The sequence below is a fragment of the Bacillus pfraonensis genome (genome assembly GCF_050768835.1).
Classification (GTDB): Bacteria; Bacillota; Bacilli; order Bacillales; family Bacillaceae_G; genus Bacillus_A; species Bacillus_A pfraonensis.
On the sequence record NZ_JAHCDO010000021.1, the window covers coordinates 1 to 57671 of the forward strand.

Sequence of the window (57671 nt, forward strand, 5' to 3'; positions counted from 1 at the left end):
AACAGCTGATAACTTTATCTCATTTGAGTATGTATTAAATGTTGTACCTTTTTTTACCATAAAAAATCCCCTCCAAGTAATAGTGTAACATCCATCTGTATACATGGTCTTTTTTACACTGTCTACCTAAAGGGGATAATATCATTTCCTAGGCTCTTTACATCGTATGTTTAAATGTAAATAACTCTTCTTTAGGAAGCGAAATAGATTTCACCTCTTCTACTTCCTCGTCTTTTTTCATTTCTCCTAATCTCACTTTTGTTATCGCATCCTCTATACTTCTTACAATCATGTTTCCTGAGAAAATAGTGAGTCCAAAAAAAGTAATTGGTACGAGCGGAATCCATGGATGTACTATTAGAGAACGAAAATATACGCCAATTAAACCAGACCATTCGTGTGTGTAAGAATCTACCTCAATTGGCCCAAAACTCACTGTCCCTCCAAAAAATACTTGAAGCAATCCTAGGTGAAGAAAGATAATAAGCGTTTGAATAAACTGCTGCATCAATACAAGTACAAATGTCATATATAAGTGCGGAAACAAATGTTTCACAATAATACGCCGTCTACTTCCGCCTAATATACGAGCAGCATCTACAAACTCTTCCTTTCGTAATTTCCGCACTTCATTTGCAACATAAAGAGAAATTGTCGGAACTGCCAGGATAACAAGCAATATGACTTGAAAGGATGCTCTCTCAAAAAAACTGGTCGTCTCCTCTCCATTGGCAAAACTAGTTGCAAACTGAAGAAAAAAATACGCAATCATAACGGTTGGAATCACTGTAAAACTATCAAAAAACGCTTCAATTTTTGAAAACCCTCTTTTTACATATGTCCCTAATATAACACCAAAAAAGACACCTAAAGCCATCCGTATCATCGCAATAAAAACGGATATACCAATGGTCCACTTTGCTCCTTCAATAACTAGATTTAACAAATCATAACCTTTTCGATCTGTACCAAGTAAAAATTGCCATGAAGGCGCAAATGGTGGAGCTTCTACATTTCCTTGCGCATCATATTGTATTGAAACTTGGCGAATATGTCCTCCATTCCATAACGTATTCCCAATGCTAAGTCCAACTAACACGACAAGAAATAAAATACTAAACCAAAACTTTTTATCGCGCTTTATATATTTCCACATCTCTTATGCCCTCTCTTTCATCGCATCTGGAACGAAATAATGAAACGACTTAAATAGAATAAAGATCGGGATATAAATAAGTAAGATACTCACTGTAAAAACTTCAACCGGTTGATAATTTTTAATGAATACAAAAATACCATGTGTGTTAAAAAGCCATTCTATAATATACAAATTTGATAACATAAACCAAATATTTGTTTTCGCAAAAAACAATGTACTAAGCAACACATTCCGCAATACATGGCGATTTAAAATATAAAAGCGATCAAACCCTTTCGCCCGTGCAAATAACACATAATCTTTTTCTAATTCTGTTTCAAAACGAAGGAGTAATAGCTTTACAAACATAATTGTAGTGGGAATACTTAAACAAATAATAGGTAAGCCCCGAATAGACTCTCCTCTTAGCCCAGCAATTTTAACAGGTAAAAAACCTGTCTTTTGAAAAAACCATACGACAAGAATTTGTGATCCGATAATAAGAAGAATGTCTGGAATGGACTCAAGAAAAAGCAGAAATGATTTCATGCGACGCTGTATATGCAAACGACTTCTCATCATCATATACACAATGCAGAAAGCTATACATAATGAAATAAAAAATGAAGCTAAAAAAATAATCATCGTTTCTTTGTAATGAATAAATAGTTGCGGAAATAACGGCCGATTCATCCCATACGTTAAGTTTGGAACATCTATCAGCTTCATAACTGACATCTTTAAAGCCTGTACATACTGCGAAAAGTTAATATTTAACCCTTCAAATAATTTTGGAAGAGCACCTAAACAAATAATTCCGATGACAGAAAGAATAAATTGCACTGTAACCTCTACTCCATTTGAAATGACCCTTCTTGCCATTTTCCCCCTTCTCTCTATACAAATTTCCATTCTATTCCGTTTTATTTTATAAACTTTTTTGAAAATTGTAAATATTTGCTACAAAAAAGAATCACTAACTTATGATTCTAGTGATTCTTTATGCATATGTTTCTCATTTCTAGCAAACGGCATATAAAGTAATAAACATCCTATAAACACAGCGATTTCCAATGAAATACTATAACTATAGTATGGATGTGGACCTAACATATCAAGTAATGAAGCTGTTTCTGGTTTATGCGCCAACCTTACAAAACTGTAATGTTATTGTAAGCTAAAACGATTTGTCATATTTTCCTTCTCTTCTATACTAAAAACAGATACCAAAAACGAACGAAAAGGTGATAAATAAATGAAAAAGAAAAATAAAGTGTTAATTACGAGTGTAGTAGCTATTGGGATTGCAGCAGGTTCATATTTTGCTTTTGCTGGTGGCGGTTCTGACGTAGCTATGGCATACAGCAGTTATAAAGTAACAGAAAAACAAATTGAAAATGCACAAAAATTTGGCGGTGAAGTTATTCCAAATGGAATTGAAACAATCGCATTTGATCCATCAAAAGGAACATATGAACTAGCTGTAAAAAAAGGCGATGAAGTCAAAAAAGGACAGCTACTCTTTAAATACAATGACCCTACTATGAAATTAGGTGTAACGGAAGCAGAAATGCAAAAAAAACTTGCGAATAAAGAAGTAGAATTATTAAACAAACAACTAAATGCAGCAAAACAAAAATTACAAAAAGATAAAAACGCTGGTGCGCCTACTGAAATGCTAAAAGCAACAGAAACTGAAATCGCACAGCTTGAATCACAGCTTGAAATGAAAAAATTTGAGGTTGAAAAAGCTGATCAAATGATTCAAACAAGCAAAGAGAAATTAACTACTCTTTCTGTAACAAGTCCTGTTGATGGCGTAATTGATGATATTACAAAAAATGCAGACGAAAAAACAGGTATGAGCGGTATTACAATTCGTCACGCTGGTCCATTAAAAGTAAAAGGACAGCTATCAGAATATGAACTAGCTAACGTAAAAATTGGGCAAGAAGTAACTGTCACATCAAAAACGGTACCAGGAAAAACATGGACTGGAAAAGTCACAGAAATCGGTACAACACCAGTAAAAAGCATGGATGAAAACAAAACCGTTTCTAACTATCAATTTATCGTTACATTAGATAATAATGAAGAACTGCAAACGGGATTCCACGTATACGTAACAAGCAAGTCTGGCGAAGCAACTGGTACAGTGGTTCCAAAAAGTAGCATTGTGAAAAAAGGTGATAAAAACATTGTATTCATCGTGAAAGATGGGAAAGCAAAAGAACAAGCAGTTACTGTTGAATTTGAAACAGATAGCGAAGCAAAAGTATCTGGCGTAAAAAAAGGTGACCAAATCATCTCTAAACCAGAAAAAGACTTAAAAGATGGCATGGAGGTTAATGCCCAATGATTGACTTAAAAGGCATCACGAAATCCTTTCAAAACGGTGAAGAAACAGTGCAAATCTTACACGGTATTGATGTAACGCTAAATCAAGGCGAATTCACTTCTATTATGGGACCATCTGGATCTGGTAAATCAACATTAATGAATATTATCGGTTGCTTAGATAAACCAACAAGTGGAACGTATTCGTTAGCTGGACAGAACATTTCAAATATGTCTGAAACGGAGTTAGCTCATATTCGTAATAAAGAAATTGGATTTGTATTCCAAAACTTTATGCTGCTTCCTCGTCTTAATGCGCTGCAAAATGTAGAGTTACCACTTATCTACGCAGGGGTAGATAAAAAAGAACGACGTGAACGGGCGCTGGCTGCACTAACAAAAGTAGGTTTAGCAGACCGCGCAACACATTTACCAAACGAATTATCTGGTGGACAAAAACAGCGTGTTGCCGTTGCTCGCGCCATTGTAAATAATCCAAAGTTCATTTTAGCCGATGAACCAACTGGTGCACTTGATACAAAAACAAGCAAACAAATTATGGACCTCTTTTACGAATTAAACAAACAAGGCTCAACAATCATTATGATTACCCATGACCGTGAAATTGGGGAAGCGGCAGCACGCCAAATTGTAATTCGTGACGGAAATATCGTCCAAGATTGGAGAGGTTAATTTTGAACACAAATGAAAATATACGCATGGCCCTTTCCTCCATCTTCGCACATAAGATGCGTTCTGTATTAACGATGCTGGGGATTATAATTGGGGTTAGCGCCATTATTACCATCATCTCAATCGGAGACGGAACAAATGCAAAGTTCCGTGAACAAATCGGTAATGAAAAGAAAGATCAGTTTTCAGTGAACTATAGAACAGAAGATTATTCTGATATGGATGGAAAAATTTCCGCTAGTATGTATGACGATGTCTCCAAAATTTCCGGTGTTCAAGATGTGTACCCAGATGTTAGAGGCAAAGAAAAAGTGTATGCAGGGAAAAAGGAATTAGATATTGATATAACTGGTGTAAAAGGCGATTACTTTGAAGATACATCCCGCTTCAAACTAGAACACGGCAAATTGTTCACTGCCGCTGATTTAGATAAGCCTGGGCATACAATCGTATTACACAAAGATGCATTTAATAAATTATTCTCTTCATGGGAATCAAACTTGTATGTTGATATAAAAGGTACGCCCTATAAAGTAATTGGTGTATATTCTACTAAATCAACAGCAATGATGGGTGGCATGGAATTTAAAGAAGGTGCTATCTCCGCAGAAAACTGGCCTGTTCTATTTGGGAAAAATAATTATGACGGCTTAACAGTAAAAATTGCTCCAGGTCAAGATAAGGAAACTGTGCAAGATGCAGTTGTAAAATCATTAAATGATGCAAAAAAACCAGAGCATACAGGGAAATTTGAAGTACCAGACCCACAAGAAATGTTAAAAGAAATCGATAGCTTTACAGGCATATTAAAAAGCGTATTCGGTGGTATTGCCGCTATTTCACTACTTGTTGGTGGTATCGGTGTTATGAATATCATGCTCGTTTCTGTAACAGAACGTACGCGTGAAATCGGTATTCGTAAAGCACTTGGTGCAACGCGAGGGAAAGTATTAATGCAATTCCTTATTGAATCTTGTATTTTAACAGCATTAGGCGGATTTATCGGCTTCTTGCTTGGTATTTTCTTCGCTTGGATTGTCGCAATCTTTGCCGGATGGCCACTTGTTGTTTCTGTAAAATTAGGTTTAATCTCAGTAGCATTATCTATGTTAATCGGTATCCTATTCGGGTTACTACCAGCTAACAAAGCTGCGAAACTGGATCCAATTGAATGCTTACGATATGAATAATAGAAAAGGTTGCCTTATAATGGGCAACCTTTTTTACAACGTATTGGAAAACAAGAGCCAGTAGACTCTTGTTTTTTGTCGTTATTTGCCGGCTAGTCGATATCCTTTGTCGAATCGCCGATATATTCGAATTTGCGCCGATATATTGTAAGGAATGGTCGATATATTTGAAAAATCGCCGATAAAATTTCATTTACTAATCTACACAATCCAAATTATATACCTGAAGATTCCATACCGACTTGCAATTTTCTCATAAACTCACTCTTACTATTCTCGCGGGCAAAGGCAGTTTTAGGAACAATATTTGCACTCATTGAGCTCACATAAATAAAAATGTATGCCTCATTTTCTTCTACCTTCTCGATCCCTTTCCAATTCCGCTTTGTCTCTCCACCACTGTTTGTTTCAATAATTCCCTCATCTATTATTTGTAAATTGTGCTTACCTAGTAAATTGCTATAACTTCCTTCTCGAAGCATCTTCTTAATATTTCTTTCGATATGGTTATAGAAATACATAGGATAGAACACGATCCATATCACCCCTGCTAGAAAAAAAATAACAGGTAGCTCCGTATATACTTGACCTGGTGGTCCTAACAAAAAAGTACTAAGTGGAACAGCAAAAAAATAATAGCTACAATATAACGTTGAAGAAATAAAGAACGCTTTACTGTTTTAGAATGCTTTGCATAATGCAGATTAAATGCTATAAAATCTTGTTCCGTTAACATATATTCTACTTGCATTTCCCCCATTCCCTTCTAAAAGTTCCCTCTATTATATCATTTAGATACTTACGTTCCTCTAGATTTTTCTCGACAAAAAAGCCATCATGTATACATGATGGCTTCATACATATCAACCTATTATTTCTTTAATGCAAATCCAAATTTATCCCAAGCTTGTAAATAATCCAATAAGAAAATTTCTTCTTCTACAACACGACCAACCACATTTGTTTTCCCTGTATTCACCATATCTTTTAAAGCAATTTGTAATTCCCCTTTATATTGACCATATTGTTCATTATCAATAAGAAGATCACCACGTTTAATTGGTCTTGTATGATGAGGTTTAAACTCTTCTTTTTTATATTTCACACGACTTTGTGTAGAACGAATCATATATTCAGACACATCCCCGCGATAAAAATGTGGCTCTTCTAATACAATTTTTTTCTCTAATTCTGTTGTCGTTTCATAAATCTCTACATCAAACGTTTGCTTTTCTTTATTTACTTCTCCAAGCGCTTTTAATTCTTCTTCTGATGCATATGCATTCGCAATAATTACATCATCGATTAATTCTGTTGCAAATAAATGTTTCGCCTGCGTTGTCATTGGCAATTCACGATGTTGTTCAAGTGTACATAATCCTTCCGTTACCGGCCATGGACCATATGTCGCATCAAATGATGTAATAAAAGCAGCCGTTCTCATGCCGTAATCTTTAAATTGTTTTGAGCATTTTATAAAATGATTATAAGAAAGACCGGAATAACGATGCGGATAAAAGTTATGGCAACCAATTAAATTTTCACGGTTCGGACGATGACTCATAATATTATCAACGTATTTCGTACCGTTACTCATATTAATCTCAATTTTTAATCCATATGGGTTATATGTCATAATCGACTCTTCTAATCCCGAGAAACCAACATCTAGACGAATACCATACGCACCTAATTCATGGAAGAATGAAAGGTCGTTATAAGAAATTCCAAGTTGTTCAAAAACAGCTGGACTAATATCAACAAGTACTTGGAAACCTAATTTATTTGCATGCGAAACCGTTTCCTTAAACTCTTTCACAATTTTCTCTTTTTCTCCATCTACTGATAATAAACATGTAAATACACGTGTAAAACCATATTGATGTGCTAATGTTAAATATTCCTTATCTTTCTCTACTGTAGAATGTTCTGGATAAATAGAAATACCTAATCGTCTCATGCGTATACGCCTCTTTCTTCATCATCATTTTGTAAACCTTTTCAAATATATGTAGTAAAGTAGTAGAAACTCTCTTCTACTTCACCATTTATTTGAATCCGCTTTCTTTTTAGAGAAACATTTCTCTATCAATCATAACAACTAGCAGACTATACATCTATACTTTACCTTTTTTGATAACATTTGTGTAGTATTTACACAAATTTGTAAATTTTTTTACCCAGGAAAATTGTTATACCATTTCAGTTCACCTTTCTTGACTGTTACATTGACCACTACATATACTCGAAAGAACAGAGAAAAAATTTTAGGGGATGAATATATGGGAGAAGCAGCACTCGTAAAACGAGAACCATTATGGACAAAAGAATTTATTGCGCTTATTTTCGCTAACTTATGTATGTTTTTAGGATTTCAAATGTTAATCCCAACACTGCCTGTTTACGTGAAAGAAATTGGTGGTACGAGTTCAAACATCGGATTTGTTGTTGGAATGTTTACTGTGGCGGCTTTAATTATTCGGCCACTCACCGGAAATGCACTACAAAAATTTAGTAAAAAGCTCATTTTAATGACTGGTACTGCCATTTGCCTACTTGCCATGGGCAGCTACCTATTTGCCTCTACTGTCTTCCTTCTTCTTGCTGTTCGTATTTTACACGGAGCTGGTTTTGGAATTACCACTACAACATATGGGACTGTAGTCTCCTACTTAATTCCAGCAGCCCGACGTGGTGAGGGTATGGGGTATTTTGGGCTCTCTGGAACGATCGCTATGGCACTTGGCCCTCTTATCGGACTGTGGCTTATGCAAACTTATAACTTTACGATTCTTTTTTTATGTGCACTATCTTGCACAGTAGTTTCATTACTATTAACAAAATTACTCAAAATTCAAGCAACTGAAAAACCAATTCACCAAGCACACGAAACATTTTTAGATGGATTTATCGAAAAGAAAGCTTTACTTCCTTCATTATTAATATTATGTATTACATTAATGTATGGAGGGATCGGTAGCTTTATCACGTTATTTGCTACGCAAGTTGGTATTACTGATATTAGCCTTTTCTTCTTATTTAATGCCCTTGCCATCGCAGTAACACGTCCCTTCTCCGGAAGACTATACGATGTAAAAGGTCATGCATTTGTTATTATTCCCGGTGTTATTTTAACATTTGCAGGCATTATCCTATTATCATATACAACAACAATACCAAGTTTAATAATTGCAGCAAGCTGTTACGGAAGTGGATTCGGCGCTATTCAGCCCGCCTTACAAGCATGGATGATTGACCGTGTAGATCCTCATCGCCGCGGCGTTGCTACTGCAACATTCTTTTCTGCATTTGATCTTGGAATTGGAGCCGGAGCCATTATCTTTGGATTCATCGCACACTTTACAGACTATGCAACTGTATATCGCTATTCCTCTGTGTTACTGATCGCGTTTCTTTTTATTTACATTACAAATGTACGAAAGCAAAAACGACTGGATAAAAAACATGAGAAAGCTGCTGGATGATTCAGCAGCTTTTCATGTTATCCCTCTATTTGCGGGCAGTAAGACGACTAATAATCAGTGGGGCTTCGTCTACCACTGATTATTAGCCTTCACTTTATCTATATGATTTCAAATGTACATATTCCTAAATAGTTGCTCAATCATTTACTCCAAATTCCAATACATACACTTTATCCTCCAATTCAAATACAAAATGCTCTGCACTGACGTACCAATCGTAATCACTTTGGACTTCATACGTAATTACGTGTCTTCCATCAAAAAATGAGACTAATAGCTCAAGAAATGTTTGAACCCTATTGTCTTTCTCTACCTCATGTAACATTTGATTATCATATTTTAAATAAAACTCTCTTTCAAAAAACCATCGATCTAATACTTCTTGTAATCGTTCTTCATAATTATTACATATTTCATGACTGTGATACTCTCTCTCAAAATATGTTTGAATAGTGGCAAGAATCGTATCTTGTTTCACTATTTCATGAAACTGAAAAGTATATCCATGATTCGTCATATGATTAACCTGTTCCATCGCCAATAAATAACCATTTATTTTATCTAACACAATTTCCCCCTCCAATTATATATATGTACTTACAATTAAATCGCTTTTCTAAAATGAAATTTCTACTTTCATTCTTTACATACCTACCGTTAAATTCCACTTTTTTTGTTCCGTGCATATTCTCATCTCATACATACAAATACTATGACTATTACAGGTAAATTGTACAGAATAACATTACATTTAAACTATAATTCTCCATAATGTAAACGGTCTTTTTTTAAGGTTACGTAAATTTTTTAAAGCTTTGTAAATTTAATGTAAAGTTTGCATTGATATCATTTACATCACCTCAAATTTTAGTTAATAATTACACCGTACATGAAATTTAAGGAGTGAAATGTGTGGAATTTAATGTTCAAGACATGATCTTCCAGTTTATTGGTGGATTAGGTATTTTCTTATTCGGGATTAAGTACATGGGGGACGGACTGCAACAAGCAGCTGGTGATCGCCTACGTGACATTCTCGATCGTTTTACAACTAACCCACTTATGGGCGTACTAGCAGGTATGTTAGTTACCATACTGATTCAATCTAGCTCAGGAACAACCGCTTTAACAGTCGGACTTGTAAGTGCTGGATTTATGACACTAAGACAAGCAATTGGTGTTATTATGGGTGCTAACATTGGTACAACCGTTACAGCATTTATTATTGGAATTAAAATTGGAGAATATGCTCTTCCAATTATGGCAGTTGGAGCAATCTTACTATTCTTCTTTAAAAATAAAAAAGTACACTCTCTTGGACAAGTCATTTTCGGATTTGGTATGTTATTCTTCGGTTTAGAATTAATGAGCACAGGTATGAAGCCGCTGCGCTCTCTAGAATCATTCCAAGAATTAACTGTTAGCATGAGTAACAGCCCAATCTTAGGCGTTATCGTAGGTACAGTATTTACATTAATTGTACAAAGCTCAAGTGCAACAATCGGGATCCTACAAGAGTTATTTGGCCAAGGTGCAATTGATTTAAAAGCTGCTTTACCTGTACTATTTGGTGATAATATCGGTACAACAATTACCGCTGTATTAGCAGCGATTGGTACTTCTATTGCAGCAAGACGAGCAGCATTAGTACACGTTATCTTTAACATAGTTGGTACAATTATCTTTACAATTTTATTAGTACCATTTACAAATTTGATTCAATATTTCCAAACATCATTAAATTTAAATCCAGAAATGACAATTGCTTTTGCACATGGAACATTTAATGTAACGAATGCGATTATTCAGTTCCCATTCATTGCAGTGTTAGCATGGATTGTAACAAAAATTATTCGCGGTGAAGATGCTTCTATTGACTTTAAACCGCAGCACTTAAATCCAATCTTTATTGAACAATCTCCTGCCATTGCCTTAACAGAGGCACAAAAAGAAATTATTCGTATGGCAGAGTTCTCATTACACGGACTAAAAGAAGCAACTCTATTTTTAAATACAAAAGAAAAGAAACATGCTGATATGGCAGCACAATTAGAAGGCGCTATTAACAACTTAGATAGAAAAATTACCGATTATTTAGTACTACTTTCTGAAAAACCACTTTCACCAATGGATTCAGAAAAACATTCTGTCTTAGCATCTGTTGTCGGAGATATTGAACGAGTTGGAGACCATGTAGAAAATGTTGTGGAGCTTGTTGACTCCCAAATTTCTAATCGCGTTACACTATCAGAGGAAGCAATGGCAGAACTAAACGAAATGCTTGAACTAACAACTTCAACACTGCAAGATGCAATTAATGCTTTAACAAACTTTGATACTGAACTTGCACAAACAGTCATTACAAAAGAACGTAAAATTGACCAAATGGAACGTGTATTACGTAAACGCCACGTACTACGTCTAAATGAACGTAGTTGCTCAGGTGATGCAAGCATTATTTATGTTGATATGGTAAGTAACTTAGAGCGTATCGGCGACCATGCTGTAAATATTGCAGATGGCGTTTTAGGAGAACAAGGGAAGTTTGCTTTAAAACAAACTCTATAATACAAAAAAGACGACCTTGATAAGGTCGTCTTTTTCTATATCATGTCCTATACATACGATACTATAATACATTCACTATCGTTCTTCCCTTTAACTTCCCTTGCAATATAAGTTCAAATTTATCATTTACTTCTTCTAATGTGCATTCTGCCGTATAAGGTAATAAGTCTAAATTCTTCCACTCATCCCCTAGCATTGACCAAATCTGCTTTCTTACTATCATTGGACATTGTACAGAATCTATTCCTAACAGATTAATACTACGCAGGATAAATGGATATACAGACGTTTTAAATTCATGTCCTGCAACGTTCCCACACGTCGTTACACTTCCACCATATTGAACTACTTTTAAAGCAGTTGCTAACGTACTTCCACCAACTGTATCAATCACACCAGCATATATTCCTTTTAACATCGGTTTTCCCGATTGATCATTTATTTCATCGCGATGAATCATCTCTTTTGCACCTAAATGAAATAACATTTCTTTCTCTTCCGTTTTCCCAGTCGCAGCTACGACATCATATCCTAACCTTGCTAAAATGCTAACTGCAACACTTCCAACTCCCCCTGTTGCTCCTGTAACAAGAATTCTTCCCATATCAGGTGTAATCCCTGCTGTAATTAATTTGTGTACAGACAAAGCAGCTGTAAATCCTGCTGTTCCATACATCATACTTTCTTTCAATGACAGCCCTTCTGGTAACGGTACAACCCATGATCCAGGGACACGAATATACTGACCAAATCCACCAGATGTATTCATTCCTAAATCATGCCCTGTTACAATTACTTGATCTCCTGTTTTAAAAGAAGGATCTTGACTACTAATCACTTCTCCTGCTGCATCAATTCCAGGAGTATGTGGATATTTCCTTGTAACTCCTCTATTCCCAGTAGCTGAAAGAGCATCTTTATAATTTAATGAAGAATGGCGAACACGTATTAGTACTTCTCCTTCTGGTAAATCGTTTATCTCTCTCTCAACCAAGGTTCTTTCAAATTGATTTTCTTCCTTCTCATTTACAAGAATTGCTCGAAACGATGTATGATTCATTATGCCTATCTCCTTTACTCCTAACAAGCGTTCTTTTACTTCATTATATTAAATTTATAGAAAGTGATATAATCGCCCTTTTGAACATATTTCAACAAATCTTACTTCTTTACTATTTTCTCATAATATATATTTCTATTTCCAATACAACAAATTATACTTGTTCTATCGTTCAACTCCCTAAAATTCGCTTTACAAAGAGTCGAAAAATCTGACTTTTTGTAAAATAAATTGAATTTTTGCGAAATGTAAATGATTTGTAATGTTCTTTTTCGCCAAATTTCATTATAATTAGGTGATATGAGTGTCGTATTTCAATCCAAATGAAGGAGTATATGAAATGGATCAAAACCCATCCTTGCAAGAAAATACACGAAATAATAATAAAAAAGGAAAGAAAAAAACAAAAGTTATCATAAGTGTCCTTTTATTATTTTTAATAATAGGAGGCGGGTATACTTGGTTTCTAGTAAATAAAGCATCCTCTGCTGTTCGAAATGCCGCTCACGATTTAGCACGCGGTGATAAATCAAATTTACGTGATAAAGCTGTTAAACCTATTACCAATAATGTATCTGTATTAATAATGGGCGTTGATGAAAGCGATGTACGTAGTAAAGAATACGGTGGTGCCATAAGAACAGATGCAATGTTACTTGCAACGTTTAATAAAGATAGTAAAACTGTTAAACTTTTAAGCATTCCGCGAGACACATATACTTATATCCCAATAGAAAAGAAAATGGATAAAATTACACATGCACATGCATATGGTTCTGCTAAAAATGGAAAAGATGGTGGACCACAAGCTAGTATTGATGCGGTAGAAAAATTACTCCATGTTCCTGTTGATTACTTTGTAAAATTCAACTTTAAATCATTTATGAAAATTGTAGATGATTTAGGTGGCATTAAAGTAGATGTTCCTGTTGAATTTACTGAACAAGATAGCAACGATAATGCAGAAGCAATCCACTTGAAAAAAGGTGTTCAAAAATTAAACGGTGAAGAAGCTCTTGCTCTTGCTAGAACACGCCACATTGATAGTGATGCAATGCGCGGTCAACGTCAACAACTTGTTATCGAGGCCATTTTGAAAAAAGTAACAAGCGTTGACTCTGTAACAAAAGTAGGAAGTATTATTGATGATATTAATGGACAATTTGTTACAAACCTAACATTTGACGATATGTTATCATTCTATAAATACGGTTCAGATTCTTCAATTGAAAAATTACAAATCAATGGTTCAGACTGTTACATGGCAAAAGGTGATGATACATGTAGTCGTTCTGCTGGTGATGGAAGAACATATTACTACCAACCAGATGAAAAAGACCTAACAAATCTAACAAATCAACTGCGTACTCATCTAGGACTACCTGAGTATAAGAAAGTTAATTCTAGTGATAAAGAAGACAAAAAGAAAACGAAAGATACAACTAACAAAAAAAATAACAGTAACAATGAAGACATAGATACAGAAACTACATCGAATGAAAAAACAAAAGATACAACTAACAATTCTACTAACAAAAAAAATAACAGTAACAATGAAGACATAGATACAGAAACTACATCGAATGAAAAAACAAAAGATACAACTAACAACTCTACTAACAAAAAAAATAACAATAACGATGAAGACACAGATACAGAAACTACATCGGATGAAAATTAATAAGAAACCCAGCTTTATGGAGATAGAGCTGGGTTTCTTCTCTTTTTATAAACTTCTATCTGCAAAGACCCTCTAAAATATTAAAAATTCTAACTTTTCAACTATCAATTTCCATATCTTTAAATTATAATAAAGGATAGATATATATTCTAATTAACAGGGGGCAAAAACCTATGAAAGCCGCAGTAAAACATAACGTTTCAGACTTTAAAGATTACCTAAAATCCAATGAAATACATATGGAAGAAAACATAGATGAAAATGATGGTTCCGTATTTTTTTCAGTAAACTTAGAAACAGAGAGCGGTGCAAAAGTTCGTCTTATCGCTGCCTTTCATAACGAGCATCCTACTGTCGATATATATTGCTTCAATGTCGCTCAAGTTCATGATGCAGCTAAGAAAAGCGAATTGTTACATGTAATCAACGAGTTAAATACAGCATATCGATTCGCAAAATTCACAATTAGTAAAAATGATTCAATCGACATTTCAACGTCCCTTGTATTTACAGAACCATATTTTAATCCTGCCCTTGTATTTGAACATACGAGACTATTATATAAAGCTGCAAATGATGAATATGAAAGTTTGATGAAGCTTATTTGGGCTTAATCATTGAACGCCACTGGTTCTCCAGTGGCGTTCATCGTTTTTTCTTAAGGAATTTATTTACTTATTAAATAAATAGATTCACATTTCCATCAGAAGCATCTGCTAAATAAGCTGCCACACCAGCAAACTCGGCATCTTCCATGATTTCTTCTTCTTTTAACCCCAATAAATCTACTGTCATTTGACAAGCTACAAGCTTAACACCTTGTTCTTTTGCCATATCAATTAAATCTGGCAGCGACATAGCATTATGCTTTTTTATAACGTGCTTAATCATTTTAGGGCCCATGCCAGCAAAATTCATTTTGGATAATCCCATCTGATTTGCTCCGCGAGGCATCATCTTTCCAAACATTCTCTCTAAGAAATTTTTCTTTACGTGTACATGTTCATCTTTCCTGAGTGCATTTAACCCCCAAAATGTATGAAAAATCGTTACTTCTTGATCATACGCTGCTGCACCGTTTGCAATAATATAAGCTGCCATCGCTTTATCATAATCTCCACTAAATAAGACAATTGTTGTTTTTTTCTGATTCTCCATGTTAACTCCTCCCCCCCAAAATACCCATATGGGTATTTTGGGAAATGTACAAAATCCTTTATTAAAAAACTTTTCATCGTACCGTATTATTCTGTTTTACCTTCCCACTCTAACATACCGCCAGTCATATTTATAACATGGAAACCATTGCTCTCTAAAAGCTGAGCAGCTCGTGAACTTCTCCCACCAGAGCGACATACCATAATATATTCTTTACTTTTATCTAGTTCATGCATGCGAAATTCTAATAACCCAAGTGGAATATGAAGAGCTCCTGGAATTTTCCCTTCCTCTACTTCTTCTACTTCACGAACATCGATCATATTTAATACTTCATGATTCATTAATTTATTTTCTAATTCTTTGGCTGTCATTTCTTTCATTTGTCATTTCCTCCTTAATTCCAAGCATTTATACCACCCGAAACATTCGTAATATGTTGAAAGCCTAATTTCTTTAGCATTTTTACTGCGCGTTTACTTCTCATTCCACTTTGACAAATCACTATTACTTCTTTACTTTTATCTAAACGACTCGCTTTTTGTACTAACTCATTTAATGGGATATTTCGGAATCCTTGAATGTGATGCCCTCTAAATTCACCTTGTGTGCGAACATCAATCAATTGTTTATTCTTTTTATGAAGTAAACCTTTGAGCTCTTTCCCACTTATATTTTTAACACCCTTAACCGGTAAAAAGCGAGAAATGATAAACGAAGCAATAAGTATAGTTAAAATGATATTGAATACTACATTTGCACTCATCCGCCATCTCCTCCAATCCTTTTCTATGCAATTAGTCTCTTATTTTTTACGCCTTTTTAATCCAGAACTTCAGCACACCGTTTTCTTCTATATGTTGCAATACTTCATTTCCTCCTTTTTTCGACCAAGCTGGAATATCCTTTATTGCGCCTTTATCTGTTAAGTGAACCTCTAGCACTTCTCCAGATTGTAAAGCTTCCATAGCTTTTTTTGTTCTTACGATTGGCATTGGGCATGCTAAGCCTTTCACATCTAATACTTGTTTTGCATTCATGTTCTATACCTCCATCTGTTTCTTCTATTTTTCAATCCATACGCTCTACTTCATTACGAACACCTAAAATAAAACTTTCTCAGCAACATCTTTTGCTTATAATGCTAGGGCACCCACTCCATTACCCCCTATGGTATATTTTCATTTAAAAAAATTTAATATCCTATATTCTAACTCTAATTGTTTCCTAAAAAACCCATATACCTACAGGGGTATAAAAATAGTGTTTTAAAAATCTGTCAACACATTCGTTTGACAGATTATCTACTTTTCACAAGTAATTGTACAGCCTCTTTAATTAGATCTTCATTGGATGTATCACCTTTTGCAAATTGTTCTCGCAAACATTTTTCCAAATTTGTTCCGACAATTAATCCAATTGCGCGATCCATAGCAGAGCGTGATGCTGTTAATTGTGTAATTACCTCTTTACAATCTTTTTCTTCTTCAATCATTCGAAGGACACCACGAATTTGTCCTTCAATTCGCTTCAGCCTATTTTTAATATCTTGATTGTATTCCAATGCCCGATCACCTCAATACTTTCCAAAATATGCTTTATTTAAATAAATACTTACTGTAGTAAGATTTTAATTTGCATTTACAAACCATCATATACCCTTGAGGGTATTTTGTAAAGCACTATTTTACTTTATATGATTACAACCTTCTCATCTATTTATATACAATCTGACCTGGAAAAGCCGTTGCATACAATTTAAAACCACCATCGACATTCTTCACCTTATACCCTCTTTCCATTAACATACGTGCAGCAACATAGCCCCTCATACCGAGCTGGCATGTCATATATATTTCTTCATTTACTGGAATTTCATCCAATCTTTCGCGTAATTCATCTAATGGAATATTAACTGAACCCTTAATCATCCCTTGTTTTAACTCATTTGGTTCACGAACATCAATCAAATATCCACCATTTTGGACAATACGATCAATCTCATGCCACTGCACTGTATCTACAAGCCCTTCAATTATATTACTTGCAGCATACCCCACCATGTTTACTGGATCTTTTGCAGAAGAATATGGCGGTGCGTATGCTAATTCCAAATCTGGTAAATCTAATGCCTTTAGCTTCGCTTTCATTGCCGTTGCAATGACATCAATACGCTTATCTACACCGTCACGTCCAACCGCTTGCGCACCATAAATTTCGCCTGACTCTTTATTAAAGATCAATTTTAATAAAACAGGATGTGCATTTGGATAATAACCTGCATGGGAATTTGCTTGTACATGTACTACCTCATAGGGTATATTTAAACGCTGCAACACCTTCTCATTTACTCCTGTTGAAGCAACTGTTAATTCAAAGACCTTTACAATCGATGTTCCCATCGTTCCTTTGTATACAGACTTTGCATGTTCATGAATGATATCCGCTAACAGACGACCTTGTCGATTTGCTGGCCATGCTAATGGAATCATTGTCTCTGTTTCTGTCACAAAATCTTTTACCTCAATTGCATCACCAATCGCATAAATAGACGAATCCAAAGTTTGTAGTTTTTCATTTACTTTAATTGTTCCTCTTACTCCAAGTTCTAACCCTGCTTCTTTTGCTAAACGACTCTCCGGCCCGACACCGATTGAAAGAATAATCATATCTGTATTGATTTTTGAACCACTTTTTAAGCGTACGACTGCTCCATCTTCTTCAAAAGCATCTACCCCGTCTTCCAAAATGAGCTGAACACCATGCTTTTTCATATGTTCATGTACATATGCCGCCATTTCATAATCAATTGGTGGCATGACTTGATTATTCATCTCAACAAGCGTCACATCTATTCCTTTTTCTCTCAAATTTTCTGCCATTTCAACACCAATAAATCCACCGCCAATGACAGTCGCATGACGTGGTTTCTTCTCATCAATATACCCTTTAATACGATCTGTATCTGGTACACTCCGTAATGTAAACAACGCCTTTGTTGTTTCAATTCCTTGGATAGGTGGCACTATTGGCTTAGATCCTGGTGAAAGAATTAAAATATCATACGACTCTTCATACGTTTCATTTGTCATTACATTTTTTACGATAATTGTTTTTTCTTCTTTATTAATTTTTATCACTTCACTTAAAATACGAATATCTAAATGGAATCGCTTTGACATCTTTTCAACGGTTTGCACTAATAGTTTCTGTCTCTCTTGAATCACACCGCCAATGTAATACGGCAATCCGCAGTTTGCAAAAGAAATATATTCCCCTCGCTCAAACATAATAATTTCATCCTCTTCGCTTAAACGACGAAGACGTGCTGCTACTGATGCTCCGCCGGCAACTCCACCAACTATGACGATTTTTTTACTCATATTTCCCTAACCTCCACAACTATTTTTGCTTACTGCTACAGATATACAACACCTTCAAATTACATATACCCGTATAGGTATATAATAAACATAAAAAAATATAATGGCAATATATAGACTCAAATTTATACTTGTTCACAAATTTGAAACAAACTGAGCATTAAAAAAACCGCTGATCCCAGCGGCTTTATACATACTTCCGATGCACCATCTTCCCATCATAAGAAAAGACAACATTTTTATTCTCCACAACTGACTCCATATGAACCGTTCTTCCCCATAGCTGATGAATGTACGGCAGTACTTTCTCTAAGTATTTTAAATCAAGCTCAATTCCTTCATAACAATGTTTAATATACAGTTCACCGTTCTTTAAATGGTCTCCATCTTCCACTACTAAATATGGAAATCCACCATTTGTACGCATATTTACAAGTTGATCACGAACATGTTCCCACTCTTTATCAATGACTTTATACTCTTTTCCTTGGCGCTGGAATAAGTACATATCTTCCCTCATCACAAGTTCTTTATTTAAATAGTTTCTCAGGAACGATACGTCCCATTCAATTTCTCGCACTTCAAAGATTTTCTCACGACCTGACCCTGGTTTCACACCGCGTCTTTTCATCTCTTCCGTTGGATTATTGTAACGTTCTTCAATATCTTCAAAGACCTTGATACCAAGATAATATGGGTTAATGCTTGTTTTTGAAGGCTGTACAACTCCTGCGTTTAACTTGGCAAATTCAATTGCTTCGTCAGATGTTAAGTCCATTTCTCGAAGGATGCGCTGATGCCAGTAGGAAGCCCAGCCTTCGTTCATGATTTTCGTTTCTAATTGCGGCCAGAAATATAACATTTCTTCTCGCATCATCGTTAAAATATCACGTTGCCACTCATCTAGATCTCTACTATATTCTTCAATAAATAGAAGTAAATCTTTCTCTGGTTGCGGCGGGATTTTCTTTTTCTTCCGCATATTTGGTCGTTCTCGTTTTTTATTTCTATCATCTAAATTCCACAAATCATCATACTGTGAAACCCGTTTCTTTTCTACTTCTTCCTCTTCTAAGTCATCGATACTCCAAGCCAGTTTTGGTCGCATAAGCGATGGATCAATGTGTTCTTGAATTGCTAATACCGCATCTAAAAATGTTTCTACTTCTTTTTTTCCATATTTATGTTCATACGCTTTAATTCGTTCTGCTGTCGCTGCCATACTTTCAACCATATCGCGCTTCGTATTTGAAAAGCGAATATTATTTTTAAAGAAATCGCAGTGTGCTAATACGTGTGCTACAATTAATTTATTTTGAATGAGTGCATTGGTATCGAGTAAAAACGCATAACATGGATCAGAGTTGATGACAAGCTCATATATTTTACTAAGTCCCAAATCGTAATGCAGCTTCATTTTGAAGAACTGTTTCCCAAAACTCCAATGTGAAAATCGTGTTGGCATTCCATATGCACCAAACGTATAAATAATTTCCGCTGGGCATACTTCATAGCGCATCGGATAAAAATCCAGCCCAAATCCAGTCGCAATTTCAGTAATTTCAGCGATTGCATATTGTAGTGCTTTATCATCACTAGCTCTCATTATTTTCCCTCCTTACACTTTCCCTTAAGACAGTGTATGAAGGGAAACAAGCTTTCATGAAAAGTAAACAATTTTGTTTTATGAAATACTGTTCAAATAGCCAAGTAAATACAGGATACGGCGCTTCAAACGTGGAGTACCGTAAAACATGAAAAGAACATTACACTAAAAAACCGTTATAAAATACATTTTATAACGGCTCTTCTCCCCAAAATATTAGCTTATATGAACTATTAATGCGAATATCGTAAGTTTTTAATCACAAGAACATGGTGAATTACCACATGTAGGACATTCACTTCTTGCATACCAAGGTAAGCCACTTTCTCTTTCTTCAATTTCTTTTTGCCGATACCAATCAGGATATCCTGAAAACTCTTCTTCATTTCGTTTGTCGATCTCCCACTGTTTCATTCCCCAGTTGCTATGATCGTCTTCCTCATCATCATAACGGCTATAACTATTTGATTGAGAGTGATAATGATTTGTATCATCATAGAAATCATCCTCAGTATCATAGTTTGAATGATTTCGATAATCACCATCATTTGCAAATGAAAAATTAGGTGATGATGATGTGCTGCCATGATTATACGTACTTCCTAAACTTGCTATTCCTCCTCCCGCATACGATTTCGCTGTAGAATTTCGGGCAGACCACCAACTGAATGCTAGTACAACTAGTAATGCGAACGAGAAATACATAATGAATTCACCATATACTGGCTTGATTACCTCAGGAATCCATTCAAGATGATAACTCGAATAGTATAAAATAGAGCTTGTTAAAATTCCAAATCCAATATCACGAACTGCATGAGCAGTGAACTGCGTATATGAATGAAATAATACGATAGCCATTACAGGAATCACATAAATACTTCTAAAGAAGTCAAAATATGTGTATAAAAGCATCGCTAATAGAAGACTAAACGCAGATCCACCAATAACTCCTAGCCACGCTCCTCTTCTTATAGGATGACGAAATGTATTGGTACGTGTTATCATTCCAACTACAATTGATAGTGTGATTCCCCAACATATTTGACTTGTAATCGGAAATCCTGAAATCTCCCAATCCGAGATCAGAGATGACGGAAAAGGTAACCACTTATTCGCCAGTGTCCCTAATGGAAATCCAACAGCTACCGACCATAAAATTGTGTGAATTATATTTTCTTTTCTTTCATTTTCTATAAAATATATCAATATAGTACATAGGCCTATAATCCAAAAATTCCATTCCGAAACAGACTGAAACGAAATGGAATAAAAATATAAAGACAATACTAAAAGACACCCTGTTACTACTTTCATTTCCATTCTCCTTTCATATTTTTGATTAGGTCATAAAAAGAGATAAATGTTAATAAAACCCTATCTCTTTTTATAAGTTTTACTTTATACAGTCGCTCTATTTTGTAATTCTTGATATACCATAAAGTTATTCATAGCATTTCTAAATCCAATTTTTATAAATTCTTCCTTTGCAAGTGTTCCAGATTGCATATTACGTTCTAAAATTTTAAAAAATTGCTTATGCTTGAAAGTACTAAAGGCATGATGAAAACTTTCACCACCGCTATGTCCTTCAATATAGAACATAGGATTTTTCCCCCTCTTGAGTACTCTCGCAACACTAAAGGATCCCATATGATGTACAGTTGTTCCATAAACCCCCGTTCCATCAAAACGTGTTCCATATCTTTCCACAGTATGTAAATCTACCGAATACATTTGCCCTTTTCGAGTCAAGAAAAACAGATAATGATCTGTTAATGCTAAATGTCCTCTACCTTCTTATACATGATAACCATCGGCAATAAATTGAATTGGCTCTACTATATTCGCCTCTAAAATTTCCATTTCCTTTTTCTTTTTTTGAATATCAATACCAAACCCTAAATACCCTAGGGGTATAGAAAATAATAAAAAAATAAATACACCTTGAATTTCTCCACTAATTAAAAATAAAAAGGCAAATAGCATAGCAATGATAAAAAACGCCGAAAAGAAACCATTTCTCAAAGCTTTTGCAAACTAAACTTTTCCCATATTAATCCTCCTTTATCATATAAATCCATTATATATATCACATAAATAAAATAAAACATTTTTTTAATATAACATATAAGAAAAAGCACTTGAACAAATTATCAAGTGCTTTTCCTTATATATTTTCAATTATTTCTAACTTCTCTATAATCGGCGTACGCTCTTTTCCTTCTGGCTTCTTATCAAAATAGCCAATATGAAGGATTCCAACAATGCGTTGTCCTTTTGTTAACCCAAGTCCTTCTATAAATAAAGGATTATAATTCAGTCCGCCTGATTTCCAAACACAACCTAGTCCGCGCTCCCAAGCTAGTAGTTGGAAGTTTTGCATAAATGCACACACTGCTGCGTAGTCTTCATCACGCTGAATTTGACGCGGATCTTCATCCATATACACAACGATTTGAGCTGGTGTACTTAAAAAACGATCGGATAAAATTTTACCTCGTTTTGCTCTTTCTTCTTCTGTGAAGGAATTTAATACAGCATCTACTAACGTTTTACGGCCTTCTCCAATAAACAATTTACATTTCCATGGCTCACGATGCTGATGGTTTGGTGCCCACGTTGCATCATTTAATAATTCAATTAATAATTCTTTTTCTACTGCTTTATCTATAAATTTACGAATGGAACGTCTTTCTTTAATGATATTTGCAATGGAAGTATATGTAGTCATATGTTTCTCTCCCTTATTCTTATCTATATGTATACATTTATTATTGATATTGATTTTCAATTTCGATTATAACGCAGTTTTCTACCATTAATCAATGTTTTATGTTGTGAAACTAACAAAAAACTTTTTTGTTATATTGCAGAAAAACTTGCAATGTTCATAAGTTCTTCACAACTTCTCCACAACTTCAGGACATCCTATGTGTAAAGTTTTCCATTTCATTTAATTAGGAGGAATCTATATGTACAAAAAAGTAATAGCAAGCATCTTAGCAACAGGGCTTTTATGTGGAATGGCAGTCTTCCCTGCTGCAGCCGCTACACCAAAAGAAATTGCGCTACATCATCATAAGATAATTTCAGAAGAACAAATCCAGTCATTAGAAAAACAAGGTTACAAAAAACATGAAATTTGGAAAGCTGCACACATTGCGAAAATAAGTAAAAAAGATATCAATGACGTTTTATCGTACTATAAACAAAATAAATCTTGGAAAGAAACAGCGAAACATTTTGGCGTGGATCCAGAGAAAATGCATAAACATCATATGAGTAAAGAGATGAAAGCTGCACTATTGAAGAAAGTAGCTGAAATGCAAAAATCTACACCAGAACAAATGAAGAAAACAATGGAAGATAACCATCTTCACTTGCGTCACCTCGCAGTTTTAACCATCATTGCACAAAAAAGTAATACACCATTTAATAATGTATTACAAATGAAAAAAGATGGCATGCATGTCAAACAAATTGCCGAAAAATTAAATGTGAAAAGAGAAGATATAAGAACTGAAATGATGAAATTAATACAGTCTGTCAAACAAAAAAAGACAAGCTAACATAAAGAAAAGGAAGAGACAGAAACTCTTCCTTTTCTTTATGAACCTACTATAATAAAACCATCCGCCAGCGGATCAGATGGATCTAATAAAAATTGATGCATTCCCGTAATAAAGACCCTTCCTGTAATTTGTACCGTCATGGCATTTTGTGTGCATTCCATTAGTTTTGCTTCATATGTCCCGCCCGTAATATTTTCATGCTGTAAAGTCTCTCCTTCTTGTAACATACCTTCCTCTCTAAAAAGTGCTAAACATGCACATGTTGCTCTAACATATGGAGAGCGGCTTACGAGTCCATTCTTCTTCTGCAACATCGTTTTGAATCGTTTTTCCTCAATCTGCGCCGCATCTATTAAAATACCACTACATTCAGATGATAATGACGTTCTTGCCCTATGCGCCCAGTTCTTTAATTCTATTAAATCATCCATAGCTAGTTTGACACCAAGATGCTTTGTATGACTGATTACGTAGTGTTCATTTGGTCCAAATGAAACGACCGATTGAGAAGCATGATGTTGAAGTTCGTATTTACAATCTTTCTGTAAGGAAACAGCGTGTATCTCTCCATCTTCTATACAGATTTTCACAGAAAATATCCCATCAATTGTTTCCACCGCTACTACATCATTTTTTATTTGCACATTTCCCATTTCCACCATAACAACAGCAGCTATCATCACAAACTCTTCTATACTAAAGGTAAATTCATTCGCATCCATAAACAACGCTGCAAAATCTGCTTTTTTTGAACAAGGTGGTACAATCATACAGCCGTTCATCGCTGCATGACCACGTGGCTCTTGCATAAGAATTCTTCGAAATGCTTGATAGTTTTCAACTAGTTCATTTTGTTTTTCTTGCAAAGTATTTCCCTGTAATAAAGGTACGCCGTTCATAATGAGGCGTAGTGGCTCCCCAGCCATATGTGCATCAACTGTTGTAATCGCTTTTGCGAACTTCATTCAATCTCCCCCGTCTTCCATTTCTCCTGTTATTTAGCTAGTTTAAATATGGTTACATCAATGCCCTTCCATCGGTGGAATAAGAATAAATCCATCTTTCAAAATGTCTTCCTCATGATATAAAAATTGGTGCATTCCCATCATCCATGCTGATCCAGTAATTTCTGTAATTACAGCTTCTATTTCCCCTACATTTGTTGTGCTAACGATTTTCCCTTTAAATAGCGAACCGACAATACTTTCATGTACAAATAACTCTTCCTTATCAATCTTCTGATGAGCGTATAATGTAGCAAGTTTAGCTGATGTTCCTGTCCCGCACGGCGAACGATCAATCCCGCCCGGTGGCACAATTACTGTATTTTTCACATCAGCCTGTTCATTCGTTGGATCGCAAAAAAATTCAACATGTGTCACACCTTCGATGAAAGAAAATTCAGGATGGGAAATGGGTACAGTTGCATTAATAGCATCACGAATCCGAATCGCTGTTTCTATAATCTCTACAGAGTTATCTGTTGTTAGCTGCACACCTAACTTTCTCGCATCTGTAATTGCATAAAAATTACCACCATAGGCAATATCACAGTGTACATTCCCTATATTTTCGATATGTACTTCTACAGACTTTAATAAAAAAGCAGGCACGTTACAAAATGTTACTTCTTTTGCTTTTCCATTTTCCACATATACTTTTGTTGTAACAAGGCCTGCCGGTGTATCTAATTTAATATGGGTATACGGTTCTTTCACCTCAACCATACCTGTTTCAATTAAAGCGGTACAAACACCAATTGTATCGTGACCACACATTGGTAAATATCCGCCTGTTTCTATATAAATAACACCAACATCAGCTTCTGGGTCACATGGATCTGTTAATAACGCCCCAGACATTACATCATGACCACGTGGCTCAAACATAAGAAATGTACGAATCCAATCATACTTTTCTTTCATAAATAACATCTTTTCTGACATTGTATCCCCTTCTAGCTTCGGAAGACCATTTATGACTGTCCTTGTTGGATTCCCCCCCGTATGCGTATCAATTGTCGTAAACACTTTTTTTATATTCACACTCGTTCCATCCTTTCTTGAAATCGATTGTGACTCAGTGATTCAATCGGTACGGTTGTCCTTTGTTCCTCAATCAATTCCGCAATAAGCTTTCCTGTAATGGCTGCCAAGCTAATTCCATCACCTTCATGACCCGTAGCAATATAAAAACCCGGTACTTCTTCAACATGAGAAATAATTGGCAAATGGTCTGCCGTCCACGGACGTAACCCTGCATATGTTCGAATAAGCAACATATCAGCCATTTTCGGATAAAAGCGAATCGCTCGCTTCGCAATAGACTTGATAACACTTGTATCTACCTTCGTTTGAAAACCAACGAACTGCCTGCTACTTCCAATTAAGAAATTTTGACTTTCTGTCGGTTCAAACACAAGAGCAACTCCATATCTCTCCGTTTCCTCATCCACATGACGTACGCCGCCGAACTTACTAATCAAATAGCCAAACTCCATTACTTTTCTCATCCCAACCGGTCCTTGTCTTGAAGCCACAATAATATGACCTTTTCTCGGCTGAATTGGAATTTTCACATCTAACATCTCACCAATAACTGGCGACCATACTCCCGCTGCATTTACGACCTTATTCGCTGTAAATGTCCCCTTATTTGTTTCAACAATAAACACATCCGTTATATCTTTTCGAATACTATTTACTTCTGTATGGAGATACACATCTGTTCCTTGCCTTTTCGCTCCATCTAGCAAAGAAAACGATAATAAATACGGATTAACAGTCGAGTCCGTTGCACACTCTAATCCACCTAATAAGTCATCAGCAAAATATGGTGACTCTTGCCGAATATCTTGCCTGTCTAACATCCGAAATGGTAAACCTGCTTCTTTTTGCCGCTTTACCCATTTCTCTGCAGCGATCATCTCTTCTTCACTTTCACATACTAAAATACTGCCTGGTGCGCGGTATTCAAAAGGGTGGTGCAATTCTTTCGCTAGTTGATCAACGAGCTTTTGGCTCTCAAGAGACATTTGACTATCAAATCCAGGATCTTTATCAATTGCTAAAATGTTCCCATCACATCGCGACGATGTACCACTCGCTAATTCTCCCCTTTCTAATAACGTCACTTCTCTCCCGCATTTTGAAACATAATAGGCAATTGCACTTCCAATAATGCCTCCGCCTATGATAAGAACATCACAATGCTTTGTCATAATTCCCCCTCTTTTCTACTTATAAAGTGAAACTTATAGCATCTATCACCTTTTATACTCACATATTCTTTTACTTGCAATTAAAATGCCAACTTAATAAAAAGGAATTATTAACAAAGATTTCCTATTCCTCACTTCATGGTTTTACTTCTTAAGGCACTTAGAAGCTAATATTTTATTGTTCTCAAATAGCCATACGAAAACAGTTATCTAACTTTTCCGAAAAACATTTTACATGCACTTTAAAAATGTGTAAAAATAATGAAATAGTGTATAAAAAACTTACAGTCAATCCAATAAGGAGGCTTTAGTATGACAATCGAACTCCCTTCTATAGATCAACTTATGAATAAAGATTTTCTCTTCTTTCCATCGCTAGAAGAGTCGCAACAAAACAATCATACAAATCATAAAGATACAAGCGTTCTAATCAAAAGAAATAATGATATATACATGCTTACTGCTGACGGTACGTATCAACTTTGCTATACAACTTCTTACTATTCTTCTATTTCACATATATTAAAGAAACTAAAAAACTACCATGCCGTTATTCTTACAAATGCGTCTCATAAACCAATTGGTTTTATTACAGCTGTGATGTTAGCTGAAACTATTTTTCAGTCTTATGAATATTTACAAGCTTATTTTGAAACCGTTATCAAAACGACGGATGCGTCCGTCACTGTCATTGACGAGAACGAGAATGTCAATGTGTGGACAAACGGGGCAGAAGCAATTTTTTCCGTCAGACGGCAGGATATTTTAGGAAAACCTATCACCTCATTTTTTCATGAAAACATGCTAGAAATATTAAAAACTCTGCAAGAAGGTCGCTCACTACATAAACACCAACATCAACCGAGAGAAGATTTAATTGTACTCATTAACTCCAATCCCATTTACTTGCGCAATAAAATTATTGGAGCTGTTGTATCCGAAACAGATATTACGAGCCAAGTTCGGCTCAATCAGGAACTATTCTCTGTTTCTACCAAAATGCATCAATTAGAGAAACAAGTTGCTAAATTAACACCGCCTGTTGATCCCTTTCATGCGATTAAAGGAAACAGCTCCGCACTGCATCAAACAATTGAAACTGCGAAAAAGATATGTACAACAAAATCAACTGTGCTTATTTTAGGAGAAAGCGGCGTTGGAAAAGAGCTATTTGCAAAAGCGATTCATGAAGCGCGTGAAAATGAACAAGCACCGTTTATCTCTATTAACTGCGGCGCAATTCCTGAATCATTATTTGAAAGTGAACTTTTCGGCTATGAAAAAGGAGCTTTTTCTGGAGCTGATCAAAAAGGAAAAAAAGGAAAAATTGAGTTAGCAAAAGGGGGCACCTTATTTTTAGATGAAATTGGTGAAATGCCAATGGAAATGCAAGTAAAACTGCTTCGCGTTCTACAAGATAGAACCTTTTACCGCGTGGGTGGTATAAAAGAATTACATGCCGATTTTCATATTATTGCTGCTACGAATCGAAACTTAAAAGAACAAATTGCAAAAGGAAAATTTCGCGAAGATTTATTTTATCGTTTAAACGTTGTAAGCATTGATGTACCGCCACTGCGTGAAAGAAAAGAAGATATTGTGGAGCTCATCCACTCTTTCTTATATGAGTTTTCGATTCAATATAACCGTCCAATTCAAAGTATACCGCAAGACGTTATGTATGAATTGCTTGAGCATACATGGCCTGGAAACATTCGTGAACTACGTAATGCCATTGAACGACTCGTTGTTTTTGCATCAGATGGAATCATAAAACGAGAAGACCTTCCCTTCTCTACAAAAACACAAAAAGAACAACCGCCTGTTCCTCTTAGAGTAGATATAATGGAAGGCGAATTACTTGATGATGCTTTAAACAAATACGAAAGAAATATCATTCAACATGCACTTGAATTAGAAAATGGCAATAAACTCGCTTGTGCGAAACGGCTTGGAATTACACGGGCAACCTTATATAATCGCATGAAAAAATTAAGCATCCCCTTTTAATCCTTATCTAGATTGGCATGTATTTTGCATATAAATTAGTAAACAACCAATCTAACAAGGGGGCTTTGTCATGAACATTGCAGACGATTTTGTCATTTGTCGTTGTGAGGAAGTAACATACAAGGAACTTCTTCATACAGCGAACACATATAATTGCTCTACACGAGAATTGAAACTACGTACCCGGGCGGGCATGGGGTTTTGCGGGGGCCGAACATGCAGATGTGCACTAGAAAGTTTTATATCATCTCGAGAACAGAACCATCAGCCATTAAAACATCAACCACCGGTCCGTCCCATTACCTTTGACTTGTTAGGTGATAGAACATGAGTAATCGCATCATTCATCACCCAATTCTCGGTAACTTATCAGACAGCAAAACCGTCTCTTTTACATTTAACGGAACGAAGTGTGAAGGAATAGCTGGCGAAACCGTCGCTGCTTCCCTATTCGCCAATAACATTCGGACTTTTCGTGTTCATGAAGAAACCGGAGCACCGCGCTCTATTTATTGCAATATTGGCCATTGCTTTGAATGCCGCGTTACAATAAATGGCAAGCAAAATGTGCGTGCATGCATGACTGTAGTTGAAGATCAAATGGTAGTACAAAGCGGCCTGCAGCAACCCACTCCTTTAAAGAAGGAGGATCATATATGAATGATGTGATCATTATCGGGGCTGGTCCTGCTGGATTATGTGCAGCCATTGCCTGCAAAACGTATGGATTATCCGTTAAGGTTTTTGATGAATTTATAAAACCTGGTGGTCGCCTCCTTGGACAGCTTCATCAGGAACCAAATGGCACATGGTGGAATGGTATAGAAGAAACAAAGAAACTACAAAAACAGTTGCAAGACTTAGCACTCCCTATTGAATGTGGTGTAACCGTACATGATTTAGAAAAAGTTGAAAATGAATGGGCTGTTCATACGAATATCGGTCTCTTTCAAACAAAACATGTGCTCCTTGCAACAGGAGCAGCTGAGTTTCCAACTCCGCTTCCTGGATGGACATTACCCGGCGTTATGTCCATTGGAGCTGCACAAGTTATGACGAATGTACACCGCGTCAAAGTTGGGAATAAAGGAATGATTATCGGAGCAAATATATTATCATTTGCGATTATGCATGAATTACAGCTTGCTGGAATAGAAATTGATAGCATCGTTTTACCACCGAAGCATACAGTAACAAAGCAAAGTGCACAACCGCTTCATGTTTTGAATTCTTTGCTTCACGTTGCTCACATCGCTCCTTCTCCTTTATTAAAAATTGGGAGCCGCTTTATGAAACAACATGCAATGCGAAAATTAGCCATTCAATTTTATCCAAAGCAAGGAATGAAAATTTGGAATGTACCGCTTCACTTACGAAAAGCCGCTGTTGAAATTATTGGCGACAAGCAAGCCGAAGCTGTGAAAATCGCAACGATTACATCAGATGGAGAGATCATTCCTGGAACTGAAGAAATATGTCCTGTTGATTTTGTCTGTATTGCTGGCGGGCTTTATCCACTAGCAGAATTAGCAGCTGTCGCTGGATGCCCTTTTCATTATATCGAAGAACTTGGCGGGCATATTCCGCTTCATAACGAAACAATGGCTACACCGCTTCCAGGCCTATATGTTGCTGGTAACATTACAGGGATTGAAAATGCGAAGGTCGCCATGGCACAGGGAACTGTTGCCGGAACTGCCATTGCAAAAGAAATACAACCATCTCATTCACATCTTGATTCTTTACTCCAGCGGGCAATTCAAGATGTGAAAAGAACGCGTGAAAATGCAACAATTCAATTTCACCCACATATTTCTAAAGGTCGCGAGCAACTGCTTGCCCTCTCTCAAGAAGTATGAAGCAAAACCTATATACCTTTTCCGGAATAAAAATTATATATTAAATTTTATATATAAATATCGAAAAAAGCTGTTCAAAAGGCACACAGTGTCTAACTTTTGGACAGTTTTTTATGTTTCCTGTATAAAATTCCGCCTTCCCCAAAAACTAACGAGAGCATTCCATATAAGGGAAAAGAGTGAAAAATATGTTTGGCTTACCACGAAAAAATTCTAAGGCTAAAAATAAAAAAACGAGCTGCACCATTCCAGAATTTATTCATGCGATGAAAGAATCTACTGATTTTGTTTCTTACAACATTACAGAAGACAGTGCACTATGTCTTTTTTATTATAAATCTGTCGTAGAAGCACTCATCATTAAACAATTTATTTTAACGCCTATCAAAAAGCAATTAGAACATGTTCAAGACATTGCTGACTTAACTAACATCGTCTCTATTGAAGACATTGTTATCTCACCTTCCATTGACGATATTCGTGAAAAATTATTGGGTGGATATGTACTCGTTAAACTACAAAACATATCAAAGGCTGCACAATATGCTCTAATTCGAGCAGAAAGTACCGTCCTTGGTAAGCGTTTATATAACGATACAGAAAATGAATATAGCGTAATTGGACCAAAGATTGGTTTTGTGGAAAACATTGATACGAATCTACATTTATTACGCCGCTCTATTGTAACAGAGCAATTAATTTTTAAAGAAATTGTTGTTGGATCCATATCCAAAACAAAAGTTGTAGTGGCCTATATAGACGGAATCACAAATGAACAACATATTAACACTGCTACACAACGTCTAGAGGACATTGATTTCGATGTTCCCTTTGATGCAACAATGATTGAACAATTTATTAGTGATAATAGTAATTCACCTTTTCCATTACTTTTACCAACAGAGAGGATTGATCGAGCTGTATTTGCTTTAATCAATGGTGAAGTGTTAATTTTAACAGACAATTCTCCCTATGCATTAGCTGGACCGACAACACTATTAGATTTTTTCATTTCACCAGAGGATTACTATTTGCCGTGGATGGTCGGCTCAGCTTTTAGATTGATTCGCTTTTTTGGGGCTATATTTTCTCTATTTTCCTCAGCAATCTATACTGCTGTATTAACATTTCATTATCAAATGATTCCAGCAGACTTACTAGGACCCATTATTTTTTCTAGAGCCAATGTACCCTTTCCGCCAATCCTAGAAGCACTTTTTTTAGAAATTACAATTGAGTTATTACGCGAAGCCGGCGCCCGCTTACCTACAAAAGTTGGGCAAACAATCGGTATCGTTGGTGGAATTGTAATCGGACAAGCTTCTGTTGAAGCAGCTTTAACAAGTACAATCCTATTAATCGCCGTGGCTTTATCTGCACTTGCTTCTTTCACAACACCAACTGTGAAAATGTCTACAACCATTCGCTTACTCCGATTCCCACTCATCCTTTTAGCGGGTGCGTTCGGAGGACTAGGCCTTATAATAGGATTTGTTTTTATATTGGCACATTTACTACACTTAAAATCACTTGGATCGCCTTACTTATTACCCTTATATCCATTTCGTGGTTTCGGTTCAGCAGAAGGTTTCATTCGCTGGCCATTTAGCCAAACGGCTCAGCGCCCTTCTTTTCTGCGACCAAAATCAAACTGGCGCTATAACCCAAACAAAGCAAAACAAAAACGTGATGGTGAGAAAACATGAGAAACGTTCTATTTCTAGCAGTAATTATTTTTTTATGCTTCCAATTTGGCTGCACGCAAACATATATAGTAGATACGCAACGAATGATTCAGGTAGCTGGATTTGATATAACAAAAGATAAAAAATTTCAAGGTACAATCTTATACCCCGACTACACACTTGGTGTAAAAACAAAACCAAAAACTCAGTCAACCACTGCAAGATCTCTTGAAACGATCGCTTCTCGTTTGAATGAAAAATCACCTCACAATGTTGTTTTAGGACAAATGCGTGTCGTATTATTTGGAAAATCTATTGGTTCACATGGAATTGATGAAATCATCAACAATTTACAACGTGATCCTAATATTGGACGAGATGTACAGTTAGCACTTGTAGATGGTTCAGTCGAAGAACTTCTAAATCATGTCGCACCAAACGGTTCATTGTACCTATCTGACTTACTTGAACAAAATATAATGAATGAAAATATTCCTCGGACAGCTTTAAATGTTTTTTTATATAATTATTATTCATTTGTATGCGATCCATTTCTTCCTTACATTCAAATCGCTGATAATCATGCAGCTTCTGTAAAAGGTCTTGCCTTTTTAAAAGAGGACAAAGTGGTAATGTATACCGATAAAAAAGACTCCTTTTTAGTAAAATTGCTCCTTAATCCGACTAAAAATGGTCGTTATGAAGCACAAATAAAAAAAGATAATCATAAAGGTCTTGTCGTAACACAAAATTTATCCGGAAAAAGTGCCTATCACGTTGATCAAACAGGCGCTACTCCTAAAGTAACCATCCGCTTAAAATTAAATGGATTAATAAAAAACTCCCCTAGTTGGCTTGATTTATCGAAAAAGGAACATATAAACTCTATAAAAAATCAAGTAGAGAAAAGTATTAGAAATCAGTCTCAAAAATTGGTTCAGCAATTCCAGCAAAAAAAAATAGACCCTTTAGGAATACGCGACCAAATTAGAAGTCGGTCAAGAAAATGGAGCATACAACAAATTCAAGCAATGTATCCATCTATAGATATTAATATTGAAGCTGATGTTAACGTTGTACAATCTGGTATCGGAGAATAGTGAGGTGATAAGATGGATACAACCAGTAAAGAAATAACTGTTTCCCCTTACTTCGTATTTTTTTTGATTCACTCTCTTCAAGTTGGAGTCGGAATTTTAGGTTATCAACGCATTATTACAAAAAGTGCCGGTTATGACGCTTGGATTTCCCTTATTCTCGCGGGAATTGCAACTCACCTTGTATTGTTTTGTATGCTAAAAATGTTGGAAAAAGATAACGACCTCATCAATATTCATACAACATGCTTTGGAAAATGGATCGGTTCCTTATTTTCTTTGCTTGTTACGATTTATTTTTTATTATTTTGTCTCACTGTCCTTCGTACATATGTCGAAGTAATTCAAGTTTGGGTATTCCCGACCCTTAAATTATGGAAACTAACTTTAATCTTTTTATTAATCACTTACTATATTATCAAAGGTGGGTTCCGTTCTGTAACTGGAATGTGTTTTTGGGGAATTATACTACCTATTTTCGTATTGTTCTTTTTAATTTTTCCAATGAAATACGCACATTTTCGTAATGTTCTACCCATTCTCACTCACTCACCTTTGGAGATTGTGAAATCAACGAAAGACTCTGCTTTAGAATTTCTAGGATTTGAAGCGCTACTTTTCTTTTATCCACTTATTGAAAAAGGAAAATCTCTAAAAAGATGGGCACATGGTGGTGCTGCTTTCACAACCATTCTTTATGTACTTTTAGCGCTTATCTCTTTTATGTACTATAGTGAAGGACTACTAAAGCATACAATTTGGCCTACATTAACCATGTTAAAAATTATTAAAATCCCTTTTATTCAGCGGTTTGAATATATTATTATTTTTATATGGTTTCTTATCATTTTGCCAAATCTCTGTTTAACAATATGGTCCTCTTGTCAGTCTATGAAGCGTTCATTCCGTATCCCATTTAAAATCACACTACCTTTTTTTATTCTTGTCGTATACATCGCTTCCTTATTTTTTACAAACCGAGAAAGTATCAACACATTAAATACAGTTTTATCCGAGACGGGTATGTACATTGTATATGTCTATATCCCTCTCCTTTTTCTATGGCACTCCATTCGATGGCGCCTAAAAAATAAACAAAATAAAACTTCTTCATAGGAAAGCATTAGAGAGTTTGATACAATTTTACTAACACAAAAACAAAGGGGACATGCAGATGAAAAAGTATCTATTCTCTCTACTTGTAATAAGCAGTCTTTTGCTTTCTGGATGCGGCGTTGCAGACAAACAACAATCTTCTGAACCTAAAGAAGCTAAAGAAGAACACGCTTCCCATTCTCAGCAAGGTGATATCCAAGAAACGACAAAAGGGATTGACACACTCCCAACATTTTTGGACAAACTAGACCCACAAATGAAGGATATCTATGCAGTTGCAGGAAAAAATGCCGAATTATTAAATTGGATACCTTGTTACTGTGGATGCGGAGAAAGTGTAGGACATAAAAACAATAAAAACTGTTTTATCCAAGAAATTAAACCAAGTGGAGAAGTTGTTTGGGATTCTCACGCAACTACCTGTGTAAACTGTTTAGAAATTGCGGTCGAATCTGCATCGATGCAACAAAAAGGAAAATCCACTCTTGAAATTCGAAACTACATTGATAATAAATATAAAGAGGGCTACGCAAAACCAACGCCTACCCCAATGCCAAACGCGTAAAAACGAGGAATTTCCTCGTTTTTTATTTTTCACATAACATTTTCCTTAACAAATTCTTTCAAGTGTTTTTCTTCTTGCTTGGTGTACACTATATATAACTCCTCAGTAAGGAGGGTACACAATGCACACATATAACGACTACGATAAAGCTCTCTATTACACGTATTGTTGTAATTGGGATAAGTTGCTTGTTTTAATGGTACAAACCGATGATCAATTATTTTCTAAACGAATCGAGCATTTTTTACATGCTTACAAATATGCAAAAGAACTACCAGAAGTGGACAAACAGCTGCAACTTCTATTTCAATATATCGACCATGCCTCACAAAAGTCACATATAGAAGAAATAGACCAAATGCAGATGTAAACGAAGCGCTATTCTCCCTCTCGAGAATAGCGATTTTTGAATATTTTTCCATATAACCGTTCATAATACATATATCAATAATGGATGGACGTGATTCTTTGCATAAATCCTTGTGCGTATTTCTCTGTATGATTATATTGCTTATCGGTTGTGAAAAAGCGAATAATCCTCATTCGTTTCACGGAGTAAAACAGGAAAAAGACGTATGGAATATCTTAATTATCGGCAGCGATTCACGAGGTGAACGACAAGCTCGTGCTGATACAATTATGATTGCCCAGTACAATAAAAAAGAAAAGACAGCAAAACTCGCTTCCATTATGCGGGATAGTTATGTAGAAATTCCTTCTTATGATAAAAAATATAATAAAATTAATGCTGCCCATTACTATGGTGGCCCTGAATTATTACGAAAGACAATCCAACATAATTTTGGAATCGACGTTTCTCATTACGTCACGATTGATTTTGAAGCATTTGTAAAAACTGTAGATACTGTCGCACCTGAAGGGATTGACGTAAATGTTACACAAACAATAATCGATGATATGGGATTACATTTACAGCCAGGCGTGCAAACTCTTCATGGGAAAGATTTACTAAAGTACGCACGTTTTCGTCATGATACTGAAAGTGATTTTGGACGGGTGAAACGGCAACAGGAAGTACTTCAAGCATTAAAACAAACGCTTACTGATAAGGTTCACTCTATAGACGGGGCCCTGAGTTTACCAATAATGGCACACGAACTCTCTCCGTATATAAAAACAAACTTAGATATAGGAACTCTATTTACACTTGGAAATAGTATTCTGTTTCAGCCCATTGATAAAATGGAAACGATGCGAATTCCAATTGATAAAGAATATGAATCAGCTTTTATCGAACATGCTGGTTCCGTCTTAAAAATGAATCAAGAAACAAATAAAGAAGCCATTCAAGAATTTTTCAATGTAACAAAAGCTGTAAACCGCCCTTAGGAACAAGGTGTATACACCTTGTTTTTTTCATTTCCAAGTTTTCTCCTCACAAAACTTTCCTTGATAAAAATATTTTCTCTTTATTTTCTTGTCCTCTTCATACTATAATTTAGTATGTAACTATTATAAGAGAGGTAAAAGACATGGAACGTGAGAAAAAACAAGAATATGCATTGTTTACTGCCTGGGGAGCTTCTTTTATTGCGACACTTGGAAGCTTATATTTTTCCGAAATCATGAAGTTTGAGCCTTGTGTACTTTGTTGGTATCAACGTATTTTTATGTATCCATTTGTTTTATGGCTCGGTATTGCAGTTGTAAAAAAAGACTACCGCATTGCTACATACTCTTTACCAATTGCAAGTATCGGTGCCTGTATTTCGCTCTATCATTATGCGATTCAAAAAGTTTCCGCATTCTCAGAAGCAGGAGCAGCTTGTGGTCGCGTGCCTTGTACGGGACAATATATAAATTGGTTTGGATTCGTCACAATCCCGTTTTTAGCACTTATCGGATTTATCACGATTGCAATTTGTAGCTTTATTGTAATTAAAAACAAATAAGGAGATGAAATCATGAAAAAAATGCTTATCTTCGGCGGTATTATTATCGTCTTATTTGCAGCTATTTTTGCTGTCACACAAATGGAAAGTAAAAATAAAGAAGAACAAGGAAAGAATTATTACACAAATAAAATTACCTCTTCAGATATTCGCAAAAATAATGAAGAAAAGAAAGAACAAACTGTGTATTTCTATCAAACAGGTTGTCAATATTGCGAGAAAGTTTCACCTATCGTTGTTCCAATGGCGAAAGACATGAACATTGATATGAAAGTTATTGATATTTTAAACGACAACTCAACTTGGGATGATTATAAAATTGAAGGAACGCCAACAATTATTCATTTCAAAGATGGCAAAGAGGTAAGTCGTATTCATGGCGAAAAGCCAAAAGAAACTTTTGAAAAATGGTTTAAGGAAAACAAAAAGTAACGAGAAAAGGAAACTCCTTCTATACATGAAAGCTAGGGAAATTCCCACACTAATGTATAAGGAGGGGATTTTATGCCAGAAGTACGCTGTTCTGTTTCCAATTGTTCATTTTGGGGACAAGGTAACTTTTGTCAAGCAAGCGCAATCTTTGTTCAGCCTGACGATCAAAACACGAATCAATCAGATACTGACTCTTATACAAATTCGGCCTTAACAGGCGAAACGCTTGAAAGTTCTGCGACAACAAGCGTTGAAACATGTTGCCAGACGTTTAGACCGAAATATTAATACATGAGTCCCCATCCCTTTTTGAGGTGGGGATTTTTCTTTCATACATAATATGTACAAACTATAGTGCAATCGCTTCTCTTCCAACGCTTAAAGATGTAGAAGCATACTGCTAAAAATATGCTTCTACATCATAATAATTCCATATTTCCAAGCATCATGCATCAGCGTCATATACAAAATCAATATAAAAACGCTTCCAAATAATGTTATCCAGCGATATATTCCATCTTCTCCTTCCCTTGCTTCAATAAAGGACCAAATAAAGCCAACTAAAAGTATTAAATCAATAAAGGTAATATAAAAACCAAACATAAATGACACATACAAATAAATAATAAATAAACAATTCGTTATCAAAAAGATTTTAAATGCAAATTGGCTATTCCCTTTTCTCATAACATGCCCGCCCCCAATCTGTACTGTATTATATTCACAAGAACAGAATAGTTGCGATTGGGCAGGCTAATTACATTTTTCTATATAAATTCATTTTGATTTTTGAACATATAAGCCGCTCCTATGCATGGACGAATCCTCTCTCCCACCCCCAAAAAGGAGGTTCGATTTTTATTTATACAATAAATAAGCTATCGTAAATAGACGATAGCTTTTACTGTACATTATATTTCCGTTTATAAATATTACTTAAAATGGAATAAGGAACTTGCTCATAACGAATTTTCTCCCCTGTTTCATCCATAATATACAAATTATTTCCTATATAATAGCTGCCATTTTGCCCCTTTGAATAAATGGCATATCGTTCATTTGGTAATACCGTTTTTACTTTCGTAAATTGACCATTAGGTTCTTGCCAAAATATATTCATGCGATCCACAAGTGTTACTATTCCAATTTGTTCCTCTTCCATTACTCGTCCATTCCAGCTTGTAACACGATATCCAAGTTTATGAGCTGCATATTCTGGCGATGTATAAAACTGCGAAATAATGACTTTTGTTTGTAACGATACCCGGTCATATAACCATTGTATATCGCGATCATGCATACGAATACAACCATTTGATTCCCTTCCTCCAATGGTTCCTTCTCGATTTGTACCATGAATTGCATATTCTTTTTCATTTAAACCGAGCCACCTTGTTCCAAGTGGATTGTTCGGTGCACCACCTGGAATCTTCTTACGATGATATTCTTTGTTTTTATATTTATTAATGATACAAAATGTACCTTCAGGAGTCGGCGTTTGGCGCTTTCCAGTTGTAACAGGAAACGTTTTTATATAGTTTCCATTTTCAAAAAAAGATAATTGATTTGTCTTAAGGTTAATTAGTATTAAATGATCGCTACTAGCAAAAGTGCTAATTGGTAGACAGAAAAAGAGTACTACAACGAAACATACTTTTTTCATTCATATCCCCCCAAGCATCTCCCTTTAAAGTTGACCATAATATATAATGGCACAATATTAGCTTTTACTATGAGTTCTATTCTTATGAATGAAAATACAAAGCTCCTTCCCTCTTATTTTTATCCATTTACAATCACACCACCATTCACATGAAGAATCTGTCCTGATACGTATGTTGAATCTCCTGAAGCTAAATATACATATGCAGGTGCTAGTTCGTATGGTTGACCAGGTCTCTTCATGGGAACATTACTTCCAAATTCAGCTACCTTTTTCTTATCGAAACTTGCTGGAATAAGCGGTGTCCAAATCGGACCTGGCGCAACTCCATTTACACGAATCCCTTTTTGAACTAAAGACTTTGCGAGCGAACGCGTAAAAGCAACAATCGCTCCTTTTGTTGCAGAATAATCAATGAGTTGCTCATTTCCTTCATACGCTACAATAGAAGCTGTATTTATGATTACATCACCCTCTTTTAAATGTGCGAGAGCGGCTTTTGTAACGTAAAAATAAGAAAAAATATTAACGCGAAATGTTTTTTCAAGTTGCTGCGCTGTAATGTATTCCAAACTTTGCTGCGGATATTGCTGGGCAACATTATTTACAACAATATTCAGACCACCTAGTTGCGAAGCCGCTTCCTTTACAATGTTCTGACAATGTTGTTCACTACTTAAATCACCCGGAAATAATATACATTTCACACCTTGTTTTTCCACAAGTCTTGTCGTCTCATTTGCATCTGCATGCTCATCTAAATAAGCAATAGCAATATGTGCGCCCTCTTTAGCAAAAGCAATGGCAACTGCCCTTCCAATTCCACTATCTCCTCCTGTAATAAGTACATTTTTCCCTTTTAATTTTTCACTACCACGGTAATTAGGGTCCTCGTACTTCGGAAGAGGGTCCATCATCGATTCTATTCCTGGTTGTTTATTTTGGTGTTGCGGTGGCAACGTTAAAAACTTTTTTTGTTCTGTCATGTATCTTTCAGCTCCTTCTCATTTCTCTTTCTTATGATGTACACAATAATGAAAAGTACTTATACGTGAAAAGCCGAAATATAGAAGCAATCTTACGATTAATATTCGAAATTAAGACATAAAATATGAATTGTTATAAACTTTTTATGCAAAACTCTTGCAATACAGTTAAAAAACGAATATTATATATAACTGTTGTGACAATTATTCGTGAACAGAAAGGATGTTTATATGTTTAACCTTTCAAAACATAAAACTTCTATTAAAACTGAAATTATGGCAGGTATCATTACCTTCTTAACAATGGCATATATTATTGTCGTAAATCCTATCATCCTTGGTGATGCAGGTGTTCCATTTGAACAAGCATTTACAGCGACAATTATTGCAGCTGTTGTCGGAACATTATTTATGGCAATCTTCACAAACTTACCAATTGCAATTGCACCGGGTATGGGGCTTAACGCTTATTTCTCTTACTCTGTTGTAAAAGCGCATGAAGGCATGACATTTACAATTGCATTCTCTGCTGTATTCGTAGCAGGCATGATTTTAATTTTGTTATCATTCACATCATTCCGTACAAAACTAATGGAAGCTATTCCTGAAAACTTAAAACATGCAATTACTGCTGGGATTGGCTTATTTATTGCTTTTATCGGTTTACGTATGACAGGAATTGTAGTGAAACATGACTCAAACTTAGTTGGCCTTGGAGACCTTCACTCTGCTCCAGTACTACTTGCATTAGCTGGTCTTGGAATCACACTTATTCTTATGTCTTTAAACATAAACGGCGCATTATTCTTCGGTATGTTATTAACAGGAATTATCGCTTATTTCACAGGACAGTTAACATTCTCAAACGGCATTACATCAATGCCTGGATTACCAGAAGGAATTATTGTTTCTAACCCAATTACAGCTGTTTCTGATGTCATTAATTACGGACTATACGGCGTAGTATTCTCGTTCTTCCTTGTTACGCTATTCGATACAACAGGTACACTACTTGGTGTTGCACAGCAAGGTGGATTTATGAAAGATGGCAAACTGCCGAAATCAGGACGCGCTCTTTTATCTGATTCTTTCTCAGCAACGATCGGTTCTATGTTCGGAACAACACCATCAACAGCGTACATTGAATCATCTGCAGGTGTTGCAGCTGGTGGACGTACTGGTTTAACAACAATTACAGTTGCTGCATTATTTGCGGTTGCTGCATTCTTCGGTCCTCTAGTAGGCGCTGTTTCTGGCGTATCAGCAATTACATCTCCATCATTAATTATTGTTGGTAGCTTAATGATGGGCTCTGTACGTCACATCGATTGGGATACATTCGACGAAGCATTCCCTGCATTCTTAGTAATCTTAAGCATGCCACTTACATCAAGTATCGCAACAGGTATTGCACTTGGATTCATTTCATATCCACTTATGAAAATGGCAAAAGGACAATTCCGCGCTGTACATCCACTTGTATACGTATTTGGTATTTTGTTTGCTTATCAGTTGATTTTCTTACCGCATTAAAATTCCTCGTAATGAGGAATTTTTTTTATGAAAAGTGTTTGACAACATTATATAAATGTGGAATAATTCGAACTAGTTGAATATTTGATGTCTTATCAAGAGCAGGTGGAGGGATGAGCCCTACGAAGCCCGGCAACCGACCCATAATGGGCACGGTGCTAATTCTTACAACACATTGTGTTGAAAGATAAGAGTAACGTGATAAGACGTCTTTTCTCTTTGAAAAGGCGTTTTTTATTTCCTCTCCTCCCCTCTCTTCTTACATTCAGGAGGGATTTTTTTATGAAGAAATTATGTTCCATCTTATTAATCATTCTCTTGTTCACATTAACAGCTTGTACAAATGAACAAGATGCTGTTTCTTCACAGAAACAACAAACCGTAAAAAAAGAAACGACCTCTTCACAAAGTAATTCACAGACAGAAATTCCAAAACAAGTGCAAAAACCGTTAAAAGTTGCTTTAATTATGCAAATGTCTATCGGAACATTCTCCTCCCAATATATTGAGGGGGTAAAAAAGCAAATTGAACAATTTGGTGGTAGCGTACAAGTATACAATTCCGACAATGACTTAGCGAAAATGGCAGCAAATCTAGATACTGCGATTAATTCAAAAGTTGATGGAATTTTAATTGATCACGGTCGCTCTGAGGCACTAAAGCCAGGCGTAGAAAAAGCCTTACAAGCAAACATTCCAATAGTCGCATTTGATAATGATTTACGTTTACCTGGTGTAACCGTTATTGATCAAGATGACTATAGTCTCGCATGGAAGTCGTTAAAAACATTAGCTGAAGATTTAAATGGAAAAGGAAATATAGCTGTAGTATGGGTTGGCGGCTTTGCTCCAATGGAACGTCGCAGCGTTATCATTGATGCATTTTATAAACGTTATCCAAATATAAAAGAAGTAGCTCGATTCGGTACTGCTAGTAATAACACGCCACTAGATACACAAACACAAGTAGAAGCATTATTAAAGAAATATCCTAACAAAGGCGATTTACATGCTATTTTTGCTTCTTGGGATGAATTTGCCAAAGGGGCTGTAAAAGCACTTGAACAAGCTGGTCGCACTGATATAAAAGTATACGGCATTGATTTAAGCAACGAAGATTTACAATTAATGCAAAAAGAAAACTCACCTTGGGCTGCCACAACTGCAACTGATCCAGCTGAAGTAGGTAAAGTACAGGTACGCTTCCTGTATAAAAAAATTGCCGGCGAACATACGCCAGATATTTACTCGTTAGACCCATACATTGTAAAGAAAAATAGTTTACCTACAGAAAGTATCACTATGGAACAATTGTCTAAATACATAAGCGGCTGGGGAAATTCAAAAGATGCGTACTCACCTTGGATGAACAAATTAGAGAAGGAGAAAAAACGATGACATTCTCACTTCAAAACATCACACATTCTTATACAACTACCCCTGTGCTACAAGATGTTTCCATAGAGGTACAAAAGGGAAAAATTCATGCGTTACTTGGAATGAATGGTGCAGGAAAAAGCACCTTATTAAAAATAGCAACTGGCGAAATCCGTCCAGTTGCCGGCAAGATAAAAATTAATGAACAAACCATTTCTTTCACTTCGCCAAGAGATGCAAAAAAACATGGTATTGCTTTCGTTACACAAGAAGTAGATCACGGGCTTATTCCAAATTTGTCTGTATTAGAAAATCTACTAATCGATTATTTAGCACTAAATAGTAAAATTCTATTCTCAAAATCACAACTAACACAGCTTGCTAAAAAATATTTGCAAGCCGTGCACATCGATTTAAACGTTTGGGAAGATATTTCAAACTGTTCTTTACATGAAAAACAATTACTTCTTATTGCAAGAGCATTATCTAATAACACAAGTTATCTTTTATTAGATGAACCAACTTCTTCACTTGGGCCAAAAGAAGTTGAAAACTTTGGTAAGCTATTGCAGCAATTAAAGGCACAAGGAATTGGAATCGTATTAATTTCCCATCGCTTATCAGAAATCAGAAAATTTGCAGATGTTGTAACTATATTACGAAATGGTACCGTTGCATTATCAGAAACGATCACAAAGATTACTGACCAACAAATTGTTGAAGCAATGACAGGAAAACAGCTTTCAATTCCTGTAAATACAAAAACGAAGCAACATACAGAAGATATATTTCAAGTTCATCATCTTCAGTTACACAAAAATCGTTCTCCTGTTTCACTTACTATTCGAAAAGGAGAAACAATTGTTATATATGGATTAATCGGAAGCGGGAAAACAACACTTGCGGAAACATTATTTGGTGCTCGCCATGCTTATCAAGCAACGATAAATGATAAAAATATAACCATTAAGACACCACGCGATGCCATTGAAGCAAAGATTGCACTTGTACCTGAAGAAAGACGAAAACAAGGATTATTCTTATCTGAAAACATTATAGAGCATATGAATTTACATCAATTAGGTTGGAAACAAAAAAAATTAGAAATCAGCTGTGCTGAAACGGCTATCACTTCTTTCAGCATTTCACCAAGTAATCCAAAAACTTCCGTCCATTCACTTAGCGGTGGTAATCAGCAAAAAGTTTCTATTGCGAAATGGACTGGCTTTAAGCCCAATCTCTTTCTTTTAGATGAACCAACAAAAGGTGTCGACGTAGCTGCAAAACAAGACATTTTTCAATTTATTCGGCACATTACAGAGAAGGGAAGTTCCGTTCTCTACTTTACAGGCGAACAGGATGAAGCATTACACATTGCTGATCGTATTTTAATACTAGTGAATGGAGAATTTATAGGTGAATACCTTCCTCATGAACTTTCACCTGAACAACTTTTACATTTATCTGAAGGGAGCTATTCCGTTGAATCTAGTTCACGAAACTAAAACGAAAAAAACATTCCTATCTACTAATCTTTTTTATCAATTTAGTACAATTGCTATTATTATAGGCGTGACAATTTTCTTCTCAATTGTAAATGATTCTTTTTTAACTTATAACAATATTAGTGACATTTTACGTTCCGTTTCTATCGTTACATTACTTGCAATTGGGGTCACCTTCACATTAATTGTTGATGGATTTGATTTGTCAGTTGGCTCTACAGCTAGCCTAGCAACAATCGCCTCTGCTGCATGTCTCGTTTTATATCGCCAAGAATTATGGATGACACTCCTTATCCCTATTCTTTGTGGCCTATTAGTCGGGTTGTTAAATGCACTACTTATTATTCGTATTAAATTACCTGACTTACTAGCTACACTAAGTGTCATGTATATTGTTAATGGCGTACACTTAACATTTTCAAAAGGATCTTCTATTTACGAAGGAATGTCTGGAGCAAACGGAACTGCTTCAGGACATTTTATTCCATCCTTTCTATTTATCGGTCAAGGGGCTCTTGCTAGCATCCCAGTTCCTGTTATTATCATGCTTATAGCAGTTCTCATTTCCTATCTATTTCTAGAAAAAACAACGTATGGTCGTTTCTTTTATATAACAGGTGGAAATCGCGAAGCTGCTAGACTAGCTGGAATTCCTACAGATCGTTATCGTTTATATGCTTATATGATTAGTGGTTTATTCGCCTCGATTGGTGGGATTATTTTGAGTAGCAGAATTGGAACAGGGCAAGTTTCAGCTGGCGCACCATTGCTAATGGATGCCGTTGCAGCTGCTTATATTGGCTATGCAATGTTTGGCGCAAAAAAGCCAAATGTAATTGGAACATTTCTTGGTTCTATCTTAATTGGAATTATATTAAATGGTTTAACAATGATGAATGTTCCTTATTATGCACAAGATATTATAAAAGGTAGTATCTTAATTGGTGCACTTGCATTTTCATTTACAAAAAAGAAGCTTACTCGCAAATAGCGAGGGAAAGAAAAAGCCTTGGTTCACAAATTTTGAGTGAACCAAGGCTTTTTTCTAATACTCTTCATTCATTTGCAATTCTTTACTATACTTTTGAATCAAAAACGAAGAAATAAACATCACCAGTCCCGCGCTGAAACCAATGAGTTGATCTAATAAAAATTCATCATGAATCATAAAGCGTAATAGAAATACGCCGCCAAAAATAATCATTGCCAAATACCCAGTGTGCCGAAGTCCTTTATATACATTTCCCATATGTACCATTCCTTCAAATGTTATATCCATATTATACCACATATTGAAAAGTAATAGATTTTATATTCAATCTATTTAAAAAACAAGAAAACCTCTTTAAGAGGTTTTCCATCCATTAATTTTGTAAAAACGCCTGTAAATCCGCAAACTGTCTCGCAGCATCCTTATATCCTTGCTCATATAAATTTTGCAGTTTTTGTGGGTCTTTTTCCATTCGGTCTACTTGAAGTGGCACTTCTGGACGAATGACGAATAGATTGCCAGCTAATTCTTCTTTTTCAATGTAATGAAGCGTCTCATTGTATGTTTCATAGCGAGTTAGCATTGTATTTACAAGGTGTGGATATTTCTTATAAGCCTTCGCTGCAATCCATCCAAATTTTGATTTTTTCTTAGCATATCCATGATTTCTCGTTAAAATAACAACTGATTTCTCATAGCCATCTTTTTGCGCTTTTCGAACTGGAATTGGGTCCGAAATGCCGCCATCCAATAATTGTTTACCACGATAATTTACAACTGGTGCGATAAATGGCAATGAGCTAGATGCTTGTAGTAACGTCAATGCATCTTCATTTGTACCTTCTTTTTCAAAATACATTGGTTTACCTGTTTCACAGTCTGTCGTCCCTACTAGAAAACGCTCTGCACTATTAAAATATGTGTCAAAATCAAATGGCACGTGCTTTTCTGGAATTTCACGAAAAATAAAGTCCATATCAAATAGCTGTCGTTTTTTCCATAAATTTTTGTAAGATAAGTATCTTGGATGTGTTGCATAATCAATATTTACTGTTTTATTTCGATTTCTTTGTCTTGAAATATATGACGCCGCATGACAAGCTCCTGCTGAAACACCAATAATATATGGGAAATATAAATCCTGTTCCATAAAGTATTCTAGTATTCCCCCCGTATATACGCCGCGCATACCGCCGCCTTCTAATACTAACCCCGTATTTTCAAGCATTGTTTTCTCTCCTCTTTATATATATAGACTCTTTAATTATTCATCTTGTTAAGTATCTCTTTCTATTATATACGAGTCTCTCCAAAAACCATATTCAGAAGGCTTAATGCGAGCAGAAATTATTCCTCTACTTTTCTAAATGCGCTCCTACATCCTTTATAAACCTTTGAATCAATGACAATTCCTCTTCTGTATATTGACTTAAAAGTAATAGCCACTTCTCTTCAGCTTGTTGATGAAGTGTCTCATGTGCTATATAAATTTCATTTCCACTATCTGTTAAACGGAAAAATATTTCTTTTTGATTATCTAGCATTTTCATCTTTTCAACAAATTGTTTATGAAACAATTTTGTACAAATTTTAGAAATGGCTCCCTTTGTCATTCCCATCTCTTCCGTAATCGCTGTCACATTCATTAAACCTTTTGTTCCTATGCATTGAATTACGTGTAGTTCTGATAGAGACATACCGCTTACACCTGTCTCACGAAGAAACCGCTCATCATTTTCCTTCATATGCTCTTCTTTCTTATGAACAAGTGTGCGAATATCCGAAAGTATTTCTATTTGCCTTAATGTACGGTCCAAATCGGATCCCCTCCATAATACGGTTTAAGTTTCCATAGAAACAATTTAACTATATACCATTGTAAAATCATTTTTTTATCTTTACAAGTGAGAAAATAATGTTAAAATTAATTTAGTTTCCGAGGAAACTAAATTAAGGAGGGTTTATTATGAGACATTCATTATCTTCATCAAGATTAAACTCCATTCTATACATTGTTTGCCTGAGTGCTCTATTAGGTTCTTTTGCTCAAAATATTTACACACCTATTTTACCAATGATTCAAGATTCCTTTCACACCTCTCTTTATCTTGTAAATTTAACTGTCTCTATTTTTACTTTTGTTCTTGCCATTATGCAGCTTATTTATGGACCATTCATTGATACAAAAGGGCGAAAATATATTTTGATTCCTAGCCTATTCATCAGTACAATCGGTACCATTGGCTGTGCTTTTACAGCAAATATTTATATATTTCTTATTTTCAGAGCCGTTCAAGCAATAGGAATAGCAGCCATTCCTGTTGTAGCTGCTACCATTATTGGTGACTTATTCGAAGGAAAGGAACGCGGAAAAGCGATGAGTCTTTACCAAATGGTACTTGTCCTTGCTCCTGCTGTAGGTCCTCTCATAGGCGGTTATCTTGGAAATATAAATGGTCACGTATCTATTTTTCTATTCTTATCTACAATTGGTGTATTCCTGTTAATTGTAAATGTTACATTGCTACCAGAAACAAAACCCGCTCTGCCTAAAACAGCTAAAAAAGCTAAGCCTTATCGGAGTATTTTAAGAAATAACACTGGATTTTCTATCGCAATCATTGGCTTTATACAGTTTTGTATTTACTTTTGTTTTCTCGTTTTTTTACCTAGCATACTCACAAATTTATTTCATCAAAATGCAGGTGAAATTGGAATGATATTTGTACCAATGTCCTTATGTATTATGCTAGGAAGTTATTGCTACAAGTTTTTACAAAGATTCCTTACTACAAAACAAGCTTTACTGATTACTAGCTTTTTCAATATCATATGCGTCATTCTATTCTCTTTCACATACCATCTAAGTATTCCCACGGTTCTCCTTGTCATATCCCTATACGGTTTTAGCATGGGGTTATCCATGCCGACACATACCACTTTATTAACAGAAGAATTTGTAGAAGAAAGAGCAACTGCCATTGGAATTTATAACTTTATTCGTTATATTGGAATGGGCATGGGACCAATTGTAGGTGGTTTTCTATTATTTAATCAAAATTACTTTTGGATCTTCTTTACAGGGGCAGTTCTTTTTCTAATCGTGGTCTTATATTCGATGAAAAAGCTAGCTCATCATCCTGTAAGAAACGCAGAAATTCAAAAGGCTAAATAACAAGCAAAAAAGAGAGTATCCGAGAACAGCTCTTTTCCTGGACTTAGACATTCTCGCTTTATGTAGTTTTTGAATAAAGTCTGATTAAAAACACCCCACAAACTTATATTTTAAAGTATATAAGAAGACTCCATTTTGAAAAAAGATTGGTCAAAATGGAGTCTTCTTCAGCAAATTTAAATTTTTTTATAAAAAGTTTGATCGTTTTAAGATACGTTTTATCGAACATTAGCACCTATTAGTTGATTAGTAATAGCGGCTTTCTTCAGTGGCAATTGCTTTTGTTTCATGAACTGTACCATACGGATGCTCTGGCGGTGCATAGATAGCGTAAATTTTAAGTGGTATATTACCCATATTGGTTACATTATGCCATTTTCCAGCAGGTATCATAATCGCATAGTCATCATAGGCCATTTCTTGAAAATCTAATTTATCTTTGCTATCCCCCATTTGAACAAGCCCCTGACCTTCTTCAATACGTATGAATTGATCAGTTGTCGGGTGGACCTCTAAACCGATATCACCTCCAACATGAATACTCATCAGAGTCACCTGTAAGTTTTCCCCTGTCCATAAAGCGGTGCGGTAAGTATTATTTTGCTTAGTAGCTTGGTCAATATTCACTACAAATGGTTTCGGTCCATAATCTGTTAATCTGCTGCTTCCGTAATAAGGATTCCAGTTGTTATTGTTCCTATTACAATAATAAGGATTCCAATTATATATCCAATTGTTGTTATTCCAATTGCTATGCATTGGATTTTCCCACTGATAGTGATGGCATGATTTACGGTACATATTCATGCTCCTCTCATGATTTCATTTACCTTTTATCCTATGCAGCTGCCTATTTATATGGATGCAAAATGGGGATAAATGGGCAGTAATAAATGATCAAACTTTATTTCAAAGAAACACTTTACACTCTTTGATCAGCAACAATATGAATATCAATATGCTTCGTTTGCCTCATAATTTCATTTACAATAGATCCTTTTCTAATTTCTTCCCATCTTGTTCTTGCTGATTGACCGAGTAAAATTTGAGTGACCTGTAATCGTTTTGCAACTTCAATAATGACATCAGCTGGTTTTCTTCCTTTTGCTTCTTCCAACAAAAACGTAGCATGAAATTGATTCGTCAATGATTGCCACTCATCAATTGTTTGCCTTTTGCTTACCGATAATGATTCTATCTTTTCTCTTTCAACATTTAATACATATAATTCAGCATTTAATCGATCTGCCATACGCCAACCACGCCGTATTAATTTCTCTGCTGTTGAACTATATTGCACACAAACGAGAATTTTTTCCTTTACACCTATTGGATCCATTACCGATTGGCTAATTTTATCATCCATATCGTCTGCAACTTCTCTAAGCGATAACTCTCTCAAAGCTCCTAAATTATTAACTGTAAAAAAGTTTTGTAAGCTTTTCTGAATTTTTTCTTCCTTATATATCTTTCCATCAATTAATCGTTTCCGCAGCACTTCCGGTGTTACATCAACAAGTTGAATCTCATTTGCTTTTTGTAAAATAAAATCTGGAATGCGCTCTCGTACTTTTACGTTTGTAATTTGTTCTACAATATCATGAACGCTTTCTAAATGTTGGATATTAAACGCTGATAATACTGATATTCCCGCCTCTAATAGTTCTTCTACATCCATATATCTCTTTTTATGTTTTGATCCTGGGATATTGCTATGTGCTAGTTCATCGACAACAACTACTTGTGGTGCTCTCTTTATAATCCCTTCTACATGAAGCTCATAAAATACTTTTCCTTTATAGTTTATTTCTTTTAAAGGGACTTTTTCTAAATCAGCAATTGCTTCTTCTGTCTCTTTTCTTCCATGTGTTTCAATTAAACCAATGACAATATCAATGTTCTCTTTTTTCATTTCCTGCGCATCAAACAACATTTTATAACTTTTTCCTACTCCTGGAGCAGCACCTACATATAGCTTCAATTTCCCTCGATTCATTCTCCTTATTTCCTCTAAATATTCCTCTGGTGATCTTCTTTGAAATGTGGGTTCATCATTTTCAGCGTACATATTCTTATCACATCCTTACAAAACGAACTACCTCAATCGATATGGATTGAGGTAGTTTATCTATTATTTTGTTAGTTTTTGCACTTCGATGTTTAACTTTAATACATTGACACGTTCTTCCCCATATAAACCAAGTGCACGACCTTCTGTATGTGAAGCAATCATATCTTTTAATTTGTCTTTTGAAATTTGTGTTTCTTTCGCAACACGATCCACCTGTGCGTATGCGGATTTTGGACTAATATCTGGATCAAGTCCAGAAGCTGAATTTGTAATTAGATCCATCGGCACTTCAGTTACTGGTACAGAGGGATTATCTTTTTTCCATTTTTCAATACTTTGTTCTGTACGTTGCAGTAGTTCCGGATTAGAAGGCGCATAGTTATTAGATCCAGAACCTTCTGCTTTATACTCAATACTGGATATACGCCCTTGAAAATATTTTGGAGATTTAAATTCTTGACCGATTAATTTAGAACCAATTACTTTACCTTTATCATATATTAAACTTCCATCTGCATTATCCTTCATCGTTATTTGTGCAACCCCAGTTACCGCAGATGGATAAATCAATCCACATAACACAACAAGCACACCAGTTAAACGAACGACGGGTCCTAAGAAACTTTGTTTTTCTGTCATGAGTATGTCCCCTTCTCTATTAAATGAATAGTCCAACGACTAAATCAATGAGTTTAATACCGATAAATGGTACAAGTACACCGCCAAAACCGTAAATAAATAAGTTACGCGAGAGCAATGCATTCGAACTCATCGGTTTATAAGAAATTCCTTTCATTGCTAGCGGAATCAACATTGGGATGATGATTGCGTTAAAAATGAGCGCTGAAAGAATGGCTGAAAATGGCGAATGTAACCCCATAATGTTTAATGCTTCCATTTGCGGAATTGCCACTGTAAACATTGCAGGTATAATCGCAAAATACTTCGCAATATCATTTGCAATACTAAATGTCGTTAATGCACCACGCGTCATCAATAACTGTTTTCCAATTGCTACCACTTCAATAATTTTCGTTGGATTGGAATCTAAATCAATCATATTCGCTGCTTCTTTCGCCGCCGCTGTACCACTATTCATCGCAAGGCCAACATCAGCCTGTGCAAGTGCCGGTGCATCGTTCGTACCATCACCCGTCATTGCAACTAATTTTCCTTTTTCTTGCTCTGCTTTAATAACAGCTATTTTATCTTCTGGCTTACATTCTGCTACAAATTCATCTACCCCCGCTTCTTTGGCAATCGTTGCCGCTGTTAATGGATTATCACCCGTACACATTACGGTTTTAATCCCCATTTGACGAAGTTGTTCAAATCGCTCACGCATACCCGGTTTTACAGTATCCTTTAAATAGATTAAACCGAAAATACGATTCCCCGCTGCAACCGCAAGTGGTGTTCCACCTTCTTTTGCAATCAAATCTGCCTTTTGATGTAAATCTTTCGGAATCGTTCCACCTTGAGACTGCACCCAATCAACGACCGCTCCAACAGCTCCTTTTCTTACCTTTACTCCATCGTTTAAATCAACACCACTCATTCTTGTTTCTGCTTTGAATGGAACAAATTCTCCTGTTTCTGCTTCTGACGCATTGTAAGAAAGACCTTTTGAGTTTACATACTCAATAACGGAACGGCCTTCTGGTGTTTCATCTAATACAGAGCTAAGCGCCGCCCATTTTGCTAATTTTTCAATTGTTTCATTTCCGGCAGGTAACAAAGTATGCGCCATACGATTCCCAAATGTAATGGTACCCGTTTTATCTAAGATGATCGTATTGATATCCCCTGCTGCTTCTACTGCTTTCCCGCTCATTGCAAGTACATTAAACTTTGTGACACGATCCATCCCAGCTATCCCAATCGCAGATAACAATCCACCAATTGTTGTTGGAATTAAACAAACAAGTAAGGCAACGAGAATCGATGTATCAATTTGAAAACCTAAATAATTCGTAAATAACGGCAGTGTGACAACTACAATTAAAAAGATTAATGTTAAGCTAGTTAGTACTGTATTTAACGCAATTTCATTTGGCGTTTTTTGACGTGTTGCTCCTTCGACTAACGAAATCATTTTATCTAAAAACGACTCACCTGGATTACTTGTAATCTGTATCGTAATTTCATCACTCGCAACCATCGTTCCGCCTGTCACAGAACAAAAATCGCCGCCCGCTTCTTTCATTACTGGGGCTGATTCCCCTGTAATAGCGGATTCATCTACCGATGCTAAACCGCGTATAACTTCTCCATCACCTGGGATCATCTCGCCTTGTTTCACAAGAACGATGTCACCCTTTTTCAAACTAGATGCTGAAACTCTCGTAACCTCTCCATTTTCTTTTACAATATTAGCAAAGACATCTTTTTTCGACTGTTTTAACGAATCAGCTTGTGCCTTTCCCCGTCCTTCTGCCAACGCTTCTGCAAAATTTGCAAAGAGAACTGTAAATAATAGAACGAGTGTAACTGTTATATTGAACCATAATGGAACATTTGTTGATAAGCTCGGTACAATTGATAAAATCAATGTAATGAAAAAGCCAATTTCCACAACAAACATAATTGGATTTTTAACCATTTGCTTCGGATTTAACTTTACAATGGATTGTTTTAAAGCAGTTGATACAATATCACGATCCATTGTTTTCGCGCTTCTTATTTCACCATCTTCTCGTTTTGGAGATGGCACGGCTTGTATATACTTCTCTTTCACCATAGCTGGTCTCATGTTTATTCCCCTCGCTTCTTTCTTATAGAGTTAGAAACTCTGCAATTGGCCCTAATACTAATACTGGGAAGAATGTTAATGCACCAACAATAAAAATTGTGCCAACGAAAATTCCACCAAATAAACCGTTATCCGTTCTGAATGTTCCGACTGTTTCTGGTACTAATGTTTTCTCTTTCAATGAAGCTGCCACTGCAAGCATTGTGACTAAGCCAAAGAAACGAGCTAAATACATCACAAGTCCGGTTGAAATATTCCAAAATGGTGTATTATCTGCTAATCCTTCAAAACCAGAACCATTATTTGCTGCCGATGAAGTAAATTCATAGATTACTTGTGTAATACCATGGAATCCTGAATTTGTAATTGCATCCGTGCCTAAACTTGTAGAAAAAGCAATCGCTGATGCACCCAAAATTAATAATGGTTGGAATAATAATGTTACTGCGATTAGCTTCATTTCTTTTCCTTCTAGCTTTTTACCAAGAAACTCTGGTGTACGTCCGACCATTAAACCTGAAATAAAGACCGCAATCATCGCATACATCATAACATTTATAAATCCTGCTCCGACACCGCCAAACACTGTATTTAACAGCATATTCACAAGTGGTAACATCCCGCCAATTGGCGTAAATGTATCATGCATCGCGTTAACCCCACCTGTTTCAGAAGCAGTTGTTACTGTCGCAAATAAAGATGTCATTACTGTTCCTAATCGAACTTCTTTCCCTTCCATATTCCCCTCTGTACTATCCATTCCTAAATGATTTAATACTGGATTTCCTTGTAATTCAGCCGTTACAACTGTACCAAATCCAATAATAAACATCATGAGCATGGATACAAATAAAATTCTTCCTTGTTTTTTACTGCCTATCATTCTTCCATATGTGAATGGAATTGATGTTGTAATCAACATCATAAGCATCATTTGTAATACATTTGTAATTGCTGTTGGGTTCTCAAAAGGATGTGCCGAGTTAACCCCAAAGAATCCTCCACCGTTATTCCCTAGCATTTTAATAGATTCTAAAGATGCTAACGGACCGCGCGGAATCATCTGTTTTGCACCTTCAAGTGTATGTGCTACCGCAGTGCCACTGAACGTTTGTGGCATTCCTTGTGCTATGAATACAAGTGCCATAACAAATGCGATTGGCATTAACACCCTTATAATTGATCGAACAAAATCAACGAAGAAATTTCCTAATTCTTTTCCTGCTAGACCACGAATAAATGCAATTGCTAACGCTAATGTTGTCGCTGGTGCAGTAAACATCATAAACGTAATTCCAATCATCTGTGATAAATACGACAAACCACTTTCACCGCTATAATGTTGTAAATTTGTATTCGTCATAAAACTAATTGCTGTATTAAATGCAAGTGTAGGTTCCATACCCTCCACTTTACTTGGATTTAATGGGAGAATACCTTGCAATCTAAAAACAAGATAAACAAATAGAATCATAAGTCCATTTGTTAACAACATCGCTAATGCGTATTGTACCCATGTCTGATTACACTGCTTTATACCACCACATTTAAAAATGACTCCTTCAATTGGTCCAAATACTTTCTCTAATGTTTTACTACCTTGAAACGCTTTTTCTAAATAAGCCCCCATCGGTTTCGCTAGTAGCACAAATAATAATATCGTTACGATAGCTGCCACCCATACCATCATCGCCTTTTCCCCCTAATTAAAACTTCTCCGGATTTAATAACGCATAAACTAAATACACAGTAATCGCTGCTACAATAACTGATAAGGCAATCATCATGATTGCTTCCCTTCTTTCACAACTTTATCTGACCAGCTCGTAAGCCCTATCATCGATGCTACTAATACAACAAAGATTCCGATTATCACTACATCTAGCATTCCAATCCCTCATTTCAAAATGTTAAAATTTACCATTTACCTATCAAAAAAAGAACACTGAGGCTCTACTCAGTGTTCAAAAATGAACAACACAAAAGTAAACCTCCTCTCCAAACGCTTACGAGGTTAGCTGTCGGATTCGGGCCTAAAGAGTAGCCCTACTTTCGTAATGAAAGATTCACCCCAAGTGACAATGCACAAAATTGGTTCCCCCGCTCCAAATAATTGGACTCAGCGATATCAGGTTGTTTTTGGAAATTTTTATGAACAATTTATGAATGTAAATATACTCCTCTCTATTTCACTTGTAAAGAGGAAAATTACCTAAAATAAGAAAATATCCCGTCGTTTAAGCGTTTACATTAAGGGTTTTTAATATTTTCTCATCTGTTTCCTTGTCTTTCCTTTCTTTTTCATTAATCATCTTTTAAATATGAAAGAAAAAAGAGCGAATGATTTTAAGTGTATAGTTTGTAACACTTAAAACTCGCTCTCTTTTCTATTCAAAACTTATTCTCTTTGTAAAAATGAACGTAAATTTCTCCCTCGAGTATAAATTTGTGACAGCTCCACATGCAGTTTCTCATATTCAATAATATCCGCTTCTAAATACAAATTATCTTTCGATGGCAAGACTATATATGGATCTGGAAAAATAGGATCTTGCATGGCTAATTCTTGAACTCGCTCCAATGATACCGCCCAACGATTTGCTATATCCTCACGTAATAACACCTTCATCTTCACTTCCTCCGCCCTATTCAAAAAATAAAAAAGAAATGTTATCACAATTTGTAAACACTACAAATTTAGCTCCAATTGTTTCATAGAGCCTTACGGGATATCGTTTATTCCTTGTAACAACTGTAATAGGCGCTTGAAAAGAAAAGCGAATGCGCTCCGTAAAGAAACTAACCGTTGGAAGTTCATCTCCTAGTAAGATTACTTTTTTTATTCCGTTACAAATACTTGTTATATTTAGTTCCTTATTGCAGTAATACGTTGATTCAAAGCCATATGCTCGCACTTCATCTGCTATTTGTTCATTTGCTGTAAAAATAATTAAATCACTTTGAAAAGATATTAACTTTCTTAAACTATTTACTTTACTTTCTTCCCCTACACAAACGAGTGTTAATTCTTTTTCCTCATCCATGTACATCTTCCTCCTTAGCATAAAAGAATTCGAATATAGATTGATATTCTCCTATACTAATCAGACCGATGAAGCGATATATCCATCCATGCACCATCCTCTCCCAAGACGCTTACGAAGTTAGCTGTCGGATTCGGACTTTGAGAGTAGCCCTACTTTCATCATGAAAGATTCACCCCTAGTGACCATGCACAATTTGGTTCCTCCGCTCCAAATGAATTGGACTCAGCGTTACAAAAAAAGATTCTGGCTGATATAATACTCCTAAATATGGAAAAAGTAAACAACAAAAAAGCCAGTTATATGACCGTTAAACGGGAGAGATAGAATTTTTAGCAAGAGCGCTGTAGAGAAAAATTGGCAAATGAAATTTTATCGGCGCAAATCCAAATATATCGACCGTTTCTCAACATATATCAGCGATTTTTTCAATATATCGGCGATTCGACAAAGGATATCGACCGCGCGACAAATAACGACAAAAACAGGAGCCTGCTAGCTCCTGTTTCCGAATACGAATATTTATACACGTGTTTCTTGTCGTTTATATGCAAAATGATTCGTTGGTCCATGACCACTTCCAATATTTAATTGCTGTTCAATTGCTATGCTAATAAACTGTTTCGCTTCTTGAACCGCTTCTTCAATCGGATACCCTTTTGCAAGTCCCGCCGTTACAGCAGATGCAAATGTACAACCACTACCATGCGTTTGTTTTGAATCAATTCTTTCGCTTCTAAATTCAACAAACTGCTGACCATCAAAAAGTAAATCAATTACTTCGTTACCTTGGTATTCAGCAT

The 57671-nt window shown here is 35.7% G+C and carries 62 protein-coding genes, 1 pseudogene and 3 riboswitches (1 of these 66 running past the window's edge); of the genes and pseudogenes, 26 read left to right on the forward strand and 37 right to left on the reverse strand.

The window, feature by feature from the left end; all coding sequences use genetic code 11:
* Positions 1-157: 157 nt before the first annotated feature.
* The 3 genes and pseudogenes from KFD70_RS19840 to KFD70_RS19850 all read right to left on the reverse strand — a co-directional run.
* Positions 158-1156, reverse strand: coding sequence for an ABC transporter permease (locus tag KFD70_RS19840; protein ID WP_336450705.1), 999 nt, complete (start codon positions 1154-1156; stop codon positions 158-160).
* A 3-nt stretch (positions 1157-1159) separates the two neighbouring features.
* Positions 1160-2020 (reverse strand): ABC transporter permease subunit, encoded by an 861-nt coding sequence (locus KFD70_RS19845; protein ID WP_336450704.1) that lies wholly within the window; start codon positions 2018-2020, stop codon positions 1160-1162.
* A gap of 99 nt (positions 2021-2119) precedes the next feature.
* Positions 2120-2299: pseudogene (locus KFD70_RS19850) on the reverse strand (YwaF family protein); the annotation flags it as partial.
* Between the two features lie 94 nt (positions 2300-2393).
* Between KFD70_RS19850 and KFD70_RS19855 the strand changes: the two are divergent.
* Genes KFD70_RS19855 through KFD70_RS19865 form a run of 3 tightly spaced genes read left to right on the forward strand, consistent with a single transcriptional unit; the run spans position 2394 to position 5358 of the window.
* Entirely contained in the window at positions 2394-3497 is a 1104-nt protein-coding gene (locus tag KFD70_RS19855; protein WP_336450703.1) for an efflux RND transporter periplasmic adaptor subunit, read from the forward strand.
* Entirely contained in the window at positions 3494-4168 is a 675-nt protein-coding gene (locus KFD70_RS19860; protein ID WP_336450702.1) for an ABC transporter ATP-binding protein, read from the forward strand. The genes KFD70_RS19855 and KFD70_RS19860 overlap by 4 nt, the downstream gene beginning before the upstream one ends.
* 26 nt (positions 4169-4194) lie before the next feature.
* Positions 4195-5358, forward strand: coding sequence for an ABC transporter permease (locus KFD70_RS19865; protein ID WP_420792328.1), 1164 nt, complete (start codon positions 4195-4197; stop codon positions 5356-5358).
* 215 nt (positions 5359-5573) lie between these two features.
* On the opposite strand, the gene KFD70_RS19870 is transcribed toward KFD70_RS19865, so the two are convergent.
* A complete protein-coding gene (locus KFD70_RS19870; RefSeq protein WP_336450700.1) occupies positions 5574-5891 on the reverse strand; it encodes a YcxB family protein in 318 nt (105 codons plus the stop codon).
* Between the two features lie 338 nt (positions 5892-6229).
* Complete coding sequence (locus KFD70_RS19875; RefSeq protein ID WP_336450699.1) at positions 6230-7318, reverse strand: DUF871 domain-containing protein; 1089 nt, start codon at positions 7316-7318, stop codon at positions 6230-6232.
* Between the two features lie 322 nt (positions 7319-7640).
* Between KFD70_RS19875 and KFD70_RS19880 the strand changes: the two genes are divergently transcribed.
* A complete protein-coding gene (locus KFD70_RS19880; RefSeq protein ID WP_336450698.1) occupies positions 7641-8843 on the forward strand; it encodes an MFS transporter in 1203 nt (400 codons plus the stop codon).
* A gap of 136 nt (positions 8844-8979) precedes the next feature.
* Here KFD70_RS19880 and KFD70_RS19885 read toward each other — a convergent pair whose 3' ends face one another.
* On the reverse strand, positions 8980-9411 hold the full coding sequence (locus KFD70_RS19885; RefSeq protein ID WP_336450697.1) for a hypothetical protein: 432 nt from the start codon (positions 9409-9411) through the stop codon (positions 8980-8982).
* A 344-nt stretch (positions 9412-9755) separates the two neighbouring features.
* Here KFD70_RS19885 and KFD70_RS19890 point away from each other — a divergent pair, with 344 nt between their 5' ends.
* Positions 9756-11411 carry a Na/Pi cotransporter family protein gene (locus tag KFD70_RS19890; protein WP_336450696.1) on the forward strand — a complete coding sequence of 552 codons (1656 nt, stop codon included), beginning with the start codon at positions 9756-9758 and terminating at the stop codon, positions 11409-11411.
* Between the two features lie 61 nt (positions 11412-11472).
* Here the strand turns inward: KFD70_RS19890 and KFD70_RS19895 are convergent, their stop codons facing one another.
* Positions 11473-12471 (reverse strand): YhdH/YhfP family quinone oxidoreductase, encoded by a 999-nt coding sequence (locus tag KFD70_RS19895; RefSeq protein WP_336450695.1) that lies wholly within the window; start codon positions 12469-12471, stop codon positions 11473-11475.
* Positions 12472-12811: 340 nt separating this feature from the next.
* Between KFD70_RS19895 and KFD70_RS19900 the strand changes: the two genes are divergently transcribed.
* Together KFD70_RS19900 and KFD70_RS19905 are read left to right on the forward strand one after the other, a co-directional pair.
* Positions 12812-14152 carry an LCP family protein gene (locus tag KFD70_RS19900; RefSeq protein WP_336451009.1) on the forward strand — a complete coding sequence of 447 codons (1341 nt, stop codon included), beginning with the start codon at positions 12812-12814 and terminating at the stop codon, positions 14150-14152.
* Positions 14153-14325: 173 nt separating this feature from the next.
* A complete protein-coding gene (locus KFD70_RS19905; protein WP_336450694.1) occupies positions 14326-14766 on the forward strand; it encodes a hypothetical protein in 441 nt (146 codons plus the stop codon).
* A gap of 64 nt (positions 14767-14830) precedes the next feature.
* Here KFD70_RS19905 and KFD70_RS19910 read toward each other — a convergent pair whose 3' ends face one another.
* From KFD70_RS19910 to KFD70_RS19960, 11 genes are all read right to left on the reverse strand, one after another.
* Complete coding sequence (locus KFD70_RS19910; protein WP_336450693.1) at positions 14831-15310, reverse strand: DsrE/DsrF/DrsH-like family protein; 480 nt, start codon at positions 15308-15310, stop codon at positions 14831-14833.
* A gap of 86 nt (positions 15311-15396) precedes the next feature.
* A complete protein-coding gene (locus tag KFD70_RS19915; RefSeq protein ID WP_336450692.1) occupies positions 15397-15693 on the reverse strand; it encodes a rhodanese-like domain-containing protein in 297 nt (98 codons plus the stop codon).
* A 14-nt stretch (positions 15694-15707) separates the two neighbouring features.
* Positions 15708-16076, reverse strand: a complete 369-nt coding sequence (locus KFD70_RS19920; RefSeq protein WP_336450691.1) for a rhodanese-like domain-containing protein — start codon at positions 16074-16076, stop codon at positions 15708-15710.
* A 46-nt stretch (positions 16077-16122) separates the two neighbouring features.
* Positions 16123-16350 carry a sulfurtransferase TusA family protein gene (locus tag KFD70_RS19925; protein WP_336450690.1) on the reverse strand — a complete coding sequence of 76 codons (228 nt, stop codon included), beginning with the start codon at positions 16348-16350 and terminating at the stop codon, positions 16123-16125.
* 260 nt (positions 16351-16610) lie between these two features.
* Positions 16611-16874 carry a metal-sensitive transcriptional regulator gene (locus tag KFD70_RS19930; protein ID WP_174102983.1) on the reverse strand — a complete coding sequence of 88 codons (264 nt, stop codon included), beginning with the start codon at positions 16872-16874 and terminating at the stop codon, positions 16611-16613.
* Positions 16875-17025: 151 nt separating this feature from the next.
* A complete protein-coding gene (cdr, locus tag KFD70_RS19935; protein ID WP_336450689.1) occupies positions 17026-18693 on the reverse strand; it encodes a CoA-disulfide reductase in 1668 nt (555 codons plus the stop codon).
* Between the two features lie 187 nt (positions 18694-18880).
* Positions 18881-20299, reverse strand: coding sequence for a stage V sporulation protein SpoVR (spoVR, locus tag KFD70_RS19940; RefSeq protein WP_336450688.1), 1419 nt, complete (start codon positions 20297-20299; stop codon positions 18881-18883).
* A 255-nt stretch (positions 20300-20554) separates the two neighbouring features.
* A complete protein-coding gene (locus KFD70_RS19945) occupies positions 20555-21616 on the reverse strand; it encodes a hypothetical protein (protein ID WP_431613291.1) in 1062 nt (353 codons plus the stop codon).
* Between the two features lie 84 nt (positions 21617-21700).
* Entirely contained in the window at positions 21701-21904 is a 204-nt protein-coding gene (locus KFD70_RS19950; protein WP_431613292.1) for a hypothetical protein, read from the reverse strand.
* A gap of 195 nt (positions 21905-22099) precedes the next feature.
* Positions 22100-22327, reverse strand: a complete 228-nt coding sequence (locus KFD70_RS19955) for a hypothetical protein (RefSeq protein ID WP_336450685.1) — start codon at positions 22325-22327, stop codon at positions 22100-22102.
* A 142-nt stretch (positions 22328-22469) separates the two neighbouring features.
* A complete protein-coding gene (locus KFD70_RS19960) occupies positions 22470-23033 on the reverse strand; it encodes a nitroreductase family protein (RefSeq protein ID WP_336450684.1) in 564 nt (187 codons plus the stop codon).
* Between the two features lie 241 nt (positions 23034-23274).
* Here KFD70_RS19960 and KFD70_RS19965 point away from each other — a divergent pair, with 241 nt between their 5' ends.
* Positions 23275-23871 (forward strand): hypothetical protein, encoded by a 597-nt coding sequence (locus KFD70_RS19965; protein ID WP_336450683.1) that lies wholly within the window; start codon positions 23275-23277, stop codon positions 23869-23871.
* A 38-nt stretch (positions 23872-23909) separates the two neighbouring features.
* On the opposite strand, the gene KFD70_RS19970 is transcribed toward KFD70_RS19965, so the two are convergent.
* From KFD70_RS19970 to KFD70_RS19980, 3 genes are read right to left on the reverse strand one after another with little or no spacing between them, the layout of a single operon-like run.
* The gene (locus KFD70_RS19970; RefSeq protein WP_431613293.1) at positions 23910-24839 is read right to left on the reverse strand and encodes a proline racemase family protein; all 930 of its coding nucleotides are present in this window, start codon (positions 24837-24839) and stop codon (positions 23910-23912) included.
* 57 nt (positions 24840-24896) lie between these two features.
* Positions 24897-25919: a proline racemase family protein gene (locus KFD70_RS19975; RefSeq protein ID WP_431613294.1), complete on the reverse strand. Its 1023-nt coding sequence runs from the start codon at positions 25917-25919 to the stop codon at positions 24897-24899.
* Complete coding sequence (locus KFD70_RS19980; RefSeq protein ID WP_431613295.1) at positions 25916-27094, reverse strand: NAD(P)/FAD-dependent oxidoreductase; 1179 nt, start codon at positions 27092-27094, stop codon at positions 25916-25918. The genes KFD70_RS19975 and KFD70_RS19980 overlap by 4 nt, the downstream gene beginning before the upstream one ends.
* A 312-nt stretch (positions 27095-27406) precedes the next feature.
* On the opposite strand from KFD70_RS19980, the gene KFD70_RS19985 reads away from it, so the two are divergent.
* The 13 genes from KFD70_RS19985 to KFD70_RS20045 all read left to right on the forward strand — a co-directional run bounded on the left by KFD70_RS19985 (position 27407) and on the right by KFD70_RS20045 (position 38059).
* Entirely contained in the window at positions 27407-29104 is a 1698-nt protein-coding gene (locus tag KFD70_RS19985) for a sigma-54 interaction domain-containing protein (RefSeq protein WP_336450679.1), read from the forward strand.
* Between the two features lie 70 nt (positions 29105-29174).
* Positions 29175-29435: a (2Fe-2S)-binding protein gene (locus KFD70_RS19990; protein ID WP_174102992.1), complete on the forward strand. Its 261-nt coding sequence runs from the start codon at positions 29175-29177 to the stop codon at positions 29433-29435.
* Entirely contained in the window at positions 29432-29764 is a 333-nt protein-coding gene (locus KFD70_RS19995; protein WP_286016861.1) for a (2Fe-2S)-binding protein, read from the forward strand. Before KFD70_RS19990 ends, KFD70_RS19995 begins: the two co-directional genes overlap by 4 nt.
* The gene (locus KFD70_RS20000; protein WP_431613296.1) at positions 29761-30963 is read left to right on the forward strand and encodes an NAD(P)/FAD-dependent oxidoreductase; all 1203 of its coding nucleotides are present in this window, start codon (positions 29761-29763) and stop codon (positions 30961-30963) included. Before KFD70_RS19995 ends, KFD70_RS20000 begins: the two co-directional genes overlap by 4 nt.
* 188 nt (positions 30964-31151) lie before the next feature.
* The gene (locus tag KFD70_RS20005; RefSeq protein WP_336450677.1) at positions 31152-32669 is read left to right on the forward strand and encodes a spore germination protein; all 1518 of its coding nucleotides are present in this window, start codon (positions 31152-31154) and stop codon (positions 32667-32669) included.
* Positions 32666-33748, forward strand: a complete 1083-nt coding sequence (locus tag KFD70_RS20010; protein WP_336450676.1) for a Ger(x)C family spore germination protein — start codon at positions 32666-32668, stop codon at positions 33746-33748. Before KFD70_RS20005 ends, KFD70_RS20010 begins: the two co-directional genes overlap by 4 nt.
* A gap of 12 nt (positions 33749-33760) precedes the next feature.
* Positions 33761-34861, forward strand: coding sequence for a GerAB/ArcD/ProY family transporter (locus KFD70_RS20015; RefSeq protein WP_336450675.1), 1101 nt, complete (start codon positions 33761-33763; stop codon positions 34859-34861).
* Positions 34862-34919: 58 nt separating this feature from the next.
* On the forward strand, positions 34920-35426 hold the full coding sequence (locus KFD70_RS20020) for a PCYCGC motif-containing (lipo)protein (RefSeq protein WP_336450674.1): 507 nt from the start codon (positions 34920-34922) through the stop codon (positions 35424-35426).
* A gap of 121 nt (positions 35427-35547) precedes the next feature.
* Positions 35548-35796, forward strand: coding sequence for a YhdB family protein (locus KFD70_RS20025; protein ID WP_336450673.1), 249 nt, complete (start codon positions 35548-35550; stop codon positions 35794-35796).
* Between the two features lie 128 nt (positions 35797-35924).
* Positions 35925-36776: an LCP family protein gene (locus KFD70_RS20030; protein ID WP_336450672.1), complete on the forward strand. Its 852-nt coding sequence runs from the start codon at positions 35925-35927 to the stop codon at positions 36774-36776.
* Positions 36777-36919: 143 nt separating this feature from the next.
* Positions 36920-37339 carry a disulfide formation protein C gene (locus KFD70_RS20035; protein WP_336450671.1) on the forward strand — a complete coding sequence of 140 codons (420 nt, stop codon included), beginning with the start codon at positions 36920-36922 and terminating at the stop codon, positions 37337-37339.
* A 12-nt stretch (positions 37340-37351) separates the two neighbouring features.
* Positions 37352-37771, forward strand: a complete 420-nt coding sequence (locus KFD70_RS20040; protein ID WP_336450670.1) for a thioredoxin family protein — start codon at positions 37352-37354, stop codon at positions 37769-37771.
* Positions 37772-37843: 72 nt separating this feature from the next.
* On the forward strand, positions 37844-38059 hold the full coding sequence (locus KFD70_RS20045; protein WP_336450669.1) for a DUF1540 domain-containing protein: 216 nt from the start codon (positions 37844-37846) through the stop codon (positions 38057-38059).
* A gap of 126 nt (positions 38060-38185) precedes the next feature.
* Here the strand turns inward: KFD70_RS20045 and KFD70_RS20050 are convergent, their stop codons facing one another.
* The 3 genes from KFD70_RS20050 to KFD70_RS20060 all read right to left on the reverse strand — a co-directional run bounded on the left by KFD70_RS20050 (position 38186) and on the right by KFD70_RS20060 (position 40420).
* Positions 38186-38458, reverse strand: coding sequence for a hypothetical protein (locus KFD70_RS20050; protein WP_336450668.1), 273 nt, complete (start codon positions 38456-38458; stop codon positions 38186-38188).
* A 214-nt stretch (positions 38459-38672) separates the two neighbouring features.
* A complete protein-coding gene (locus tag KFD70_RS20055; RefSeq protein ID WP_336450667.1) occupies positions 38673-39434 on the reverse strand; it encodes a L,D-transpeptidase in 762 nt (253 codons plus the stop codon).
* Between the two features lie 119 nt (positions 39435-39553).
* Complete coding sequence (locus KFD70_RS20060) at positions 39554-40420, reverse strand: SDR family oxidoreductase (RefSeq protein ID WP_336450666.1); 867 nt, start codon at positions 40418-40420, stop codon at positions 39554-39556.
* Positions 40421-40651: 231 nt separating this feature from the next.
* Between KFD70_RS20060 and KFD70_RS20065 the strand changes: the two genes are divergently transcribed.
* From KFD70_RS20065 to KFD70_RS20080, 4 genes are all read left to right on the forward strand, one after another.
* Complete coding sequence (locus KFD70_RS20065; protein ID WP_241818212.1) at positions 40652-41953, forward strand: NCS2 family permease; 1302 nt, start codon at positions 40652-40654, stop codon at positions 41951-41953.
* Positions 41954-42042: 89 nt separating this feature from the next.
* Positions 42043-42147, forward strand: a riboswitch (SAM riboswitch).
* A gap of 88 nt (positions 42148-42235) precedes the next feature.
* Positions 42236-43351, forward strand: a complete 1116-nt coding sequence (locus KFD70_RS20070) for a sugar ABC transporter substrate-binding protein (RefSeq protein WP_431613297.1) — start codon at positions 42236-42238, stop codon at positions 43349-43351.
* Positions 43348-44835 carry a sugar ABC transporter ATP-binding protein gene (locus KFD70_RS20075; RefSeq protein WP_431613298.1) on the forward strand — a complete coding sequence of 496 codons (1488 nt, stop codon included), beginning with the start codon at positions 43348-43350 and terminating at the stop codon, positions 44833-44835. The genes KFD70_RS20070 and KFD70_RS20075 overlap by 4 nt, the downstream gene beginning before the upstream one ends.
* Positions 44813-45826, forward strand: coding sequence for an ABC transporter permease (locus KFD70_RS20080; RefSeq protein WP_336450663.1), 1014 nt, complete (start codon positions 44813-44815; stop codon positions 45824-45826). The genes KFD70_RS20075 and KFD70_RS20080 overlap by 23 nt, the downstream gene beginning before the upstream one ends.
* A 54-nt stretch (positions 45827-45880) precedes the next feature.
* On the opposite strand, the gene KFD70_RS20085 is transcribed toward KFD70_RS20080, so the two are convergent.
* From KFD70_RS20085 to KFD70_RS20095, 3 genes are all read right to left on the reverse strand, one after another.
* Positions 45881-46114 carry a hypothetical protein gene (locus KFD70_RS20085; protein ID WP_336450662.1) on the reverse strand — a complete coding sequence of 78 codons (234 nt, stop codon included), beginning with the start codon at positions 46112-46114 and terminating at the stop codon, positions 45881-45883.
* Between the two features lie 85 nt (positions 46115-46199).
* Positions 46200-47054, reverse strand: coding sequence for a patatin-like phospholipase family protein (locus KFD70_RS20090; RefSeq protein ID WP_431613299.1), 855 nt, complete (start codon positions 47052-47054; stop codon positions 46200-46202).
* Positions 47055-47181: 127 nt separating this feature from the next.
* Positions 47182-47643 (reverse strand): MarR family transcriptional regulator, encoded by a 462-nt coding sequence (locus KFD70_RS20095; RefSeq protein ID WP_336450660.1) that lies wholly within the window; start codon positions 47641-47643, stop codon positions 47182-47184.
* 149 nt (positions 47644-47792) lie between these two features.
* On the opposite strand from KFD70_RS20095, the gene KFD70_RS20100 reads away from it, so the two are divergent.
* Complete coding sequence (locus tag KFD70_RS20100; protein WP_431613300.1) at positions 47793-49001, forward strand: MFS transporter; 1209 nt, start codon at positions 47793-47795, stop codon at positions 48999-49001.
* A 246-nt stretch (positions 49002-49247) separates the two neighbouring features.
* On the opposite strand, the gene KFD70_RS20105 is transcribed toward KFD70_RS20100, so the two are convergent.
* The 10 genes from KFD70_RS20105 to thiD all read right to left on the reverse strand — a co-directional run.
* Positions 49248-49802 (reverse strand): cupin domain-containing protein, encoded by a 555-nt coding sequence (locus tag KFD70_RS20105; protein WP_336450658.1) that lies wholly within the window; start codon positions 49800-49802, stop codon positions 49248-49250.
* A gap of 121 nt (positions 49803-49923) precedes the next feature.
* Positions 49924-51069, reverse strand: coding sequence for a KdpD-like non-kinase potassium sensor (kdpDN, locus tag KFD70_RS20110; protein WP_431613301.1), 1146 nt, complete (start codon positions 51067-51069; stop codon positions 49924-49926).
* Between the two features lie 63 nt (positions 51070-51132).
* A complete protein-coding gene (gene kdpC / locus KFD70_RS20115) occupies positions 51133-51711 on the reverse strand; it encodes a K(+)-transporting ATPase subunit C (RefSeq protein WP_431613302.1) in 579 nt (192 codons plus the stop codon).
* 19 nt (positions 51712-51730) lie between these two features.
* On the reverse strand, positions 51731-53824 hold the full coding sequence (gene kdpB, locus KFD70_RS20120) for a potassium-transporting ATPase subunit KdpB (RefSeq protein WP_431613303.1): 2094 nt from the start codon (positions 53822-53824) through the stop codon (positions 51731-51733).
* Positions 53825-53846: 22 nt separating this feature from the next.
* Positions 53847-55511 (reverse strand): potassium-transporting ATPase subunit KdpA, encoded by a 1665-nt coding sequence (kdpA, locus tag KFD70_RS20125; RefSeq protein WP_431613307.1) that lies wholly within the window; start codon positions 55509-55511, stop codon positions 53847-53849.
* A gap of 19 nt (positions 55512-55530) precedes the next feature.
* Positions 55531-55611 (reverse strand): K(+)-transporting ATPase subunit F, encoded by an 81-nt coding sequence (gene kdpF / locus KFD70_RS20130; protein WP_000972378.1) that lies wholly within the window; start codon positions 55609-55611, stop codon positions 55531-55533.
* Positions 55608-55712 carry a signal peptide protein gene (locus KFD70_RS20135; RefSeq protein WP_336450654.1) on the reverse strand — a complete coding sequence of 35 codons (105 nt, stop codon included), beginning with the start codon at positions 55710-55712 and terminating at the stop codon, positions 55608-55610. The genes kdpF and KFD70_RS20135 overlap by 4 nt, the downstream gene beginning before the upstream one ends.
* 101 nt (positions 55713-55813) lie before the next feature.
* Positions 55814-55959, reverse strand: a riboswitch (cyclic di-AMP (ydaO/yuaA leader).
* Positions 55960-56222: 263 nt separating this feature from the next.
* Positions 56223-56453 (reverse strand): hypothetical protein, encoded by a 231-nt coding sequence (locus KFD70_RS20140; protein ID WP_431613304.1) that lies wholly within the window; start codon positions 56451-56453, stop codon positions 56223-56225.
* A gap of 16 nt (positions 56454-56469) precedes the next feature.
* Positions 56470-56868, reverse strand: a complete 399-nt coding sequence (locus KFD70_RS20145; RefSeq protein WP_431613305.1) for a hypothetical protein — start codon at positions 56866-56868, stop codon at positions 56470-56472.
* A gap of 93 nt (positions 56869-56961) precedes the next feature.
* Positions 56962-57109, reverse strand: a riboswitch (cyclic di-AMP (ydaO/yuaA leader).
* Positions 57110-57390: 281 nt separating this feature from the next.
* Positions 57391-57671, reverse strand: partial view of a bifunctional hydroxymethylpyrimidine kinase/phosphomethylpyrimidine kinase gene (gene thiD, locus KFD70_RS20150; protein WP_336450651.1) — the 3' portion only. It continues 532 nt past the right edge of the window; 281 of the gene's 813 nt are visible here — the last part of the coding sequence; the start codon falls outside the window, past its right edge; its stop codon occupies positions 57391-57393.

What these genes read in the sequence shown, in the direction of transcription:
- KFD70_RS19840 (WP_336450705.1), bottom strand. Translation starts at nt 1,156, where the DNA reads ATGTGGAAATATATAAAGCGCGATAAAAAGTTTTGGTTTAGTATTTTA.
- KFD70_RS19845 (WP_336450704.1), bottom strand. Translation starts at nt 2,020, where the DNA reads ATGGCAAGAAGGGTCATTTCAAATGGAGTAGAGGTTACAGTGCAATTT.
- KFD70_RS19855 (WP_336450703.1), top strand. Translation starts at nt 2,394, where the DNA reads ATGAAAAAGAAAAATAAAGTGTTAATTACGAGTGTAGTAGCTATTGGG.
- KFD70_RS19860 (WP_336450702.1), top strand. Translation starts at nt 3,494, where the DNA reads ATGATTGACTTAAAAGGCATCACGAAATCCTTTCAAAACGGTGAAGAA.
- KFD70_RS19865 (WP_420792328.1), top strand. Translation starts at nt 4,195, where the DNA reads ATGGCCCTTTCCTCCATCTTCGCACATAAGATGCGTTCTGTATTAACG.
- KFD70_RS19875 (WP_336450699.1), bottom strand. Translation starts at nt 7,318, where the DNA reads ATGAGACGATTAGGTATTTCTATTTATCCAGAACATTCTACAGTAGAG.
- KFD70_RS19880 (WP_336450698.1), top strand. Translation starts at nt 7,641, where the DNA reads ATGGGAGAAGCAGCACTCGTAAAACGAGAACCATTATGGACAAAAGAA.
- KFD70_RS19895 (WP_336450695.1), bottom strand. Translation starts at nt 12,471, where the DNA reads ATGAATCATACATCGTTTCGAGCAATTCTTGTAAATGAGAAGGAAGAA.
- KFD70_RS19900 (WP_336451009.1), top strand. Translation starts at nt 12,812, where the DNA reads ATGGATCAAAACCCATCCTTGCAAGAAAATACACGAAATAATAATAAA.
- KFD70_RS19905 (WP_336450694.1), top strand. Translation starts at nt 14,326, where the DNA reads ATGAAAGCCGCAGTAAAACATAACGTTTCAGACTTTAAAGATTACCTA.
- KFD70_RS19910 (WP_336450693.1), bottom strand. Translation starts at nt 15,310, where the DNA reads ATGGAGAATCAGAAAAAAACAACAATTGTCTTATTTAGTGGAGATTAT.
- KFD70_RS19915 (WP_336450692.1), bottom strand. Translation starts at nt 15,693, where the DNA reads ATGAAAGAAATGACAGCCAAAGAATTAGAAAATAAATTAATGAATCAT.
- KFD70_RS19920 (WP_336450691.1), bottom strand. Translation starts at nt 16,076, where the DNA reads ATGAGTGCAAATGTAGTATTCAATATCATTTTAACTATACTTATTGCT.
- KFD70_RS19925 (WP_336450690.1), bottom strand. Translation starts at nt 16,350, where the DNA reads ATGAATGCAAAACAAGTATTAGATGTGAAAGGCTTAGCATGCCCAATG.
- cdr (WP_336450689.1), bottom strand. Translation starts at nt 18,693, where the DNA reads ATGAGTAAAAAAATCGTCATAGTTGGTGGAGTTGCCGGCGGAGCATCA.
- spoVR (WP_336450688.1), bottom strand. Translation starts at nt 20,299, where the DNA reads ATGAGAGCTAGTGATGATAAAGCACTACAATATGCAATCGCTGAAATT.
- KFD70_RS19945 (WP_431613291.1), bottom strand. Translation starts at nt 21,616, where the DNA reads ATGAAAGTAGTAACAGGGTGTCTTTTAGTATTGTCTTTATATTTTTAT.
- KFD70_RS19950 (WP_431613292.1), bottom strand. Translation starts at nt 21,904, where the DNA reads ATGTTCTATATTGAAGGACATAGCGGTGGTGAAAGTTTTCATCATGCC.
- KFD70_RS19960 (WP_336450684.1), bottom strand. Translation starts at nt 23,033, where the DNA reads ATGACTACATATACTTCCATTGCAAATATCATTAAAGAAAGACGTTCC.
- KFD70_RS19965 (WP_336450683.1), top strand. Translation starts at nt 23,275, where the DNA reads ATGTACAAAAAAGTAATAGCAAGCATCTTAGCAACAGGGCTTTTATGT.
- KFD70_RS19970 (WP_431613293.1), bottom strand. Translation starts at nt 24,839, where the DNA reads ATGAAGTTCGCAAAAGCGATTACAACAGTTGATGCACATATGGCTGGG.
- KFD70_RS19980 (WP_431613295.1), bottom strand. Translation starts at nt 27,094, where the DNA reads ATGACAAAGCATTGTGATGTTCTTATCATAGGCGGAGGCATTATTGGA.
- KFD70_RS19985 (WP_336450679.1), top strand. Translation starts at nt 27,407, where the DNA reads ATGACAATCGAACTCCCTTCTATAGATCAACTTATGAATAAAGATTTT.
- KFD70_RS19990 (WP_174102992.1), top strand. Translation starts at nt 29,175, where the DNA reads ATGAACATTGCAGACGATTTTGTCATTTGTCGTTGTGAGGAAGTAACA.
- KFD70_RS19995 (WP_286016861.1), top strand. Translation starts at nt 29,432, where the DNA reads ATGAGTAATCGCATCATTCATCACCCAATTCTCGGTAACTTATCAGAC.
- KFD70_RS20000 (WP_431613296.1), top strand. Translation starts at nt 29,761, where the DNA reads ATGAATGATGTGATCATTATCGGGGCTGGTCCTGCTGGATTATGTGCA.
- KFD70_RS20005 (WP_336450677.1), top strand. Translation starts at nt 31,152, where the DNA reads ATGTTTGGCTTACCACGAAAAAATTCTAAGGCTAAAAATAAAAAAACG.
- KFD70_RS20010 (WP_336450676.1), top strand. Translation starts at nt 32,666, where the DNA reads ATGAGAAACGTTCTATTTCTAGCAGTAATTATTTTTTTATGCTTCCAA.
- KFD70_RS20015 (WP_336450675.1), top strand. Translation starts at nt 33,761, where the DNA reads ATGGATACAACCAGTAAAGAAATAACTGTTTCCCCTTACTTCGTATTT.
- KFD70_RS20020 (WP_336450674.1), top strand. Translation starts at nt 34,920, where the DNA reads ATGAAAAAGTATCTATTCTCTCTACTTGTAATAAGCAGTCTTTTGCTT.
- KFD70_RS20025 (WP_336450673.1), top strand. Translation starts at nt 35,548, where the DNA reads ATGCACACATATAACGACTACGATAAAGCTCTCTATTACACGTATTGT.
- KFD70_RS20030 (WP_336450672.1), top strand. Translation starts at nt 35,925, where the DNA reads ATGATTATATTGCTTATCGGTTGTGAAAAAGCGAATAATCCTCATTCG.
- KFD70_RS20035 (WP_336450671.1), top strand. Translation starts at nt 36,920, where the DNA reads ATGGAACGTGAGAAAAAACAAGAATATGCATTGTTTACTGCCTGGGGA.
- KFD70_RS20040 (WP_336450670.1), top strand. Translation starts at nt 37,352, where the DNA reads ATGAAAAAAATGCTTATCTTCGGCGGTATTATTATCGTCTTATTTGCA.
- KFD70_RS20045 (WP_336450669.1), top strand. Translation starts at nt 37,844, where the DNA reads ATGCCAGAAGTACGCTGTTCTGTTTCCAATTGTTCATTTTGGGGACAA.
- KFD70_RS20050 (WP_336450668.1), bottom strand. Translation starts at nt 38,458, where the DNA reads ATGAGAAAAGGGAATAGCCAATTTGCATTTAAAATCTTTTTGATAACG.
- KFD70_RS20055 (WP_336450667.1), bottom strand. Translation starts at nt 39,434, where the DNA reads ATGAAAAAAGTATGTTTCGTTGTAGTACTCTTTTTCTGTCTACCAATT.
- KFD70_RS20060 (WP_336450666.1), bottom strand. Translation starts at nt 40,420, where the DNA reads ATGACAGAACAAAAAAAGTTTTTAACGTTGCCACCGCAACACCAAAAT.
- KFD70_RS20065 (WP_241818212.1), top strand. Translation starts at nt 40,652, where the DNA reads ATGTTTAACCTTTCAAAACATAAAACTTCTATTAAAACTGAAATTATG.
- KFD70_RS20070 (WP_431613297.1), top strand. Translation starts at nt 42,236, where the DNA reads ATGAAGAAATTATGTTCCATCTTATTAATCATTCTCTTGTTCACATTA.
- KFD70_RS20075 (WP_431613298.1), top strand. Translation starts at nt 43,348, where the DNA reads ATGACATTCTCACTTCAAAACATCACACATTCTTATACAACTACCCCT.
- KFD70_RS20085 (WP_336450662.1), bottom strand. Translation starts at nt 46,114, where the DNA reads ATGGATATAACATTTGAAGGAATGGTACATATGGGAAATGTATATAAA.
- KFD70_RS20090 (WP_431613299.1), bottom strand. Translation starts at nt 47,054, where the DNA reads ATGCTTGAAAATACGGGGTTAGTATTAGAAGGCGGCGGTATGCGCGGC.
- KFD70_RS20100 (WP_431613300.1), top strand. Translation starts at nt 47,793, where the DNA reads ATGAGACATTCATTATCTTCATCAAGATTAAACTCCATTCTATACATT.
- KFD70_RS20105 (WP_336450658.1), bottom strand. Translation starts at nt 49,802, where the DNA reads ATGTACCGTAAATCATGCCATCACTATCAGTGGGAAAATCCAATGCAT.
- kdpDN (WP_431613301.1), bottom strand. Translation starts at nt 51,069, where the DNA reads ATGTACGCTGAAAATGATGAACCCACATTTCAAAGAAGATCACCAGAG.
- kdpC (WP_431613302.1), bottom strand. Translation starts at nt 51,711, where the DNA reads ATGACAGAAAAACAAAGTTTCTTAGGACCCGTCGTTCGTTTAACTGGT.
- kdpB (WP_431613303.1), bottom strand. Translation starts at nt 53,824, where the DNA reads ATGAGACCAGCTATGGTGAAAGAGAAGTATATACAAGCCGTGCCATCT.
- kdpA (WP_431613307.1), bottom strand. Translation starts at nt 55,511, where the DNA reads ATGGTATGGGTGGCAGCTATCGTAACGATATTATTATTTGTGCTACTA.
- kdpF (WP_000972378.1), bottom strand. Translation starts at nt 55,611, where the DNA reads ATGATGATTGCCTTATCAGTTATTGTAGCAGCGATTACTGTGTATTTA.
- KFD70_RS20135 (WP_336450654.1), bottom strand. Translation starts at nt 55,712, where the DNA reads ATGCTAGATGTAGTGATAATCGGAATCTTTGTTGTATTAGTAGCATCG.
- KFD70_RS20140 (WP_431613304.1), bottom strand. Translation starts at nt 56,453, where the DNA reads ATGAAGGTGTTATTACGTGAGGATATAGCAAATCGTTGGGCGGTATCA.
- KFD70_RS20145 (WP_431613305.1), bottom strand. Translation starts at nt 56,868, where the DNA reads ATGGATGAGGAAAAAGAATTAACACTCGTTTGTGTAGGGGAAGAAAGT.